At 66.3% G+C, this 57409-nt stretch carries 48 protein-coding genes, 3 tRNA genes and 1 riboswitch (2 of these 52 only partly in view); of the genes, 36 read left to right on the top strand and 15 right to left on the bottom strand.

Annotated features, from left to right (window positions below):
• From JJJ16_RS07035 to JJJ16_RS07025, 3 genes are all read left to right on the top strand, one after another.
• A protein-coding gene (locus tag JJJ16_RS07035) for a serine/threonine-protein kinase (protein WP_219751879.1) crosses the window boundary here: on the top strand, window positions 1-668 show its 3' end. It extends 1255 nt beyond the left edge of the window; the window shows 668 of its 1923 coding nt (coding positions 1256-1923); the start codon falls outside the window, past its left edge; the stop codon is at window positions 666-668.
• A 60-nt stretch (window positions 669-728) separates the two neighbouring features.
• Complete coding sequence (locus JJJ16_RS07030) at window positions 729-1661, top strand: DsbA family protein (protein ID WP_219751878.1); 933 nt, start codon at window positions 729-731, stop codon at window positions 1659-1661.
• Between the two features lie 202 nt (window positions 1662-1863).
• Window positions 1864-1939 (top strand) — tRNA-Thr (locus JJJ16_RS07025).
• Window positions 1940-2008: 69 nt separating this feature from the next.
• On the opposite strand, the gene JJJ16_RS07020 is transcribed toward JJJ16_RS07025, so the two are convergent.
• Window positions 2009-2719, bottom strand: coding sequence for a uracil-DNA glycosylase (locus JJJ16_RS07020; protein WP_219751877.1), 711 nt, complete (start codon window positions 2717-2719; stop codon window positions 2009-2011).
• A 134-nt stretch (window positions 2720-2853) separates the two neighbouring features.
• Between JJJ16_RS07020 and JJJ16_RS07015 the strand changes: the two genes are divergently transcribed.
• Window positions 2854-3384: a LytR C-terminal domain-containing protein gene (locus JJJ16_RS07015; protein ID WP_219752014.1), complete on the top strand. Its 531-nt coding sequence runs from the start codon at window positions 2854-2856 to the stop codon at window positions 3382-3384.
• Between the two features lie 909 nt (window positions 3385-4293).
• Window positions 4294-5922 carry a chaperonin GroEL gene (gene groL, locus JJJ16_RS07010; protein WP_101600967.1) on the top strand — a complete coding sequence of 543 codons (1629 nt, stop codon included), beginning with the start codon at window positions 4294-4296 and terminating at the stop codon, window positions 5920-5922.
• A 133-nt stretch (window positions 5923-6055) separates the two neighbouring features.
• Here the strand turns inward: groL and JJJ16_RS07005 are convergent, their stop codons facing one another.
• From JJJ16_RS07005 to JJJ16_RS06990, 4 genes are all read right to left on the bottom strand, one after another.
• Window positions 6056-6349, bottom strand: coding sequence for a WXG100 family type VII secretion target (locus JJJ16_RS07005; protein ID WP_219751876.1), 294 nt, complete (start codon window positions 6347-6349; stop codon window positions 6056-6058).
• 504 nt (window positions 6350-6853) lie between these two features.
• The gene (locus JJJ16_RS07000; RefSeq protein WP_219751875.1) at window positions 6854-7816 is read right to left on the bottom strand and encodes a hypothetical protein; all 963 of its coding nucleotides are present in this window, start codon (window positions 7814-7816) and stop codon (window positions 6854-6856) included.
• Window positions 7817-7991: 175 nt separating this feature from the next.
• A complete protein-coding gene (locus JJJ16_RS06995) occupies window positions 7992-9458 on the bottom strand; it encodes an ATP-binding protein (RefSeq protein WP_219751874.1) in 1467 nt (488 codons plus the stop codon).
• Window position 9459: 1 nt separating this feature from the next.
• Complete coding sequence (locus tag JJJ16_RS06990; RefSeq protein ID WP_219751873.1) at window positions 9460-10182, bottom strand: response regulator transcription factor; 723 nt, start codon at window positions 10180-10182, stop codon at window positions 9460-9462.
• Between the two features lie 128 nt (window positions 10183-10310).
• On the opposite strand from JJJ16_RS06990, the gene JJJ16_RS06985 reads away from it, so the two are divergent.
• From JJJ16_RS06985 to JJJ16_RS06945, 9 genes are all read left to right on the top strand, one after another.
• Window positions 10311-10811 (top strand): PH domain-containing protein, encoded by a 501-nt coding sequence (locus tag JJJ16_RS06985; RefSeq protein ID WP_219751872.1) that lies wholly within the window; start codon window positions 10311-10313, stop codon window positions 10809-10811.
• A complete protein-coding gene (locus JJJ16_RS06980; protein ID WP_219751871.1) occupies window positions 10808-12367 on the top strand; it encodes a PH domain-containing protein in 1560 nt (519 codons plus the stop codon). The genes JJJ16_RS06985 and JJJ16_RS06980 overlap by 4 nt, the downstream gene beginning before the upstream one ends.
• Before the next feature lie 25 nt (window positions 12368-12392).
• On the top strand, window positions 12393-13280 hold the full coding sequence (locus JJJ16_RS06975; protein WP_219751870.1) for a Rossmann-like and DUF2520 domain-containing protein: 888 nt from the start codon (window positions 12393-12395) through the stop codon (window positions 13278-13280).
• 132 nt (window positions 13281-13412) lie between these two features.
• Complete coding sequence (panC, locus tag JJJ16_RS06970) at window positions 13413-14366, top strand: pantoate--beta-alanine ligase (RefSeq protein WP_219751869.1); 954 nt, start codon at window positions 13413-13415, stop codon at window positions 14364-14366.
• Window positions 14363-14797 (top strand): aspartate 1-decarboxylase, encoded by a 435-nt coding sequence (gene panD / locus JJJ16_RS06965; RefSeq protein ID WP_219751868.1) that lies wholly within the window; start codon window positions 14363-14365, stop codon window positions 14795-14797. The genes panC and panD overlap by 4 nt, the downstream gene beginning before the upstream one ends.
• A gap of 182 nt (window positions 14798-14979) precedes the next feature.
• On the top strand, window positions 14980-15858 hold the full coding sequence (locus tag JJJ16_RS06960; RefSeq protein ID WP_219751867.1) for a carbohydrate ABC transporter permease: 879 nt from the start codon (window positions 14980-14982) through the stop codon (window positions 15856-15858).
• The gene (locus JJJ16_RS06955) at window positions 15845-16690 is read left to right on the top strand and encodes a carbohydrate ABC transporter permease (protein WP_219751866.1); all 846 of its coding nucleotides are present in this window, start codon (window positions 15845-15847) and stop codon (window positions 16688-16690) included. The genes JJJ16_RS06960 and JJJ16_RS06955 overlap by 14 nt, the downstream gene beginning before the upstream one ends.
• Window positions 16691-16720: 30 nt before the next feature.
• Entirely contained in the window at window positions 16721-18043 is a 1323-nt protein-coding gene (locus JJJ16_RS06950) for an ABC transporter substrate-binding protein (RefSeq protein WP_219751865.1), read from the top strand.
• Between the two features lie 68 nt (window positions 18044-18111).
• Window positions 18112-18807 (top strand): PIG-L deacetylase family protein, encoded by a 696-nt coding sequence (locus tag JJJ16_RS06945; RefSeq protein ID WP_219751864.1) that lies wholly within the window; start codon window positions 18112-18114, stop codon window positions 18805-18807.
• 84 nt (window positions 18808-18891) lie between these two features.
• Here JJJ16_RS06945 and JJJ16_RS06940 read toward each other — a convergent pair whose 3' ends face one another.
• Window positions 18892-20265: a 6-phospho-beta-glucosidase gene (locus JJJ16_RS06940; RefSeq protein ID WP_219751863.1), complete on the bottom strand. Its 1374-nt coding sequence runs from the start codon at window positions 20263-20265 to the stop codon at window positions 18892-18894.
• 76 nt (window positions 20266-20341) lie between these two features.
• Between JJJ16_RS06940 and JJJ16_RS06935 the strand changes: the two genes are divergently transcribed.
• Both JJJ16_RS06935 and JJJ16_RS06930 read left to right on the top strand, forming a co-directional pair.
• Window positions 20342-21229 (top strand): carbohydrate kinase family protein, encoded by an 888-nt coding sequence (locus JJJ16_RS06935; RefSeq protein ID WP_219751862.1) that lies wholly within the window; start codon window positions 20342-20344, stop codon window positions 21227-21229.
• Between the two features lie 56 nt (window positions 21230-21285).
• Entirely contained in the window at window positions 21286-22905 is a 1620-nt protein-coding gene (locus tag JJJ16_RS06930; RefSeq protein ID WP_219751861.1) for a lysine--tRNA ligase, read from the top strand.
• Window positions 22906-22987: 82 nt separating this feature from the next.
• On the opposite strand, the gene JJJ16_RS06925 is transcribed toward JJJ16_RS06930, so the two are convergent.
• Window positions 22988-23929, bottom strand: coding sequence for a sugar-binding transcriptional regulator (locus JJJ16_RS06925; protein WP_219752013.1), 942 nt, complete (start codon window positions 23927-23929; stop codon window positions 22988-22990).
• Between the two features lie 313 nt (window positions 23930-24242).
• On the opposite strand from JJJ16_RS06925, the gene JJJ16_RS06920 reads away from it, so the two are divergent.
• The 3 genes from JJJ16_RS06920 (at window position 24243) to JJJ16_RS06910 (ending at window position 27397) form a co-directional block, all read left to right on the top strand.
• The gene (locus tag JJJ16_RS06920; RefSeq protein ID WP_048670688.1) at window positions 24243-25028 is read left to right on the top strand and encodes an MIP/aquaporin family protein; all 786 of its coding nucleotides are present in this window, start codon (window positions 24243-24245) and stop codon (window positions 25026-25028) included.
• A 152-nt stretch (window positions 25029-25180) separates the two neighbouring features.
• Window positions 25181-26701 carry a glycerol kinase GlpK gene (glpK, locus tag JJJ16_RS06915; protein ID WP_219751860.1) on the top strand — a complete coding sequence of 507 codons (1521 nt, stop codon included), beginning with the start codon at window positions 25181-25183 and terminating at the stop codon, window positions 26699-26701.
• A gap of 123 nt (window positions 26702-26824) precedes the next feature.
• A complete protein-coding gene (locus tag JJJ16_RS06910) occupies window positions 26825-27397 on the top strand; it encodes an NYN domain-containing protein (protein ID WP_060565809.1) in 573 nt (190 codons plus the stop codon).
• 108 nt (window positions 27398-27505) lie between these two features.
• Here the strand turns inward: JJJ16_RS06910 and JJJ16_RS06905 are convergent, their stop codons facing one another.
• From JJJ16_RS06905 to JJJ16_RS06890, 4 genes are all read right to left on the bottom strand, one after another.
• Complete coding sequence (locus tag JJJ16_RS06905) at window positions 27506-28231, bottom strand: PspA/IM30 family protein (protein ID WP_219751859.1); 726 nt, start codon at window positions 28229-28231, stop codon at window positions 27506-27508.
• A 159-nt stretch (window positions 28232-28390) separates the two neighbouring features.
• On the bottom strand, window positions 28391-30019 hold the full coding sequence (locus JJJ16_RS06900) for a TPM domain-containing protein (RefSeq protein WP_219751858.1): 1629 nt from the start codon (window positions 30017-30019) through the stop codon (window positions 28391-28393).
• Between the two features lie 154 nt (window positions 30020-30173).
• A complete protein-coding gene (locus JJJ16_RS06895) occupies window positions 30174-31991 on the bottom strand; it encodes a TPM domain-containing protein (RefSeq protein ID WP_225905020.1) in 1818 nt (605 codons plus the stop codon).
• 250 nt (window positions 31992-32241) lie between these two features.
• A complete protein-coding gene (locus JJJ16_RS06890; RefSeq protein ID WP_219751856.1) occupies window positions 32242-34338 on the bottom strand; it encodes a TPM domain-containing protein in 2097 nt (698 codons plus the stop codon).
• Window positions 34339-34543: 205 nt separating this feature from the next.
• Here JJJ16_RS06890 and JJJ16_RS06885 point away from each other — a divergent pair, with 205 nt between their 5' ends.
• The 4 genes from JJJ16_RS06885 (at window position 34544) to JJJ16_RS06870 (ending at window position 38777) form a co-directional block, all read left to right on the top strand.
• The gene (locus JJJ16_RS06885; protein WP_003790694.1) at window positions 34544-34921 is read left to right on the top strand and encodes a cold-shock protein; all 378 of its coding nucleotides are present in this window, start codon (window positions 34544-34546) and stop codon (window positions 34919-34921) included.
• A complete protein-coding gene (locus tag JJJ16_RS06880; RefSeq protein ID WP_219751855.1) occupies window positions 34914-35768 on the top strand; it encodes a DUF3027 domain-containing protein in 855 nt (284 codons plus the stop codon). The genes JJJ16_RS06885 and JJJ16_RS06880 overlap by 8 nt, the downstream gene beginning before the upstream one ends.
• 121 nt (window positions 35769-35889) lie before the next feature.
• Window positions 35890-37341 (top strand): NCS2 family permease, encoded by a 1452-nt coding sequence (locus JJJ16_RS06875; protein WP_219751854.1) that lies wholly within the window; start codon window positions 35890-35892, stop codon window positions 37339-37341.
• 146 nt (window positions 37342-37487) lie between these two features.
• Window positions 37488-38777, top strand: coding sequence for an MFS transporter (locus JJJ16_RS06870; RefSeq protein WP_219751853.1), 1290 nt, complete (start codon window positions 37488-37490; stop codon window positions 38775-38777).
• Between the two features lie 19 nt (window positions 38778-38796).
• Here the strand turns inward: JJJ16_RS06870 and serC are convergent, their stop codons facing one another.
• Complete coding sequence (gene serC, locus JJJ16_RS06865) at window positions 38797-39924, bottom strand: phosphoserine transaminase (protein WP_219751852.1); 1128 nt, start codon at window positions 39922-39924, stop codon at window positions 38797-38799.
• A gap of 173 nt (window positions 39925-40097) precedes the next feature.
• On the opposite strand from serC, the gene JJJ16_RS06860 reads away from it, so the two are divergent.
• The 7 genes from JJJ16_RS06860 (at window position 40098) to JJJ16_RS06830 (ending at window position 47971) form a co-directional block, all read left to right on the top strand.
• Window positions 40098-40775 carry a metal-dependent transcriptional regulator gene (locus tag JJJ16_RS06860; RefSeq protein WP_060565800.1) on the top strand — a complete coding sequence of 226 codons (678 nt, stop codon included), beginning with the start codon at window positions 40098-40100 and terminating at the stop codon, window positions 40773-40775.
• A 221-nt stretch (window positions 40776-40996) separates the two neighbouring features.
• A riboswitch (cyclic di-AMP (ydaO/yuaA leader) is annotated at window positions 40997-41152 on the top strand.
• 2 nt (window positions 41153-41154) lie between these two features.
• The gene (locus JJJ16_RS06855; protein WP_318836530.1) at window positions 41155-41904 is read left to right on the top strand and encodes a C40 family peptidase; all 750 of its coding nucleotides are present in this window, start codon (window positions 41155-41157) and stop codon (window positions 41902-41904) included.
• 133 nt (window positions 41905-42037) lie between these two features.
• Window positions 42038-42970, top strand: coding sequence for a universal stress protein (locus tag JJJ16_RS06850; RefSeq protein ID WP_219751851.1), 933 nt, complete (start codon window positions 42038-42040; stop codon window positions 42968-42970).
• Between the two features lie 153 nt (window positions 42971-43123).
• A tRNA-Arg gene (locus JJJ16_RS06845) sits at window positions 43124-43196 on the top strand.
• A gap of 15 nt (window positions 43197-43211) precedes the next feature.
• A complete protein-coding gene (locus JJJ16_RS06840; protein ID WP_225905017.1) occupies window positions 43212-43517 on the top strand; it encodes an EamA family transporter in 306 nt (101 codons plus the stop codon).
• A 25-nt stretch (window positions 43518-43542) separates the two neighbouring features.
• Window positions 43543-47757, top strand: a complete 4215-nt coding sequence (locus JJJ16_RS06835; protein WP_219751850.1) for a prevent-host-death family protein — start codon at window positions 43543-43545, stop codon at window positions 47755-47757.
• Window positions 47750-47971, top strand: coding sequence for a hypothetical protein (locus tag JJJ16_RS06830; RefSeq protein ID WP_034466271.1), 222 nt, complete (start codon window positions 47750-47752; stop codon window positions 47969-47971). The genes JJJ16_RS06835 and JJJ16_RS06830 overlap by 8 nt, the downstream gene beginning before the upstream one ends.
• A gap of 484 nt (window positions 47972-48455) precedes the next feature.
• On the opposite strand, the gene mscL is transcribed toward JJJ16_RS06830, so the two are convergent.
• Window positions 48456-48854 (bottom strand): large conductance mechanosensitive channel protein MscL, encoded by a 399-nt coding sequence (gene mscL / locus JJJ16_RS06825; RefSeq protein WP_219751849.1) that lies wholly within the window; start codon window positions 48852-48854, stop codon window positions 48456-48458.
• 293 nt (window positions 48855-49147) lie between these two features.
• Complete coding sequence (locus tag JJJ16_RS06820; RefSeq protein WP_219751848.1) at window positions 49148-49792, bottom strand: 5-formyltetrahydrofolate cyclo-ligase; 645 nt, start codon at window positions 49790-49792, stop codon at window positions 49148-49150.
• 40 nt (window positions 49793-49832) lie between these two features.
• Here JJJ16_RS06820 and JJJ16_RS06815 point away from each other — a divergent pair, with 40 nt between their 5' ends.
• The 6 genes from JJJ16_RS06815 (at window position 49833) to JJJ16_RS06790 (ending at window position 56577) form a co-directional block, all read left to right on the top strand.
• A complete protein-coding gene (locus JJJ16_RS06815) occupies window positions 49833-50756 on the top strand; it encodes a UTP--glucose-1-phosphate uridylyltransferase (RefSeq protein WP_016460371.1) in 924 nt (307 codons plus the stop codon).
• Between the two features lie 5 nt (window positions 50757-50761).
• On the top strand, window positions 50762-51988 hold the full coding sequence (gene glp / locus JJJ16_RS06810; RefSeq protein ID WP_219751847.1) for a gephyrin-like molybdotransferase Glp: 1227 nt from the start codon (window positions 50762-50764) through the stop codon (window positions 51986-51988).
• Entirely contained in the window at window positions 51985-52683 is a 699-nt protein-coding gene (locus JJJ16_RS06805; RefSeq protein WP_219751846.1) for a GNAT family N-acetyltransferase, read from the top strand. The genes glp and JJJ16_RS06805 overlap by 4 nt, the downstream gene beginning before the upstream one ends.
• Window positions 52684-52872: 189 nt before the next feature.
• The gene (locus tag JJJ16_RS06800; RefSeq protein WP_219751845.1) at window positions 52873-53835 is read left to right on the top strand and encodes a hypothetical protein; all 963 of its coding nucleotides are present in this window, start codon (window positions 52873-52875) and stop codon (window positions 53833-53835) included.
• Between the two features lie 512 nt (window positions 53836-54347).
• Window positions 54348-54423: transfer RNA gene (locus JJJ16_RS06795), tRNA-Ala, on the top strand.
• 1341 nt (window positions 54424-55764) lie between these two features.
• A complete protein-coding gene (locus tag JJJ16_RS06790; RefSeq protein WP_219751844.1) occupies window positions 55765-56577 on the top strand; it encodes a fructosamine kinase family protein in 813 nt (270 codons plus the stop codon).
• Between the two features lie 81 nt (window positions 56578-56658).
• Here the strand turns inward: JJJ16_RS06790 and JJJ16_RS06785 are convergent, their stop codons facing one another.
• Window positions 56659-57409: the end of a molybdopterin-dependent oxidoreductase gene (locus JJJ16_RS06785; protein ID WP_219751843.1), read on the bottom strand. It continues 815 nt past the right edge of the window; only the last 751 of its 1566 coding nucleotides appear in the window; the start codon falls outside the window, past its right edge; its stop codon occupies window positions 56659-56661.

Raw genomic sequence — 57409 nt, 5'->3', positions numbered from 1 at the left:
CAGCGGGTCCCCAGTGGAATCCCAACCCGGCGATGGGGGTGGGCGACGCTCAGGCGGAGCGGGCCTCGTCCGCGGCGAAGGGGACGTGGATTTCGGGCGGTGCGCTGATGGCCCTCCTGGCCTCCTTGCCCTTCCTTTTCGGACTCACCGGATCCATGATCGTGGGGATTGCGCTCACTGCTTTTGGTCTGATCGGTGCTATGTCGCGCTGGCTGTCGCGTCGTCGGATTCTGCGAGGAGCAAAGGCTAGTGACACTGCGGCCGTCATCGCCATGTCGCCGATCCTGCTGGTGCGCTCGATCCTATCGACCGCGCTTGGCCTCGTCGTCGGGGGCCTCGTTCCGTACGGGATCTGGGCCTTCGTGTCCTACTCGCGCGAGGGGCGCGTCCTGTGGTCATGGCCTGCCGATGTCGTCGCATCCACCGGTGTTGATCGCACGGACTATTGGCTGAGCGACCCGCGCGGAACGATCGTCGTGTGGGCACTCGCTGCGCTCATGATGCTGACTGCCTGGCTCATGCCGTTTGCTGCCGATCTGAGGGTTGGTGTGTCCACAACGCTGCGCTCGGCCGTGCGTCCTGCCTGGGGGCGAGGCCTCCTCGCGGTAGGCTGTGTGGGGTTCCTTGCGGGTGCGTGGTTCATCGTCACAGGTGGGCTGCCGCACTAAGCGCGGCCACGCTGCGCCCGATATTCTTGCAACATTCAACTACTTTCGGAAGGTGAGTCCATGGCTCAGAAGAAGAAGCCGGCCGTCGACCCCGTGCGCGCCAAAGCCGCGCAGATGCGCCAGGCGCAGGAGCGCGCTGACCGCCGCACCCGCATCATCGTCATCTCCGCCGTCGCCGCGATCGTCCTCGCGGTCGTCGCAGCCGTCGGCGGCGTGATCTGGAAGCAGCAGGCGCAGGTCAACGCCGCGCGCAACGTCGACGCCTCCGACGTCCTCGGCATCTACGCCGACGGCCGACCGGTCATCGTCAACGGGAATGGCGTCGTCACCGAGGCAGACCCGAACCTGCCCACTCTCACCGAATACTTCGACTACACCTGCCACGTGTGCGCCGACCTCGATGTCGCCGCCGGCAAGGACCTCACCACCTGGGCAGCCCAGGGGCACTACAACCTCGAGCTCCAGCCGGTCATCACCGTCAACATGGACTACCTGAAGCCCGCGACCAGCGCCTCGCTGATCGTCGCCCAGAAGGCGCCCGATAAGTGGGTGGACTTCCACCACGCGCTGCTCGCCTACTTCGCCAGCCAGTACCAGGCGTCCAACGGCACCGTCGTCCAGAACCTCGAGGCCTCCTGGAAGCAGGTCAAGACGATCGCCGCCGAGGTGGGTGTCCCCTCCGACGTCATCGACACCTTCCCGCTCAACGCCGCCGAGGACTACCTCAAGGCCTCAACCACCGCTTGGCAGAACGCCGGTTACAGCGGCCGTAACAACGGGCTCGGCACCCCCGAGCTGATCAAGGATCACTCGACCGTCATCGCGCTGCACACCCCGCTGACCTCGGCCAAGCAGACGATCGCGGAGGTATTCGGCATCACCGATTCCGCGAGCCAGGGCACCACCGAGACCCCGGCACCCGAGGCCACCGAGCCCTCCCAGAGCGGCGCCGGCGAAGCCCAGAGCTCCGAGACGACCGACAGCTCCAACTGAGCCTTCGCATACTGTGGGGTGGGACCGCTAAGCGGCCCCACCCCACAGTTTTTTGTTCCGAGCGGGCGACGCGCACGTCAACCCGACTTTTTCGCCAGTCTTCCGGCCCGCCCGAGCCTGATCCGGCGGCACCCATGGCGCACAAAACCACACAGCCCGCCCGCGCGCACCAGCCCCCACCTGTGGCACACTAGTGTCCGCCGCCGGCTTAGCTCAGTTGGTAGAGCAGCTGTCTTGTAAACAGCAGGTCATCGGTTCGAGTCCGATAGCCGGCTCCACGGAGTCCCTCACCGCGGCACCGCAGCCGCAACCCACCTCGCCCGTTCGGGTGAGGTACCCCGGCCTCGTCAATGAGAAGCGCCCAGCGACCAATCCACGCCCGACGCGCCCTGCGCCTCCAACAGTTCATTTGCGCGAGAGAACGGCTTCGACCCAAAAAACCCTCGATACGCCGAGAGCGGCGACGGGTGGGCGGACGCAATGATCGGCGTGTCACCCAGGCGCGGCGCGAGCGACTGCGCGTCCTTGCCCCACAAAATCGCCACGAGGGGAGCGCGCGAGCCATCCTCGCGCTTCCGAGACACCAGGGCGTCAATCGCGCACTGCGTCACTTCCTCCCAGCCCCGGCCTCGATGCGACGCGGGGGCACCCGGGCGCACCGTCAACACGCGGTTGAGCAGGCACACGCCCTGCTCGCTCCACGGCGTCAAATCCCCGGACGCCGGAGCGGGAACGCCCATGTCCTCGCTCAGCTCGCGGAAGATGTTGATGAGCGACTTGGGCAACGCCACCCCGGGGCGCACCGAAAAGGACAAGCCCATCGCGTGCCCCGGCGTCGGATACGGATCCTGCCCGACAATCAGGACCTTCACCTTTTCGAAGGGGTACGTGAAGGCGCGGAGAACATCCGTGCCCGCAGGCAGGTAGCCGCGTCCCGCCTCGACCTCAGCGGCCAACATCGCGCCCAACTCGTGGACGCGCCCCTCCACCGGAGCCAGCGCCCGAGCCCAGCCCGGATCAATCAACTCGGCCAACGGACGCGGATTGTGTTCACTCATAGCACCAGCCTAATGCCGCACAGGCCACGCCACATTCCCCGCGCGCCACTCGCGCCCCGCTCCCTCTTTTCCGATAGTCTGAACGCGTGAGTTCTCAGTACCCCAGGGATGAATTTGACCGCGCCGGCGAAGATATGCCCGTCGGCATGCACCGCCCCAAGCCGTCCAAGTGGAAGAACGTCTGGCCTTTCCTGGCCATCCTCGTGATCGTTCCCGCCCTTGGATGGGCAGCGGCGACCGCCCTGTCGCGCCAGCAGGCCACTGTCAGCAACGCGCCCAGCCCCGCCGCGACCACCCCGAGCGCCGCCGCTCCCTCGGCGGCGCCCACGCCCGAGGCCACCCCTTCCGCTGAGCCCACGCCTTCCGCCAGCTCCTCCTCCCCGTCGGCTTCCTCTGAGCCCGACCACGGAGCTGTCATCCAGGTCCTCAACGGCACCGGCACCCAAGGTTTCGCGGGCCAGCAGGCTCAGATCCTGAACCAGGCCGGGTACGCGGGCACCTCCGCCGCGAACGCCGACGGCTGGGCCACGCAGACCTCCACCGTCTTCTACGAGGATCCCCGCATGGAGGGAACCGCGAAGGACGTTGCCGCCAAGCTCGGCATTTCCAACGTTCGCCAGGAGAGTGGCCTCGGAGACCCCGACATCATCGTTGTTCTGCGATGAGCCTCTGATACTGACTGAGCCGCCCGGCCCCTGTAGGGCCGGGCGGTTTTGTTGTGCCTATGTGGCGTGTTGCGCCGCTGGTGTTGCGGGCGCCGGCGGGCCCGGCCGCCCGCGAGATCGCCACACGCGAGCCTGACGGCTCGGAGTGGTCGATCTCGAAGCCCGCCCGTGCCCTCCGGACCCTCCGGCGCCCCCCACACCAGTGGGACCTGGTGCGCTGACGTGTGGCTTGGTGCGTTGGGTCGAAGCCCGGCCGGCCCCGCCGCCGCCCACGGGCACCGCAGCCGGCCCCACCACCACTATGGGCACCGCAGCCTGGCCCTGTAGGCCAGCTGGGGCGGTTGTCTGAAACCGTCATCGCCTTTGCGGGTGCGAAATGGGTGTTTTTGGTGCAGTTTTCGGGTGCAGAGGTGATGCCGGTTTCAGCGGTCCCCTGTTGGGGGCGAGCAGTGGTGTTGGTGGTTTCAACGTCGCCACGTTGTAGCGCCAATCGGCCCTGCGCCCAGGTCTTGTAGGCGACGTGGCGCACGAGGCTGGCTGCGGTGGGGGTTTTGCAGCATTAGAAGCTGGTTGGAGGCGTGTCGCCGGCGTGTCGTACCTCTAATGACGCCATTTCCCCCGGATGGTGGCGGCCCGGCTGGGCCGCCACCATCCGCACCGGCGGCACGTGGTGTACAGGCGCGCTCAGCGAGCCTAGCCCGGCCTCGTCCGTGCGTGTTACGCCCTGAGCGCATCGGACTCATATCGCGCAACCTCGTCTTGCACTCAAGGGTGGTGAGTGCCAAAATCGTAGTTAGCACTCCGACATGGAGAGTGATAAGACCACCGGTTCGATGAGGCCACCTCAAAAGCGTGGCCGTCCGTCGCGGGCATCGAACCCGATCCGCATCGCGGAAGGACACATTTCCAATGAGCAAGATCATCAAGTTTGATGAGGATGCCCGTCGTGGCATGGAGAACGGCCTCAACCTGCTGGCCGACACCGTCAAGGTGACGCTTGGCCCCAAGGGCCGCAACGTCGTGCTCGACAAGAAGTGGGGCGCCCCTACGATCACCAAGGATGGCGTCTCCGTCGCTAAGGAAATCGACCTCGACGATCCGTTCGAGCGCATCGGCGCCGAGCTGGTGAAGGAAGTCGCCAAGAAGACCGATGACGTCGCAGGTGACGGCACCACCACCGCGACCGTTCTGGCCCAGGCCCTGGTCCACGAGGGCCTGCGTAACGTCGCCGCCGGCTCCAACCCGATCGCCCTCAAGCGCGGCATCGACCAGGCCGTCGAGGCCATCGTTGAGCAGCTGCACGCCGACGCCAAGCCCGTCGAGACCACCGAGCAGATCGCTGCCACGGCCTCCATCTCCGCCAACGATCCCGCCATCGGCAAGCTCATCGCCGAGGCCTTCGAGAAGGTCGGCGCCGAGGGCGTCGTCACCGTCGAGGAGACCAACTCCTTCGACACCACCCTGGAGACCACCGAGGGTATGCGCTTCGACAAGGGCTACCTGTCGGCCTACTTCGTGACCGACCAGGAGCGCCAGGAAGCCGTCCTCGAGGACGCTTACGTTCTCCTCATGGACTCCAAGATCTCCAACGTCAAGGACATCGTCCCCGTCCTGGAGAAGGTCATGCAGACCGGCAAGCCCCTCGCGATCATCGCCGAGGACGTCGAGGGCGAAGCCCTCGCCACGCTGGTCGTCAACAAGATCCGCGGTACCTTCAAGTCCGTGGCCGTCAAGGCCCCCGGCTTCGGCGAGCGACGCAAGGCGATGCTGCAGGACATGGCCATCCTGACGGGCGGCCAGGTCATCTCCGAGACCGTCGGCCTCTCCCTCGAGAACGCTGACCTCGAGCTGCTGGGCCGCGCCCGCAAGATCGTCGTCTCCAAGGACGAGACCACCATCGTCGAGGGCGCTGGCGACAAGGACATGCTGGATGCCCGCGTGCGCCAGATCCGCCAGGAGATCGAGAACACCGACTCCGACTACGACCGCGAGAAGCTGCAGGAGCGCCTCGCCAAGCTGGCCGGCGGCGTCGCCGTCATCAAGTCCGGCGCGGCCACCGAGGTTGAGCTCAAGGAGCGCAAGCACCGCATCGAGGACGCCGTTCGTAACGCTCGCGCGGCTTCCGAAGAGGGCCTGGTCGCCGGCGGCGGCGTCGCCCTGATCCAGGCTGCCACCGTGGCGCTGCCCAAGCTCGATGCCCTCACCGGCGACGAGGCGACCGGCGTCAACATCGTGCGCCTGGCCATCTCCGCCCCGCTCAAGCAGATCGCTGAGAACGCGGGCGTCGAGGGTGGCGTGGTTGCCGACCGCGTTGCGCACATGGAGCCCGGCCACGGCCTGAACGCCGCGACCGGCGAGTACACCGACCTCATGGCCGCCGGCATCTCCGACCCGGTCAAGGTCACCCGTTCCGCGCTGCAGAACGCTGCGTCGATCGCAGGCATGTTCCTGACGACCGAGGCCGTTGTCGCCGACAAGCCCGAGGCTCCGGCCGCCGGTGGCGACGACGCTGGCGCTGGCATGGGCGGCATGTACTGATCCGCTCGGCGTTAAGCTGATCCGCCTGGGGGCGGGACTCGTGAGGGTCCCGCCCCCAGGCGTTTCTGTCTGTCTGCGCCGGTGTGCCACGAGGTCGCGGTGCCTCGCGGGAACAGGGGCGTAGTGCGCGGTGTCAGACCCCCGCAAAGAGGGAAGCGGAATGCGTCTCTGCGTCGGCGTAGGTGGAGGCTGCGACCTGCATCTGCGAGGAGATAGCGTCCAAGGCGTCGTGTGTCTGCGCCTGGATGCTCTGCCACTGCGTGATAGTCGCCTGGAAGTTCACCTGCGCCCCGCCCGTCCAGGTGTCTTGAAGGGCGAGCAGCTGGGCCATCATCGTGTCCACTTCGGTGCGGATGGTGGATGCGGTTGTGTAGGCCTGCGCGGAGGCGGCAGCAATTTGTTCGGCGTCGACGGCGTATGCGGTCATGATGTCACTCCTTTGTGGGACCCTGGGTGGGTCCGTCGACATCGACGCTACGCGCGTGACGACGCGTGATCCAGGCAGAAACGAAGCCCTGTGGATAACCGCCCGCACCGAAAAGTGCCTGTGGATAGCCCCGAGGTATGCCCGTGCTGCTGACGGGCAAGCTACTGGAGGGCCTGGTCGCGGTGCCGGTGGGTGGCGGCAGGGCCAGGGCGGGCCTCGAGATCGATCACTCCGAGCCGCAGGCTCGTGTGTGGCGATCTCGCGGGCGGGCCGCCGCCCACCGGCACACACAGCGGCCAGGCTCCACAGGTGTGGAGGGTGCCTGGAAAACCCGTGGAGCCAAGAACAACATGCGACATCATGCTGGGCCGCCGCCCACGGGCGCATCGAGCAGCTTGAACCTGCAGGGCAGAGTGATGAAGCCGCCCAACCCCAGTGGGGGAGAGCGGCTTCATGCGGCGACGTATCAGACAGTCCGAGCAGGCAAAATCAGCCGCGGCCTCGTCAGTCGGAGGTCGGCAGATCCAGGGATTCGACGGCGGACTCGAGGGAGGAGGTCGCCTCCTCGTCCTCGTCCGACTCGGTGTCTTCCTCGATCTTGCGGGGCAGGATGCCGGTGGACGTTGCCTCGTCGTCCGGGGACGCGACGGGGATGCGCTTCTTGATCGAGCGGCGCTTGATGATCAGCGTGCCGGTCGTCGTCGTGGAGTCCTCCACGACCTCGTCGGTGTCGTCCGCATCCTCGGTATCGTCCGTGTCTTCGGCCTGGGCGGCCTGGCACAGCTGGGCCTTCTCGCGCTCGAGGCGGGTGAGCTCGACCTCGAGGTTTGCACGGGCGGTGTCCTCCCACGCGGAGCCGAGGGGGGACTGGTAGATCGTCTCGTAGCTCAGGAGCTTCTTGACGAGTGCCATACGCGCCTTGGTGAACTGCAGGTCGTCGAGCTCGCTGAGTTCGGCGCGCAGCGACGTGCGGAGCTTCTTGTAGTCCTGCGGGCTGCAGGCCAGGCCCGCCAGGTCCGCGTCGACGAGCACCTGCGCGTCGAAGTCGGTGCGGGGCGCACGGTGGCGCGTGAGGAAGGCGATCAGCTCGTCGATGCGGGCGACGACCTCCTCGGGAACGCCGAGGTTGGTGAGGCGGTTGTGCGCGTGATCGATGCATCGGGTGGAGGCGAAGTTTGCCTGGAATCCGCCGAGCTTGATCTCGAGCGCCTTGTTGAGGAAGGCGCCGTGGTACCACGCGGCGACGCGCAGGATGTCGGGATCGTGCGCGGACGACGAGATTTCATCGATGTGGGTGAGCGTGTTCATGAGCCGACGCACGTTGTGCATCTGGCGTTCGGGCGCGCTCCAGCGTTCCGCGAGGTCGACGCTCTCTTTTTCGAGGTCGGACTGGGTCGCGGTTGCGCCGATTTGCTGCATGGCGTCAACGAAAGACGTCAGCAGCCACTGAGGTGCTTGAGCACCCATGGGCCACTCTCCTTGCTGAGGAATACCCGAGCCATGCTAGTGCGCTTTTGAGCGAAGGTCACGTTCGTTGGTAAAAAATCGGGGAAAATCCCGATGGATTTCGTGAAACTGTCAGGTGAAAAATGGCGAAAACTGAGCGAAAAAGCCGTGTGTGCTGACCGGTACGTTACGTCTTTCACGCTGTGGGGAGTTCGATGCGAACGGTGAGGCCGCCGCCTTTCGTTTTGGTGAGTGATGCGTTGCCCTTGTGAGCTGCGAGGATGCCGGAGACGATCGCGAGGCCGAGGCCGGAGCCGCCGGACTTGCGGTTGCGCGACGTGTCCGCGCGGTAGAAGCGTTCGAAGACGCGTCCGCGGTCAGTTTCGTCGATGCCGGGCCCGTGGTCGCGCAGTTCGACGATGGCGGTGTCGCCGCTGCGTCCGAGCGCGATTTCGACGGGGGAGCCTTCGGGGGTGTAGCGCACGATGTTGCCGATGAGGTTGGTGAAGACCTGCGAGAGGCGGTCGCGGTCGCCGGGGACGATGAGGGTCATCGGGGGTGTGCGGCTGTTGATGCCGGTGAGTCCGACCGTGCGCGTGGGGTCGAGGGCTTGAAGGTCGAAGACGGCGTTATCGGCGAGCTTGACGAGGTCGATGTCGGTGATCTCGAGGGGGCGTCCTTCGTCGAGGCGGGCGAGGGTGAGGAGGTCTTCGACGAGGGTGGCCATGCGCGAGGATTCGGAGGCGATGCGCCCCATGACTTCTTCGATGCGCTCGGCGGGCACGCCGCCCATGGCGTAGAGCTCGCAGTAGCCGGAGATGGCCGCGAGGGGGGTGCGCAGCTCGTGGGAGGCGTCGGAGACGAATCGTTTGATCTTTTGTTCCGAGGCCTGGCGTGCTTCGAAGGATTGCTCGACCTGGGTGAGCATGGCGTTGAGTGAGAGTGAGAGTGAGCCGACCTCGGTTGTGGGAGGGTGTGGGGTGACGCGTTTGGTGAGGTCGCCGGCGGCGATTTTTCCGGCGGTGGATTCGATGGAGCGCAGGGGGAGGAGGGCGCGGCGCACGAGGACGCGCCCGGTCCAGCCCCCGATGAGGACGATAATGATGCCGGCGACCGCGAAGTACGAGGCCGTGGTGCGCAGGGTGTGCTGCATGTCCGACAGGGGTAGGGCGATCGTCATGTATCCGGAGAACTGGCCGGAGTCCTGCTCATACACGGGGACGACCAGGGCGCGCCAGCCGAGGCCGGCCTTGGAAGAGGAGACGGTGACCGGGAGGGTACGGAAGGAAGAGACGGGCGCGGAGCTCGTGTCGACCAGCTCCGGCAGGTGGGGCTTGCCCGAGGCCTTGAGGGTGTCCTCCGAGTAGAAGTACCGATCGCCCCCGGCGGTGTCGTGGATGTGGATGTAGTAGAGGGTGGGGATGCCGCCCTGGCCGTCGGCAGAGAAGGTCGCCGCCGATCCGGAGATCTGCATGGTGTGCGCGGTGGCGACGAGCTGGTCGTCGATCTGAGAGATGAGGTGGCGCTGGAGGAGGCCGATCATGACCGTGCCGGACAGGGACAGTCCGATGGCCAGGAGTAGCGTGATGAGCGTGACGAGCTGCGCGGATAGCGGCTTGGAGTCCCACCATGCCTCGATGCGTTGGGCCAGGCTGCGGTGCACGTCAGTCCTCAGCGCGCAGGATGTAGCCGACCCCACGCTTGGTGTGGATCAGCTCCCCGGAGGCTCCCTCGACGGCGAGCTTGCGCCGCAGGTAGGAGATGTAGGACTCGACGATGGCGACTTCGCCGTCCCAGTCGTATTCCCACACGTGGTCGAGGATCTGCATCTTGGAGACGACGCGCCCCGCGTTGATGACGAGGTAGCGCAGGAGCTTGAATTCGGTGGGGGATAGGTCGATGGGGACGCCGGCGCGCGTGACTTCGTGGGCGTCCTCGTCGATGACGAGGTCTCCGACGCGCAGGAACGCGTCGTCTTCTTCGGAGCCCATGGTGCGGCGCAGGATGGCGCGGATACGGGCGACGACCTCTTCGAGGCCAAAGGGCTTGGTGACGTAGTCGTCGCCGCCGACGGTTAGGCCCTGGATCTTGTCGCGCATGTCGTCGCGTGCGGTGAGGAACAGGACCGGGGTGGTGATGCCGGCGTCGCGCAGGCGCCTGGTGACGGTGAAGCCGTCCATGTCGGGGAGCATGACGTCGAGGACGATGAGGTCGGGGCGCGAGGCCTGGGCTTCGTGAAATGCGCCGCTGCCATCCTCGGCGGTGACGACGTCGAAGCCTGCGAAACGCAGGGAGGAGGCGAGGAGGTCGCGGATGTTGGGCTCATCGTCGACGACGAGCAGTTTTGCTTCGGTTCCCGGGGTGCTCATGGAACTAGTGTCGCCCATGTGTCTGAATGTTTCCTGTGAGGTAGGTGGGAGTGATGGCGCTACTCCTGTTTGCTTCGTCACCTCGGTTGGTCGCGCGGCAATAAAGGACAAGAAAAGGAGTGGAAAAGATGTGCAAGAATTGAAGCATGTCATCTCAGAACGCAGCAGACGTCATGTCTCCCGACGGCGTCGACTTCCAGCACGTGTCCCCCAAACTCGCGACTCTGCGCCTCGGTAACGCCCTCGCGCTGTGCGGCGCCCTGTGCGGCGCGATCTCCGGCCTCGTCCTCATCGTCGACATCCCTGCGCTGTGGTGGCTCATGCTCGTGCCCGCCGCCATCGCACTCTTCTGTCTGTGGCTCGTGCCCGCCCAGGTGCGCGCCCTGCGCTACGCACTGGCCGACACGGACTTCGTGATCCGCCGCGGCGTCTTCAGTCGCTCGTTGACCCTCGTGCCCTACGGCCGCATCCAGTACGTCGACATCTACCAGGGCCCCGTGCTGCGCCTGCTCGGCATCTCCACGATCAAGCTGTCGACCGCGAGCGCGAAGACCGACGCGACGCTGAGTGGTGTGCCCGTCGCGGACGCAGCCCGTCTGCGTGACGTCCTGGCGGAGCGCGGCTCGGCGGAGCTGATGGGCCTATGAGCGCGGACCTCTCCTCCGACGGCATCGCTCCCGAGGACTGGAAGCCGCTTCACCCGCTCACATACGTCCCCCGCGTCGCGGGAAGTGTCACGGGTGTCGTCGGTGCGGTGTCCCTGAGCAACGCCTCCGTGATCGGGCGCATGCTCAACGGTGAGACGCCGCAGTGGTTTGAAACCACCGGCATCTTCCTCGGTCTGGCGTTTATCGCTGGCCTCGTTCTCGCCATCGCGGGTGCGTACTGCTACCTGTCGTGGACGAAGACTCGCTACGCGGTGAGCAACACGGCGATCTGGTATCGCGCCGGCATCCTCAAGCGCACGCAGCGCCACGCGAGGCTCTCGCGCATCCAGACAATCAACGTGTCCTACTCGCTCGTCGGTCGCCTCCTGCGCCTGGGGTATCTGGACATCGAGGTCGCGGGCGGCACCGATTCGAGCATCAAGCTGGGACTGCTGCCCGCGCAGCGCCTCGAGGAACTGCGTGCCCTCCTTCTCGCGCTCGCTTCGGGCGCGATCGACGAGGTCGTGGATCCCGCCGGCCGCACCGGAGCCTCGGCCCGCGTGGCGACGGCGAAAACCCCGCTGGAGGCCCCTGAGCGCCCCGTGTTCAAGGTCGGGTTCGTCAAGCTCCTGGCGTCCATGCTGGCGACCATCGACAATGCGATCGCGCTGTTCTTCGGCATCTTCCTCCTGGGCCTCAACGGCTTCCTCGTGGGTGTTGTCGGGGTGTCGTCGATCATGAGCTTCCTGGGCATACTGGCGGGCGCGTTCAGCCTCCTGGTGGGCGTCTGGGCGCGTTTCGATCGAGAGTTCGGCTTTACCGCGGCGATCGCTGCCGATGGCGTGCGTATTAACCGTGGTCTGACGGCTCGCCGTCACGTGACGATCCCTCCGGGGCGCATCCACGCCATCGAGGTGACGCAGCCGCTGATCTGGCGACTGTTTGGCTGGTATCGCGTGGAGATCACGCAGGCCGGCAATACGGCGCACACGACGGACGAGAAGAACAAGGGCATGCAGGTGGACGTGGCTTCCGACGTGCTGCTTCCCGTCGGAAGCCGCGTGGAGGTTATCCAGGCGATTGCGATGGCGATCCCGGACCTGGGGACCGATGATCCTGACGGCTTCCTCGAGTCCCTTCGCGTGGGCACGGGCGAGGACCGTTGGATGACACCGATCCCGCCCAGCGCGAGGATTCTGGATCCTCTCGTGTACAAGCGTCGAGCCTTTGGCCTGACCGATGCCGTGTTTGCGATCCGCGACGGCTTCTTCAACCTGCGCTTCTCGATCATCCCTCTGACGCGCATCCAGTCGGTGTCGCTGCATCAGGGGCCCATTCAGCGGTGGCGCCGCGTCGCTTCGGTGCGCGCCGAGCTGGTCCCCGGACCGGTGGCATCTATGGCCGAGCACGTCGAGGCGGGCCGCTCTCTGGAGCTGTGGGCGCAGCTGTCGCAGGCCTCGAAGGTCCGCCGTGAGGCCGAGGTTCCCGAGCGCTGGCTCTCGCGTGTCACCGAGATCGTCGAGGCGACCTCGCAGCGTGCGGAGGGCGACAAGTAGCCCGATGATCGGTGACAATGGAGGCATGAGTACCCCCGGACGCCTCGGAATCGGCATCATCGGCATGGGCCACGTCGGGCCCGTCATCGGCTCTGCGCTGCGCGCGGTCGGGCATCAGATCGTCGCCGTTTCCGCGTCGTCGGACGCCTCGCGCGAGCGCGCCGACGCGATGCTCCCCGGCGTGCCGATCGCCACGCCCGAAGAGGTCGTGCGACGCTCCGAGGTGGTCATCGTGGCCGTTCCTGATGACCAGATCGGCCCCCTCGTGAGCGGCCTGGCTGACCTGGGCGCCTGGCAGAGTGGACACATCGTCATTCATCTGTCGGGTGCCTCCGGCGTGGGGCTGCTCGGCGCCGCCGCGGGAGCGGGGGCGATCCCGCTCGCCATCCACCCGGCGATGACGTTCACCGGCACCAGCGTTGACGTGGCGCGCCTCGTGGGCACGCCCTTCGCGGTGACGGCTGCGGCACCCTTCCTGCCGATCGCCCAGGCCCTCGTCGTCGAAATGGGCGGCGAGCCCGTCGTCGTCGCCGAGGAGGACCGCCCCCTCTACCACGCGGGCCTCGCCCACGGCGCCAACTTCATCGCGGGCATCACTGTGCAGACGACGCGGATTCTCGCCGAGGCCGGCATCGAGAATCCCGCTCTGTACGTGCGCCCGCTTCTCGAGGCCGCGCTTGACCGAGCCCTCACCGAGGGGGTCGCGGGCATCTCCGGGCCCGCCGCCCGCGGGGATGCGGGAACGATCACCGCGCACGCCCGCAGCCTCGGGGCCAGGGAAGGTCTCTCGGGGGAACGCGACACCTACGCGGACATGACCCGCGCCCTGACCCGTCTGCTGCGCGACGCTCGTCTCCTCGACGAACGGGCCGCCATCAGCGTCGAGGCCGCCCTTCTCGACCCGGGCGCCTGATACCCACACACCCAACGAGCCCAAAACGCGGGAGAGAGAATGCGCGCAACCCCGGCCTCGTCGCGCAAACGCGAGGCGTGAGGAAAGCGACTCTATTACGCACCGGCGGGCCGAAGTTGCAAGAATAGAAACATGACCCATCGCCCTGTCCTCACCCACACGCGCGCCGAGTTGGCCGACGCCCTGTCGCGCCTGCCCGGCACGAAGGCCCTCGTGATGACCATGGGTGCCCTCCACTCCGGGCACCTGCAGCTCGTGCGCGAAGCCCGCGAACTGGCCGATCACGTGATCGTCACGATCTTCGTCAACCCGACGCAGTTCGCGCCCGGCGAGGACTTCGACGCCTATCCGCGCACCCTGGACGCGGACATGGACGCGCTCGAGACGGTGGGGGCAGACCTCGTGTGGGCACCCGCGCCCCAGGACGTGTACCCCACGCCCGCGACCGTGACAATCGACCCGGGCCCCATCGCGCGCGTTCTCGAAGGCAAGACGCGCCCCACGCACTTCGCGGGCGTCGCGCTCGTGTGCACCAAGGTCGTCAACCTCGTGCGCCCCGACGTGGCCCTGTACGGACAGAAGGACGCCCAGCAGCTGGCCGTCCTGCGCACCGTTTTCTCCCAGCTGGACATCCCCGTGCGCGTCCACCCTGTGCCGATCGTGCGCGCCGAGGACGGGGTCGCCCTGTCCAGCCGCAACCAGTACCTGAGCGACGATGAGCGCATCCGCGCCCGTGCCCTCTCGCGCGCGCTTCGTCGCGGCGCCGAGGCCGCCGAGGCCGGGGCGCAGCCCGCGCAGATCGTCGCCGAGTGCCGCTCGGTTATCGACGCCGAGGGCGGCATCGACCTGGACTACATTGCGCTCGTGGACGCGGGGACTTTCGAGATCCTCGCGGGCACCGAGTCCGTGCCCGTCGGCGAGGGGGCTGCCGCGCCCACGATCCTGTCGGACGGCTCGCGTGAGGGACGCATCCTCATCGCCGCCAAGGTGGGCACGACGCGCCTCATCGACAACATGGAGGTGCCGCTGCGCGACGCCTCCGGTCCTGCCGGCCGTCTCGCAGAACGCGCGGGGGACCTCGCATGATGGAAATGACCCGTGAGATGGCCATCGGCAAGATCCATCGCGCCGTCGTCACCGGCGCCGACCTGCACTACGTCGGCTCGATCACGGTGGATGAGGACCTGCTGGACGCCGCGAACATCGTGCCCGGGCAGAAGGTCGACATCGTCGACGTCAACAACGGCGAGCGCCTCTCGACCTACACGATCGCGGGCGAGCGAGGCAGCGGCACGATTCAGCTCAACGGCGCGGCCGCCCACAAGGTGACCGTCGGCGACCTGGTCATCATCATGGCCTACGCTCAGGTGCCCGAATCTCTCGTGCGTCAGGTGAAGCCGTCCGTCGTCTTCGTCGACGAGGCCAACAAAATCGTGAGCGCTGGCAACCACGCGGGAACCGTCCCCGAGGATTCGCCCCGTGCCCGCGAGCTGGGGCTGAAAAGCTCTGGCCTCTGATTGACGCGCCGACAGGAGCGTCCACTCACTCGAGTGGACGCTCCCTTGTTTTGCCTCGTTTCGTGCACCTTTGCTCGTTTGACGGCATGCGATGTTCACAATTGTCCATACCTTGTCTTCGCCCGGCGCTGATACGCCCGTCACACCTATCCTCGAAGAACCGAACGAAAGGAAGGTGGGGCATGAGCAAGCGAGCGTCTCGCACGCGCCACGCACTCATCGGATACGCGTTCCTGTCGCCCGCCCTCATCGGCGTCCTCATCTTCATGGTTGTACCCATCGGCGTCATCATGTGGGTGAGCCTGTACCGGTGGGATCTGATTGGGGATACGCGATACGTGGGCCTGGCCAACGTCACGAACGTGCTGAGCGACCCGGCCTTCCTGTCGTCCCTGCGCACGACGGTCCTCTTCGTCCTCCTCGTGGTCCCCATTCAGATCATCCTGGGCCTCCTCCTCGCGAACCTGCTGACCAAGGGCGTGCGAGGAACCGTCGTCTATCGCACGCTCATCGTCATCCCGTGGATCGCGCCTCCGCTGGCCCTCGGTGTCGTATGGTCGTGGATCTTCGCCCCCACAGGTGGTCTTCTTTCCGCGCTGGCGGGCACGCGACTAGAAATTCTCGTGTCGCCCACCTGGGCGCTGCCCGCGGCGGCTTTCGTCGTCGTCTGGTCGAACGTGGGGTACACGGCGCTCTTCTTCATCGCGGGATTGCTCGCGATCCCGCGTGAGCTCACCGAGGCCGCGACCGTGGACGGGGCATCCTCCTCGCAGGTGTTCTGGCACATCAAGATGCCCCTCCTGCGCCCGACCTTCTTCTTCGTCTCGGTCACCTCCGTGATCTCGGTCTTCAACGTTTTCGATCAGATCTACGCCCTCACCAAGGGGGGCCCATCCGGCTCCACCGAGGTCCTCGCCTACCTGATCTACAAGGAGGCCTTCGAGACCGGAAATGTCGGCCGCGCCGCAGTCATGGCGTGCGTGATGATGCTGCTCCTTATGGGATTGACGCTGGCTCAGAACCTGTACTTCCGGAAGAGGACCACGTATGAGCTCGTCTAAGTCGCACTCGCGTCGGCCCTGGTGGTCGACCCTGGGGATCTACGCGGGGCTGTCGCTGGCCGCGTTCATCATGGTCGTCCCGCTCCTCTTCAGCTTTGTCACGGCCTTTAAGTCGCCGCAGGACTTCGCCTCGCACTCGCCCTTTGCGCTGCCCTCCCCGCCCTCCCTGGCCTCGTTCCAGGCGATCCTCACGGGACGGGTCAACTTCGCCGACGCGATCATCACGACGCTTCTCATGGTCGTGGTGATGGTCGTCGGGCAGCTGGTGTCTTCCGTGCTGGCCGCCTACGCGTTCGCCCGCATCGAGTTCCCGGGGCGCGAGGTCATCTTTTGGCTCTTCCTGGGCACCATGATGATTCCGGCGTCGGTCCTCGTCATCCCGCTATACCTCATGATGGCGAAGATGGGGCTCAACAACACCTTCTGGGGCATCGTCCTCCCCTTCGTGTTTGCCTCGCCCTACGCGGTGTTCCTGCTGCGTCAGTCGTTCCGTCAGATCCCCCAGGAAATCATCGACGCGGCGACCATGGACGGCGCCGGGCAGATGCGCATCCTCTTCTCCATCGTCGTTCCCGTGTCGAAGCCGATCATTTCGACGCTCGTGCTCATCACGGTTGTGAGCCAGTGGAACTCGTTCATGTGGCCGCGGATCATTGCCGCGACCAGGCCACGCGTCCTCACGGTTGCGACGGCTGCTCTGCAGAGCCAGTACAACGCGAATTGGACGTACGTCATGGCGGCGACGACCATCGCGCTCGTGCCGCTGATCGCTCTGTTCATTGTCTTTCAACGACACATCGTTGAATCGATTGCCCTGACGGGCATCAAGTAACAACACAACCCATCACAACTGGAGGTCTTCATGAAAAGGCGTTTTGTTACCGCTACCGCTCTGATTGGTGCCGCGTCGATGCTGATGGCCGCCTGCTCGCAGGGTGGCAGCGCGTCGAGCGAGGCGGGCACGTCCTTGACCCTGCGTCTGTGGGATGATCAGGCTGCCCAGGCGTACGAGGCGGCGCTCCCCGCGTTCACCGAGGAAACGGGGATCACGGTCAATGTCGAGGTCGTCCCGTGGTCGGACTACTTCACAGGCCTGCGTTCCGAGCTCGCGGCGGGCACCGGACCGGACGTCTTCTGGTCCAACACGAACAACTACACGGAGTACGCCCGCGGCGGCAAGATCGTCAACATTGACGAGGAGTTCCCCGCCTCTGAGCGCGACGGCTGGCTTCAGGGTGCCATCGATCAGTACACGGTTGATGGAAAGCTCTACGGCGTCCCGGTCCTCACCGACCCGTCGATCGCGGTGTACTACAACAAGTCGCTGCTGGACGCGGCCGGCGTGAGCATCGATGACCTGCAGAACCTGTCGTGGGACCCGAGTGCCTCCACCGACTCTCTGCGAGAGATCACCCGCAAGCTGACGCTGGACTCGTCCGGCCGCAACGCGGCTGATCCCGCCTTCGACGCGGACCACATCGTCCAGTACGGATACAACGCCGCGCTGGATGGCCAGGCCATGTTCATTCCGTACCTGGGCTCAGCCGGCGCCACCCTGCAGGACGAGAGCGGGCACTTTACGTTCGCGAGCCCCGAGGGTGACGCCGCGGTCGGCTACCTGGTGGACCTCATCAACAAGGAGCACGTGGCCCCCTCGGCGGCCGATACGAACGACAACGGTGACTTCAGCCGCGATCAGTTCCTGCAGGGCAAGATTGCTCTGTTCCAGTCCGGTGCCTACAACCTGGCGAACGTGGCCGAGGGCGCTTCCTTCGAGTGGGGCCTGGCTCCCCAGCCGAAGGGCCCCGCAGGTGCCGTGACGGTCGGTAACTCCGTCGTCGCCGCCGGTTCGACGGCGAGCGCGAACCCCGAGGCTCAGCACAAGCTGCTGGCGTGGCTGGCTGGCAAGGACGGCGGTGCCGCACTGGGCAAGACTGGCGCCGGCTTCCCCGCGAACGAGAAGGCCCAGGCGACGTGGACCGCCTACTGGTCGGACAAGGGCGTCGACACTTCGGTGATGGCGAAGACTCCTTCGGGCACGATCATGGCTCCCTTCGGCGCGAAGCTGGGCGCGGCAATGGACGCGTACAACGGCGTGCTCAAGGAGGTCTTCCTGGGACGCACCGGCGTGCATGAGGGTGTCCAGGCCGCCCAGGATGCCGCAAACGCGGCGATTGATCAGTAGCCGTCACAGACTCGGGACAGGCGCCGGCGGGACAGGTTCTCGCCGGCGCCTCACTAAGGAGAACGCGAATGGATACCGTGCTGGGTATTTACGCCCACCCCGATGATGCGGACGTGGACGCGGGCGGGACGCTCGCTCGCTTCGTGCGCGAAGGATCGAGGGTCGTCGTCGCAGTCGTCACGGATGGTGACGCGGGCGGCTCCGACCAGGATCTGCATCAGCAGATGGGGGAGTTGCGTCGTGATGAACAGCGCCGCGCGTGCGAGCAGCTGGGCGTCACGGAGCTCGTCTTCTTCGACGGCTACCCCGACGGTATGGTGACCCCGTCCCACGGGCTCGTGCGCGATATCGTCGCCCTCATTCGGCGCGTGAAGCCGAACCTGATCCTCACCCTCTCGCCTGAATACAACTGGTCGTCCATCTACGCCAATCACCCGGACCACCGAGCCGTGGGCGCCGCGGTCACGGACGCCGTCTACCCGACCGCGCGCAACCCCTTCGCGTTCCCTGAACTACTCGACGAGGGTCTGGCCCCCCACGTCGTCGAAGAAGTGTGGTTCCAGGGCGGCCCGTCGACGAACCACGTCGTCGAGCTGGACCAGGCAGACATCGACGCCAAGGTCAGGGCAGTGCGGGAACACGTCACCCAATTCGACGACCTCGACCGGATGGAGTCTTGGATCCGACAGGGCACCCGCGACGTGGGACACCCCCACGGCTATGCGGGGGGAGAAGAGTTCTTCCGCTGGGACACGCGCGGGTGAGGGCCCGCTAGCCGGCCTGTTTGCCGCACTGTGCCCCCGCCTCGTCCGTACGAGGCAGGGGCACAGTGCGTTGATGGGCGCCGCTCAGTCGAAGGCAGCGGCGACCAGCGGGTTTGTGCGGATCGCCTGGTCGAGCACGTCGCGCGCGACGTTGACCGAGTCGACCAGGGGGTGCAGCGCCAGCGCCTGCCACGCGAGGCTGCGGTCGCGCTCGCGGGCGGCGTCGATGACGAGATTCTCGCAGGCCTTCACGGATTGGACAAGGCCGAGAGCGGCCCCTTCCAAGGGGGCGACCGGAATCGGATGAACGCCCGAGGCGTCGACGTCGCAGGGAACCTCGACGACGTCCGTGTCGCGCAGCGTCGGAATCGAGGAGAACCCGCCGTCGCCGTTAGCGACGTTGAGGATCATGCGCGCCGGAGTATTCGTAGCGAGCGCGTTCATGAGGTCGAGGGCCACCTTCTGGTAGCCGCCGCCCGCGATGTCCTCGGCGCGCCTGCCGGAACGCTCGTCGACGTCGCGGGCCTCGGCCATGTACGTCGCCTCCCGGTCGGCGAGCGCATCGATCCACGTCCGGCCCGCCTGCTCAGGGCTCGAGAGGACAGTGTTGTAGAAGGCTTCCTGCTGATCGCGCAGGTACTCGCCGCGGGTTTGGTCCTGGTGGATGCGGGCCATGGCTTCGCGGTGGCAGTAGTAGTAGAAGAGGTATTCGTTGGGCAGGGCGCCCAGCGCGCGAATCCAGTCCGTGCCGATGGCGCGGGATTCTTCCATGGATCCCAGGGCCGCCTCGTCGGCGAAGAGGCGCGGGAGAATGTCGTGGCCGTCGACTGAGAGCGAGCGCAGCCAGCCGAGGTGGTTGAGGCCCACGTAGTCGAAGGACACGTCGGTGCGCTCCTCCTCGGTAATGCCCAGGGCGTTCAGCGTGCGGTTGACGAGGCCGATGGGAGTGTCGCAGATGCCGATGACGCGCTCGCCGAGCACGGAACGCATCGCCTGGGTGATGATGCCGGCCGGGTTCGTGAAGTTGATGAGCCAGGCGTTTGGGCACAGGCGCTTGGCGGCGCGTGCCAGCTCGAGTGCCGGTCCGAGCGAGCGGAACGCATAGCAGTAGCCGCCCACGCCGACGGTCTCCTGCCCCAACAAGCCGTTGTCGAGGCCGCAGTGCTCGTCGAGGACCCTTCCGCAGGTCCCACCCACGCGCATCGCGGAGAAGACGAAGTCGGCTCCGGGAAGGGCCTCGTTGATGTCGGTCGTCGCACGCACGGTCGGGGAGTGCGGGAAGTTAAGCGAGGACAGCACGGCCATCATCGCGTCGAGCCTGCGCGCGTCGGTGTCGTACAGGACGACGCGGTCGACGTCGAGGGACGCGTAGGCGCCCTGACCCGATCGTGAGCGGGCTAAGACGTCGATCATCGCGGGGACCCGGAAGCCCCCTCCTCCGACGATGGTGAGCTGCATGGCGGGCATCCTCTCTGGATACGTATAGTGGTGGCTCAGTGACATATTGTAGTCGCGCTCACGTCTAGGAGGACCCGTGGCTTCTCGTGTACCCGCCGCATCTCAGTTCGCGGTGTACGGTCCGACGTTTCTCGACGTCGTGATGGGTCCCCTCGACGGGCCTCCGGTTCCCGGCCGCGAGGCCTGGGTGGAGGGAGCTCTCATGTGCGCGGGCGGCGCGGCGAATCAGGCGATTGCGCTGGCTCGCCTGGGTGCGCCCGTGCGCCTGCACTCTCGCGTGGGCGTCGATCAGATGGGAGCATTCGTGGATGAGATGCTCGCGTGCGAGGGCGTGGACACCTCCTCGTGCGAGCGCGTGGGCGATCAAAACGTGACCGTCTCCCTGTCCTTCGGCGGCGATCGCGCGATGACCACGCGCGGGACGACCGCGCTGCCACGCTTGGGAGGTGATGCGCCGGGGTGCCTGCTCGCGGACGTGCGGGGGATCGGCGCGAACAGTGAGGTCGTGTCCTCCTGGCGCGAGCGCGGGACCTGGGTGCTGGCGGACACTGCCTGGGACGAGGCCGGGGCCTGGGACGAGGCGGACCTAGAGTCTTTGCGTCTGGCTGACGTGTGCACGCCCAACGAGGAGGAGGCGCTCGCCTACGCGCGCACCGAGAGCGTGGAGGACGCCGCGCGGTGGTTCGCGTCGTTTGGGTGCGACTGCGTGGTCACCTGCGGCAAGAACGGCGTAGTTGCGTGCGTTGACGGGCAGATCCTGCGCGTGCCGGCGCCCGCGGTGAGGGCGGTCGATACGACGGGCGCGGGGGATGTTTTTTCGGCGGCGCTGGCCTGGGCGCTCCGAGCCCGCCGCATGCCGTGGGCCGAGGCGCTCGCCCTCGCCTGCGCGGCCGCCGCTCACTCCACGCAGGGGATCGGCGGATCCGCATCCGCTCCCTACGCGGCCGACCTCCCGGGTGCGTGAGGAGCCCAACCGGGCCCCTGCCTCGTCGCGAGGCCAAATCCCGGTACGATAGGCGCATGACCGATTCTTCTTCCACGCCCACGCAAGCACCCGCAGACGACACCCCCGAGCAGGTCAAGGTTCGCGCGGCCAAGCGCGCGCGCCTCATGGAGGCCGGTATCCCCGCCTACCCCGTGCGCCTGCCGATCACGACCACCATTAAGGCGGTGCGTGAGAAGTACGCCCACCTCGAGGCCGGCGAAGAGACCGAGGACTACGTGGGCCTGGCGGGCCGCGTCATCCTCGCGCGCAACGGCGGCAAGCTCTGCTTCGCGACCCTCATGGACGGTGAGGGCAACAAGATCCAGGTCATGCTATCGGCCGCCTCCGTCGGCGCCGAGTCCCTGGCCGCCTACAAGAACGACGTCGACCTGGGCGACCACCTCTTCGTCCACGGCCGCGTGATCTCCTCGCGCCGCGGCGAGCTGTCGATCTTCGCGACCCCCGCCGAGGTCACGCCCGAAGCCCAGGCCGAGTACGACGCCGCGCCCACCGCGCTGCCCGCTCCCGACGCCTCGTGGGCCATTGCCTCCAAGGCGATCCGCCCCCTGCCCAAGACCTGGACCACCGAGGACGGCGAAGAGATCACCCTGTCCGAGGACCAGCGCATCCGCCGCCGCGAGCTCGACCTGATCACGCGCCCCGCCGCGCGCGACATGATCCGCATCCGCGCGGCCGTCAACCGTTCGATCCGCGAGAACTTCTTCCGCCGCGACTACATCGAGCTCGAGACGCCGATGCTGCAGATGATCCACGGTGGCGCGGCTGCCCGCCCCTTCACGACGCACATGAACGCGCTCGATACCGATCTGTACCTGCGCATCGCGACGGAGATCTACCTCAAGCGCGCGGTCGTCGGCGGCGTGGACCGCGTCTTCGAGATGAACCGCAACTTCCGCAACGAGGGCATGGATTCCTCGCACAGCCCCGAGTTCACCTCCCTGGAGGCCTACGAGGCCTACTCGGACTACAACGGCATGGCTGAGTTGACCCGCGACCTCATCCAGCAGGCCGCGCGCGACGCCTTCGACCTCTCCGAGGGCGAGGAAATCGTGCGTCTGGCCGACGGCACCGAGTACGACCTGTCGGGCGAGTGGGACCGCATTGACCTGTACGGCTCCACCTCCGAGGCCCTGGGCGAGGAGATCACGGTGGAGACGCCGCGCGAGACCCTCGTCAAGTACGCCGAGCGCATCGGCCTGGAGGCCGACGACTACGCCGTGTCCGGCAAGATCGTCGAAGACATCTTCGAGGAGCTCGTCGCCTCCAAGCTGTGGGCGCCGACCTTCGTCTACGACTTCCCGGAGGACACCTCCCCGCTGACCCGCTACCACCGCTCGCGCCCTGGCCTCACCGAAAAGTGGGACCTGTACGTGCGCGGCTTCGAGACGGGCACCGCCTACTCCGAGCTGGCCGACCCGGTCGTCCAGCGTGAGCGCTTCGAGGCGCAGGCTCTCGCGGCTGCCAACGGCGACCCCGAGGCCATGGTCATGGACGAGGACTTCCTCATCGCCATGGAGCAGGGCTTCCCGCCGTGCGGCGGCATGGGCATGGGCATCGACCGTCTGCTCATGGTCCTCACCGGCCAGGGCATCCGCGAGACGATTCCGTTCCCGCTGGTCAAGCGCCTGGGCTGATCTGAGCCGAGTAAAGGGCCCGGGCCTCGTTCCCATCATGGACGAGGCCAGGGCCCTTTCTCGTGCGTGGGTGTCCCCTCGTTCAGACGTAGGAGCGTCGGGGTGACATGCGCGTGTGGACGAGGTCGAGGAGCTCGTGTGCGGCCCCGTCGTCGAGGACGAGGTCGGTGGCGACCCCGGCGCGCAGTGCCCCGAGGAGCGGGAGGGCCTTCGAGGCGCCGGACACGATGCAGAGGCGGCGCGGGATCTTCTTCAGCGTGGCCGGGCTCGGGCCCGAGGCGCGCTCGTTGAGGTGCATGTTCGTGGAGCCGTCCTCGCGGATGAGGACGGTGCACACGTCGCCGACGACCCCGTCGTTCTGTGCCGCCGCGATCTCGTTGGGGTCGAGGAAGCCCCCCGAGTAGACGTGGGAGGGGAGGCGGGCCGACATGGAGCCGACGCCGAACAGGGCGACGTCTGCGCTGTCGATCGTGTTGAGGACCGACTGGACGGAGCGTTCGCGCCAGAGCGCCTCTTTGGTGTCCGCGTAGTCGAAGAACGCGGGCACGGGGAAGTTGACGATGCGCCCGCCGATGGCCTTCGCTGCGCGAGCGATGATGGCCTCGGCGTAGGGCATGCCCGACTCGGTGGCGGTGGCCGCTCCGTTGAGCTGGACGACGGTGGAACCCGCAAAAGACACGTGGGGCATGGCCCGCGTCACTTCTGCGGTGGTGTTCCCCCAGGCGATGCCGAGGGTAACGCCGGGGAAGAGCATGTCGATGAGGTGTTCCGCCGCGACGAGCGCAACGTTGTGCAGGCGGTTGACCTCGGTGTGGACGTCGTGAACGGGAACGACGGAGACCTGGACTCCAAAGAGGTCGGCAATTTGTCCCGCGAGGGTGCCCTTGAGGCCGGGGGAGGCAGACACCGAGATACGCACCAGGCCGACCTCCCGCGCGTGGGCGAGAAGTCGCGAGACCGAGGAGCGTGATATCTGCAGGTGGCGGGCGATTGTCTCCATCGTCTGCCCCTGGAGGTAGTACATCGAGGCGGCCTCATGCGCCTGTTCGTCACGTATTGTCACGTTTTCTAGTGTGCCATGCACAAGCGTGCAGATGTGTGTGTTTGAACATTGACTTCCGTGCGGGGGTGAGTAGATTAATCTTCGTCAGATGGTCAGGGTCACACATGAGAGCATGCACGGATGTGCACTCAGTTTGGGCTAACGTGCAACAGGTGACATACTTGGTGTGACCCACGGATCGCTATCTCAGTTGATAGTGTTCGATGGCACATTATTCGCGGTGGGAAGCCACCGGTGACCGGCGCGACGACGCGCTGGAGAAAGATAGGGAAACATGCTCACAACACTGCTCCCGGCAGCCGCCGATGCGGCTGTCCCTACCACGGGCCAGCTTTTCTGGTCTGAGTTCCTCGGCACGGCTGTCCTGCTGCTCCTCGGTGGCGGCGTCGTCGCCACGAACCTGCTGCCCAAGTCCAAGGGCAAGGGCGGCGGCTGGCTGGTCATCAACTGGGGATGGGGCCTCGCGGTCTTCGCCGGCGTCTACGTCGCGTTCCGCTCCGGCGGTCACCTGAACCCCGCCGTGACGATCGCTAAGGCTGTCGGCCACGCCTTCGACTCCTCTGTTGAGCTCGCCCCCGGCGTCGCGGTCAACGCGACCAACATCCTCGTCTACATCGTTGCTCAGTTCCTCGGTGCCTTCGTCGGCGCCGTTCTGTGCTGGCTGACCTTCAAGAAGCACTTCGACGAGGACTGCGACCCCGCCCTCAAGCTCGGCGTCTTCTCCACCGGCCCCGAGATCCGCTCCTACGGTTGGAACTGCCTCACTGAGGCCATCGGCACTGCCGTGCTCGTCCTGTGGGTCTTCGTATCCGGTCACACCGAGACTGCGGTCGGTCCGCTCGGCGTCGCGCTCATCATCGTCGTCATCGGTAACTCGCTCGGTGGCCCCACCGGATACGCCATCAACCCGGCCCGTGACCTCGCCCCCCGTATCGCCCACGCGATCCTGCCAATCAAGGGCAAGGGCGGCTCCGACTGGGGCTACTCCTGGGTCCCCGTCGTCGGCCCGATCGTCGGCGCCATCGTCGGCACCGTTCTCTACTTCCTCACCCTCGCCTGAGAGTGAGTGCGCGGGCGAGGCCACCGCGGCCTCGCCCGCGTCATACCCCGCCGCCGGGGTGACATTTTGTGGGACTGCGAAGTCCCGCCCGCCGCGCAGGTGGATCGACGCGGCACACACAACGACGTGATAACGCCTCCGAAAGGACACTCATGACCACCGAAAAGTTCGTTCTCGCCATCGATCAGGGCACCACCTCGACCCGTGCGATCATCTTCAACCACTCTGGCGAGATCGTCTCCGTCGGACAGCAGGAATTTACCCAGATCTTCCCGAACCCGGGCTGGGTGGAGCACAACCCCATCGAAATCTGGGACACCACCCGCACCGTCGTCGCCGAGGCTCTGCAGAAGGCGGAGATCAACCGCCACAACCTCGCGGCCGTCGGCATCACCAACCAGCGTGAGACCACCGTCGTGTGGGACAAGAACACCGGCGAGCCCGTCTACAATGCGATCGTCTGGCAGGACATGCGTACCTCCGACATCGTCAAGGAACTCGAGGGTGACGAGGGCCCGGACCGCTTCCGCCAGATCTGTGGCCTCGGTCTGTCCCCCTACTTCTCCGGCTCCAAGATCAAGTGGATCCTCGACAACGTCGAGGGCGCCCGCGAGCGCGCCGAGGCCGGTGACCTGCTCTTCGGCAACACCGACTGCTGGGTCCTGTGGAACCTGACGGGCGGCATCAACGGCGGCGTGCACTGCACCGACGTCACCAACGCCTCGCGCACCATGCTCATGGATATCCGCACCCTTCAGTGGCGTGAGGACGTCTGCGAGATCTTCGGCATCCCGATGTCGATGCTCCCCGAGATCAAGTCCTCCTCCGAGATCTACGGCTACGGCCGCAAGAACGGTCTGCTCATCGACACCCCGATCGCGGGCATCCTCGGCGACCAGCAGGCGGCCACCTTCGGCCAGGCCTGCTTCGAGAAGGGCATGGCGAAGAACACCTACGGCACCGGCTGCTTCATGCTCATGAACACCGGCACCGAGCCCGTGTTCTCCGACAACGGCCTGCTCACCACCGTGGCCTACAAGATCGGCGATCAGCCGGCCGTCTACGCCCTCGAGGGTTCGATCGCCGTCGCCGGTTCGCTGGTCCAGTGGCTGCGCGACAACCTGGGCATGATCGTCAAGTCCTCGGACATCGGCGAGCTGGCCAGCACGGTCGAGGACAACGGTGGCGTCTACTTCGTCCCCGCCTTCTCCGGCCTGTTCGCCCCCTACTGGCGTGCGGACGCTCGCGGCGCGATCGTGGGCCTGACCCGCTACGTCAACAAGGGCCACATCGCCCGCGCCGTCGAGGAGTCGACCGCGTTCCAGAGTGCCGAGGTCCTCGACGCGATGAACGCCGACTCCGGCGTGCCGCTCAAGGAGCTCAAGGTTGACGGCGGCATGACGCACGACGACCTGGTCATGCAGTTCCAGGCCGACCTGTGCGGTGTCGACGTCGTTCGCCCGAAGGGCATCGAGACGACCGCTCTGGGTGCCGCCTACGCCGCCGGTATGGCCGTGGGCTACTGGTCGGGCACCGACGATGTTGTGGCCAACTGGCAGGAAGGCAAGCGTTGGACGCCGTCCATGGAGCCGGCCGAGCGCGACCGCACCTACCGCCTGTGGAAGAAGGCTGTCACGCGTACGCTCGACTGGGTTGACGACGACGTGAAGTGATTGTCACTCCATAGAAATTGACGAGGCCGGGGCTGCGTTGAGTAGTCCCGGCCTCGCTCTATCGGGTTATACATAGGACTCAAGGCCGCATAGGTATAGACAATCGTCAGTTACTCTATTCCCATGGAAAACCCTAATAATCAAACAACATATCTCGTCGTAGACGGCGAAAATATCGATGCCACGCTGGGCCTTTCTGTCCTTGATCGTCGCCCGAACCCCGAGGAGCGCCCCCGCTGGGATCGTGTCCTCGAGAGCGCGCACGGCCGCTGGGGTCAGAAGGCCAAGGGCCTGTTCTTCCTCAACGGTTCATCCGGCTTCCTGCCGATGGGCTTCGTCCAGGCGCTCACGGCGATGGACTACTCGGTCATCCCCCTGTCGGGTCCGGCCGACATGAAGGTCGTCGACGTCGGCCTCCAGCGCACCATGGATGCGATTGCACAGCTCGGCACAGGCGACGTCATCCTGGCCAGCCACGACGCCGACTTCCTGCCTCAGATCGAGACCCTCCTCGACCAGGGCCGCCGCGTCGCGGTCATGTGCTTCAAGGAGTTCCTCTCCTCCCAACTCCACGAGCTGGAGGAACGAGGCCTGGAAATCATCGACCTCGAATATGACGTGCACGCCTTCCAGGTGCGCCTGCCCAGGCTCCACATCATCGACATCGACGACTTCGACCCGATGTCCTTCCTGTAAACCCTGGCTCCGCGTCCGCGAGCGGGCGCGTTGCCGCCGACATGACGAACCGGGCGGCCCCGCAAGGGGCCGCCCGGCCTGTCTATGTGTGCGGCTGGGCCGCGTTGCTCACGCCTGGGTGTTGTTGCCCTTCAGGGCGGCCAGGCGAGCCTCGATCTCCACCTGCGAGGAGTCGGTCTGCAGCTCAGCAAACTGGGCGTCCAGCGAGGAAGCGGCCAGTTCCATCTTGCCCTGGGCGAGGGCCTCCTGCTGGCGCACGCGGTCCTCGAAGCGGCCGAGCTCGCTCGTGGGGTCCAGGATGTTGATCGAGCCGAGGGCCTCCGTGACCTGAGCCTGAGCCTTGGCGGTCTTCTCGCGGGCGATCAGCTGGTCGCGGCGGGTCTTGAGCTCGGAGAGCTTGTCCTTCATCTGAGCGAGGCCGGTCTTCAGGCGCTCAGCGACATCGCGCTGAGAAGCGAGAGCGGGCTCCTCGGTCTTGACCTCATTCTCGAACTGGATCTGCTTGCCGAGGGCAACCTTGGCCAGGTTGTCCCACTTGTCGGCTCCGGCCTCGTCGCCGGCGGTGCGCAGGGAGTCAGCCTTCGCGGAAGCGGCGGCGGCCTTCTGGCCCCAGTCAGCAGCGGCCTTGACGTCTTCCTCGTAGTCGCGCTCGGCCATGCGCAGGTTGCCCAGGGTCTGAGCGATTGCGTTCTCGGCCTCGATGATCGAGTTGGTGTAGTCGCGGATGAGCTGGTCGATCATCTTCTGCGGGTCCTCGGCCTTGTCGAGGAGGGCGTTGATGTTCGCCTTGGCGAGCTGAGCGATACGGCCCAGGATCGTCTGCTTTTCGGCCATGATGTTCTCCTTTGAGGTGGTGCGCATCTGCGCGGTTTGGGTTGGTGCGCGTGCGCGCGGGTTGTGAGCGAGACGTTGTCTCGCACGATTGGTAGGTGGACGAGGACTAGTCCATACCGGTCCGTGGGCCGGTGGCTGTGGGGGAGGGGCTTGTTGTGTTCACCGTGTTCCTCCCGATGAGCGCCCGGCGTTGCGAAGCGGATCGAGCGTGGCGTCCAGCTTGACCTCGACGGTGCGAGCGTGCTCGAGCGCGTCGAGCGGATTGTCGTTGTGAATAAGGGCTTCCTGAGCTCGTGTGATTGCCGCACGAGCATCGGTGATGAGGGGGGCGAGCAGCGTACGATCGGTCTGCAGGCGGTCGGCCTCCTCAATGTCCGAGGAGAGGGACGCAATAGCGGCTCCCAGTCGATCCTCGATGTGGTCCAGGTCTTGTTTCGCCGTGAAGATCGCGTTCATCTCGTGGTAGGCCATGAGGAGCGCGCGCTCGGCGGTGTCAACGGCGGAGGTTGCCAGCTCAGTGTCGGTGTCAATGATTGCCTGGGCGGACTCAATGGCGCTGCGCGCAGAGGTGAGCAGCGACGCGGCCTTGTCGGGATTGTCCTCGAGTGCAGCCAGGACAGTACCGGGGTAGATGCTGGCAATTGTCGCCAGCTCTTCCCTGGATCGCTCCACGTCCGCCAGCTCTTCCGCGAGGCGCTCCTGAGCCTCTGCCAGGCGGGTCGGCAGTGCGGTGCGCTCGGAGCGTTTCGTGCTGAAGGGGGCCTGTGCGTCGCGCAGCAAACCCAGCTGCGTGTCGAGTTCGTTGATGATCTGCGACGCAAGGCTCTCTTTTTTCGCCGGGTCGTACGCCGTGCGGCACTGCTTGTAGAGGGCATCCCCGCGAGACAGGGCCTCCTTCGCCTCCTTGATGCGGTTGCGGAACTGTTCGGTCGCGGCGATGCCGAACTGCGCGCGGGCGTAGTCCCACTCCTTCTCGGCGTCGCGTACCTCCTGATCGGCCTTGGACAGGCGTTCCTTCGCCTGCTCGACCAACCTATCGGCGTTTCGCTGTGCGGCCTTGTCTTCACGCTCGTCCCTGCGGCGCGAGATGCGCCATGCTGCCGTTTCAATTTCTATGGCGTGTGCTTCTTCCTCGCGCTTCTGTCTCCATAGCCCGAAGAACAAGCTGCAGATGACGAGTAGGCCCGTGACAAGGAATGCAATGATGCCCTTGATTGTTTCTGTCCGGCTCTCATCCGCCAGTTGCTGGTTGAATTGCTTGCGATGCGATTCAATCTGCTCGTACGACCAATAGGAGCTGTGCAGGTGTTCGATGAGGGCAGTGGGACCTGCCGCTGCCTCGTCGGGGGTCAGCGGAGTTGATTTGTATGCTCGACGAGCTTCCGATAGCGCGCCGCTCACGTACGATCCACCAACTGAATTGTTGCGGATCCACTCAGCCATCTCCGGGCCAGGGCAGTAAATGTCCTGACTGTCCTCGTAGGCAACGACGTAGAGGAGTGCCTTGTCGTTGTTCTGGATGTTGGCGAGGGTAGCTCGGCACCATGCGGCCGGTTCCTGGTCGGAAAAGTTGGGGACGATGACGGTGTAGACGGGAACGTGATACTTGGAGTTGAGGGATTCTGCGCGGGTCTCGATATTCGCGCGCTGTTTGTCACTGAGGAAGCTATCCGAATCAGTGACGTAGCTGCTCGGCGCGAGCGGATCGGTCGCGAACGCGGGCACGCCACCGACCAGCATCACTGCGGCCATGACGGCCGCGATGCCCAGGCGTCGAATCCGTGGCATGTGATCCTCCTTGGTGAGTGGCGAACAGATCAAGATACACCATTGTGGGTCGCGGTGTCTCTATAGTCGCGTGTCTTGTGTCACACTCTGGTGGTGCAAGACCAGTGTACGTGACGGTTGTGTGCGGGTGGAAATAAGTTTGCGTGAACCTCCTCTATCGTCGCCCTGGCGCCGCAAGTGCGCGGTTGGTGAGCGTCGTGGCCCGCGAGGCCGCTGCGCTCGCTCGTAGGGGATCCTCGTCGAGAACCTCGCGTGCCTCGGTCATCGCCTGTTCGGCTTCGCTCATCAGCTTGTTCACGTCGAGGAGAGCCGAACCCTCGTGGTCCTTCAGGTACTTGCGTGCCCAGGTGAGGGCTGCGTCGGCGTCGCGAATATGGCGCTGAGCGGTCTCTTTCGCCTTGCGCTTCGCCTGTTCCTGAGTCATCAGCGGGGCGAGGACCGCTTCTAGTCTGAGCTCCACCTCGCGAAGTTTTTCGAGCGCGCCGAGGGGGTCCTCGTTGCTGACCAGTGCACGCTGTCCCCTGGTGATGGCGGCCTCGGCCTCGTCCAGAAGGGGAGAGAAGGCGTCGGAGGAATCGAGCCGCTTCGCGTCCGTTAGGGCGGTGGACACGGATCCGATGGAAGAAGTGAGCCGCTCGAGGAACGCGTCAAGATCGGTCTTCGCAGAGAAGATCGCATCCGTCTGCGCATTGGCCATGGTCAGTGCGCGCTGAGCGGTATCCAGGGCGGAGGCTGCTCGGGTGGCGTCGCTCTCGAGATGCGCGTCGGCCGTCTCCAACGCCGCGCGAGCGGACTCCAGCAGTTGTGCCGCACGCTGCGGATTGTCCTGGAGCGAAGCGAGCATGGACTCGGAGTAGAGGCCCGCAATGCTGGAGAGTTCTTCCTTCGAGCGCTCCAAATCGGCGAGCTCCTCGACGAGGCGTTCGCGAGCGTCGGCAAGCTGGGTGGGCAGCGATGATCGCTTCTCGCGTTGTGCGGCGAACTCCTTGCTTGCATCCTGCAGGGGCGGCAGGTTCTTGTCGAGATCCTCCGTGATTGTTGTGGCGAGACGACGCTTGGAGTGAGAATCAGGGGTTTGCTCGATCTGTTTGAGGGTGTCGAAGCCGCGTGCAATAGCCTCTTTCGCCGCCTCGAGGCGGCGTCCGTACTCTTCAGCCGCGGCGCTACCGAACTGGGCGCGAGCAAAGTTCCAGTCTTCTTCGGCGGCGCGCACCTGTTCCTCGGCCTCTGACAGACGCCGCCGTGCTTCCGCGGCTGCCCTCAGGGCGTCGCGCCGTACCGTGTCCACGATCGGTGTGGGTTCCGTATCCTCATCCACAGTTGGGGGTTCGGCGTAGTCGTATTCTCTCTGTTTGCGGATCCACACCCATAGGTTGGAGACAATGGCAATCACAATGACCGCGGATATGATGATGTTAGCGCCGCGATTCCTCTTGGCTTCTTCCTTCTTTTGCTCCTCGCGCCTTTTCTCCTCCTCTTGCCGTCTCTTGCTGTTCTCGGCAGCGTTGCGTGCCCTGAAGTCGTAATCGCTGCGTAGAGCGTCGATGAACGCGCGAGAGCCCGCCACTGCCTCTTCGGGGGTCAGTGGGGTGGTTTTATGCTTGTAACGGGCGGCGCTTAGCGCGCCGTCCAGCATCAGCCTGGTAATCGAATCTTTCGCTAGCTCCGAACCCGCGCAGGAGACGTTCGTACCATCCTCATAGGCGACAACGTAGAGGATGCCCTTTTGTGCGCTGCGCGATTGCTCGAGGGTCGCCTCGCACCACGCTAATGGCTTCTGGCCGGAGAAGTTGGGAATGACGGCGACGTCGATGTACGTGGTGTATGTGGAATAAAACGATTTCGCTGGGGTCTCAATAGTTTCGCGTTGCTCGTCGCTCAGAAAGCCGTCGGGGTCGGTGACGTGTCCGCTCGTGGTGAGCGGCTCGGTCGCGAACGCGGGCGCGCCGCCGACCAGCATCGCAACCATCATGATGGCTGCGACACCCAGGCGTCGGATCCGTGACACGGTGCCTCCTGCTCGTCGATGAAGCGATAAACCTCTGCCGTGCGGCTCGAAAGCGGCGACAGTGCATTGTGTGGCGCGGTGCCGCTTGCGATCGTTCTTAGTTTACGAGGAAATATGCCGAGCTGCGACGGCCTCGCTCATGTTTCCGAAGACCCCGGCGGCAGTGTGAGGCCCGCAAGTAATGATTGTTGCGGGTCTCACGGGTGGGCAACACTCAGAAGCTACCGGAAGCGGAGGACCAGCCGCCCGAACCCCAGTCGGAGCTGCTCGAGCTCGAACCCCAGTCAGAGCCGCCGCCGGAAGCGAAGGACCAGCCGGATCCGGACGAGCTGGAGCCACTGTGGAAGGGATCGAAGTCGTCTCGGTGGTGCGAACCGGAATTCGAGAACAGCGTCGACCACAGGAGGAAGTCGCCCAGGGACGAGCCCGTGTAGGACCCGTTGCCCGTGGTGGGCTGCCCCCACGACCCGCCGAAGTTCTGGATGGGGGTCGCCATGACGCTGTCAGCGAGGGCGCGTGCGTTCATCGCGTGCGTCGACGCGGCCTCGGGATCGTCCTCGAGTGAGCGTTGAGCGGTGCTCAGGGCGCTCTCAGCGTTGTTCAGGGTCGAACGCAGCTCAAGGTCGATGGCTCCACGTCGGCCCTGCACGTAGCGCTGGGCCTGGGCGACGGCGGACTCGGCCAACGAAATCTGAGCCTCGGCAGCTGTGTATGCCTTCTCGTAGGCCTCCTCCTTGGTGCGCAGCGGCTCGAGCGCCGCGTCCAGGGTGGCCTCGGACATGCGCAGGTGCTCGAGGGCTGCGAGCGGATCGCCTGTGTTTGCCAGGGCCGCCTGGGCCTCGGCGATGGCCGCGTGAGCGTCAGCCACCAGCGGGTTGAACACCGCCGGATCCGTGTGCAGTTCGTTGACGTCGGTGATGTCCGAGGAGATCGAGCTGATCGCCGCGACGAGGCGATCGCGGATCGCGTCAAGGTCGGACTTCGCCGAGAAGATCGCGTCGGTCTGGTGGTTGGCCATTGTCAGGGCGCGCAGGGCCGTGTCGAGGGCGCTCGCGGCGTGCGCGCGATCGGTGGACGCGGATGCTTCTGCGGTGTCGATGGCGGTGCGTGCCGAGGTGAGTAGGGCCGAGGCCTGGTCCGGGTTGTCCTGGAGGGAAGCGAGCATCTGCGCAGGGTAGAGCGCCGAAATGCTGGCCAGCTCGGACTTTGCGCGCTCCAGATCGGTCAGCTCTTCCGCGAGGCGCTCGCGGGCCTCGGCGATTCGCTCGGGGAGCGAGGCCTGCTCGGCGCGCTTGGTGGCGAACGACGCCTGGATGGCGCTGAGCGGGTTCATGTTGGCACCCAGATCCTGCATGATTGCGGTGGCCAGGCGGAGCTGCTCGGCGGGCAGGGCCGCGGAGTTCATCTGCCCCTGGGCGCTGAAGCCGCGCGAGACTGCTGCCTTCCCGGCCTCGATGGCTCGGGCGAATTCGTCCGTGGAGCTCAGGCCGAATTGTGCGCGCGCATAGTTGAGCTCGTCCGTCGCGGTGCGCACCTGCTCGTCCGCGGACAGGAGCTGCCGATTCGCTTCCTGAGCGGCACGCGCCGCGCTCTCGGCGTCGACCTGTGCGGCCTGCTGGGCGGCGACCCTGTTGCGACGCGACGAGCGCGCAACTGCGATGGCGACGGCAATCACGCCGCCCACGAGCAGCAGGAACATGACGAACATGCCGAAAAGCGAGCTCGTGTCGTCGGAGGACGAGCTGGAGCTGCGCGACGAGCTTGAGCTCGTGGAGCTCGAGCTCGTGGAACTGGAGTTGTAGGAGCTGTTTACGTAGGTATTAACGAATGCGTTGACTCCGTTGGCGACGGCGGAAGATGTCAGCGGATTGGGCGTCAACTGGGCCTCGGATGCGCGCACGGCGTTCTGGAGGGAGGTGCCAGATGGCCCGTTGTAGGAGCAGGCCGCGTCGCGGCGCTGCGAGTATGCGATGACGTAGACGACGGTGCCGTTGGCCAGGGAGGAGCGCTCGGCGGTCTGCTTGCACCAGGACTCTGCGTCCGTACCCGAGAAGTTGGCGACGAGGACGACCTTGACGGGTTTGCCGGAGGACGCGGCCCTGCTGGTCGCAGACTCGATCGTGGAACGGTCTGCGCTGGCAAGCCAGCCGTCGGGATCGGTGACCGAATCGCTGATGGACATGGGCGACGCTGCGAGCGCGGGAAGGCCCAGCGCAAGCAGTATCGCTGTGAGAACAGCGATGAGGCTGAAACGGCGGATTCGTGTCACGGGGTCCTCCTGCGATGTGGCGAACAGGTCAACATACACCATGTGCGTCGTGTGCGTCTAGCGTGTGACGCACCGCGGCGTCGGTGGTTGTTTCCGTGGGGTCAGTCTACGTGAAGGGGGAGGAAGAATGTGGGCGGCGGTGCTGTTCGCTACAGGGATCGGCCGCTCTCCCGCGCGCGGAGGAAGAGCGCCCTATGATAGGGAGAGCCCATATGGGCTTTCAGACTATTGAGAGAAGGAGGGGACCATGCCCACCGGTAAAGTGAGGTTCTTCGACGCAGATCGCGGTTTTGGCTTCATTGCGGGAGATGACGGCGCTGATGTCTTCCTCCACTCGTCCGCGCTGCCGGCCGACCACGCTAACCCGCGAGTGGGTGCTCGCGTGGAGTATTCGGTGGCCGACGGACGAAAGGGACCGCAGGCTCTGAGCGTGCGTTTCCTGAAGGAGACAGCTTCCGTTGCCCGAGCCAAGCGCCGCAAGCCGCAGGCGATGGTGCCCGTCGTCGAGGACCTGATTAAGCTCCTCGACTCGTCGAGCGCCGCGCTGCGCCGCGGTTCCTACCCGGACAACGCGACCAAGATCGCGAAGGTGCTGCGCGCCGTCGCAGAGGAATTTGATGCCTAAGACTAGTGCCCGCCTGCGGGCAGTGAAGAAGGACGCCGTCCTCGAGGCCGCCGTCGATGTTGCGCGCGCCGGTGCCGAGGCCGTCGCGCACCCGCGTCCCGTCGGCGAGCACGTCGGATTCGAGATGGTGTCGGAGCGCCTGGCTACCCACTATTTCGCGTCGACCGACGCGGGGTACGTGGGCTGGTGCTGGGCCGTGACCGTCGCCCGTGTGCCGCGCGGACGCGTCGCCACCGTGTGTGAAGTCGATATGACCCCTCGTGAGGGTGCGCTTCTGGCCCCCGAGTGGGTTCCGTGGGAGGACCGCCTGCGTCCCTCGGATATTTCTCGCGACGACGTCCTGCCTTACAAGGCGGACGATGAGCGTCTCGTGCAGAGCTTCGAGGACACGAGCGTGGACCCGGACCTGCCGGTCGTGCGAGAGCTCGGCTTAGGGAGGGTGCGCGTCCTCTCGCCGGAAGGACACAGTCAGGCCGCGAAGCGCTGGTATGAGTCGGAGCGCGGCCCGAAGTCCGGGCGTCGCCCGCGTAACACGTGTTCGACGTGCGGCTTCCTCGTGAAGATGGGCGGGGACATGCGCACGATGTTTGGCGTGTGTGCGAACGAGTGGGCGACCGACGACGGCGCCGTGGTCTCTCTGGATCACACGTGCGGTTCCCACTCGGAGACCGACGTTCCCAAGAACGGCACCGCATGGCCCGTGCGTCCCTCGCGTGTGAACGAGGGGGCGCTCGACGCCGAGCCGATGCCGCGCGCATCGAACGAGGTGAAGAAAGACGAGGCCGTGGTCGCCGAAGTGACGTCCGATCAGGCCGAGGCCCCGACGGGTGAGGAACAGGAAGGCTGACGTTTCCTTCCGCTATAAACTGGCAGAAAGCACTCGGGACTGACTCCTGGGTGCTTTCTCAGCAAGTGGGCAAATGGTGAGTTTGTTTGCGCGTGGGCGGCCGAACAGGCACGATTATCCGGTGAGCACACAAGAAAAGACCGCCCCGTCCCACGGCGGCTTCGCACAGTCACTTGATTCGTTCTTCCAGATCTCCAAGCGCGGCTCGACTATTAGTCACGAAATCCGCGGTGGAATTGTCACCTTCTTCGCGATGGCATATATCCTGGTCGTCAACCCGGCGATCCTGGGCAATGCCGTTCCCAAAGACGGCTCCATCACGACCCAGGGCATCGCAGCCGGCACCGCGCTCGTCGCGGGCATCATGACGATCCTCATGGGCGTTGTCGCGAACTACCCCCTGGCGCTTGCCGCAGGCCTTGGCCTCAACGCGGTCGTCGCCTTTACCCTGGTCCTCGGTGCCGGCCTCAGCTACGGCGAGGCCATGGGCATCATCGCCTGGGAAGGTATCCTCATCTTCCTGCTCGTCCTCACGGGCTTCCGCGAGGCTGTTTTCCGTGCGGTTCCCGCCGCCCTTAAGACCGCCATCACGGTGGGCCTGGGCCTCTTCGTGGCCCTCATCGGCCTCGTGAACGCGGGCATTGTGCGTACCGGCGCGACCCCCGTCCAGTTCGGCATCTCGGGCTCGCTTGACGGCTGGCCGGCCCTCGTCTTCGTGTTCGGCCTGTTCCTCATGATGATCCTCTACGTGCGCAAGGTGAAGGGCGCGGTGCTGATCTCGATCATCGCCTCCACGATCCTCGCAGTCATCGTTCAGGCCTTCGCCCACATCGATCGCATCTCCGACACTAACCCGACCGGCTGGGGCCAGACCGTCCCCGAGCTCAAGGGTTCCCCGATCGCGGTTCCCGTGTTCGACACGCTCGGCAAGGTGGATCTGTTCGGCGGCTTCGGCAAGCTCGGCGTCGTCTCCGTGATCCTGCTGGTCTTCTCGCTCATGCTCGCGGACTTCTTCGACACGATGGGCACCATGGTGGCCGTCGGTGCCGAGGGCAACCTGCTGGACAAGGACGGCAATCCGCCTAAGACCCGCCAGATCCTGATCGTCGACTCCCTGGCCGCGGTGGCCGGCGGCGTCGGCGGCGTCTCCTCGAACACCTCCTACGTCGAGTCCGCCTCGGGTGTCGCCGAGGGTGCTCGTACCGGCCTGGCCTCCGTGGTCACCGGCATCCTGTTCCTGCTGTCGACCTTCCTGGCGCCCCTCGTCGAGCTGGTCCCGACCGAGGCGGCCTCCACGGCCCTCGTGTTCGTCGGCTTCCTCATGATGACCCAGGTGACCGGCATCGACTGGGATTCGCCGGAGGTTGCGATCCCCGCCTTCATGACGATCGCCTTCATGCCCTTCGGCTACTCCGTGTCCGTCGGCATCGGCGTGGGCTTCGTGACCTATGCGGTCATCCAGCTCGTCAAGGGCAAGGCCGCCAAGGTGCACCCGCTCATGTGGCTGGTCGCCGCCCTGTTCGTCATCTACTTCCTGATGGGCCCGATCCAGCGCCTCCTCGGCGTCGGCTGATTCGTCACGCTTTATACCCTTCCCGCCCCGCCGGAGCCTTTCTCCGGCGGGGCGGTCGTATCCTGGGAACGTGCACCGATGGGGGCCGGTCAGCGCCGCCAGCCCCTGCCTCGTACAGTGCGCGAATTGAGAGAGGGAGGAACGGTATGTCGGCAACGTTTGCATCCATGCGCTACGTGAACTACCGGTACTGGTTCGTTGCCTCCCTCATTGCGTCGACGGGCGTGTGGCTTCAGCGCGTCGCCCAGGACTGGTACGTGCTGACGGTTCTCACCGATCACGATGCCTCGCAGGTTGGCGTGGTCACCGCTCTGCAGTTCTTGCCGATCATCCTGTTTTCGGCGTGGGCGGGGGTCCTCGCGGATCGCATCCCGGGGCGCCGTCTCCTGCAGTGCACGCAGACGGGGGTCGGCCTCGTCTCCCTCATCATCGGCATCGTCGTCCTGACGGGGACTGGCGAACTCTGGCACCAGTACATCCTGGCGTTTATCTCGGGCACGATCTCCGCCGTCGATACCCCGGCGCGCCAGGCCTTTGTGGGAGAGCTCGTGCCCCACGAGAAGATGGCGAACGCTGTCGCCCTTAACGCGACCGCTTTTCATACCGCGCGCCTGATTGGCCCGGCGTCGGCGGGTTTCTTCATCGACTGGTGGGGTATCGGTCCGGTCTTCGTCATCGATGCGGTCATGTTCCTCGCCCCCGTCATCGCGCTGGCGCTCATGCGCGGCGACCAACTGTATCCGCGCACGCTCGTGCCGCGCGCCCGGGGCCAGCTGCGTGAGTCCGTGATCTACGTGCACAGTCGCACCGATATCCGCATTATTCTCGCGCTGATCTTCGTTGTGAGCGCGCTCGGCATGAACTTCCAGATGACGAGCGCGCTGATGGCGACGACCGTGTTCGGTAAGGCGGCGGGTTCCTTCGGTATTCTCTCGACTTTCATGGCCTTCGGTTCGATTCTCGGATCCACGGGAGCGGCGCGCCGCGCTCCTCGCCTGCGCACGATTCTCATGGGTGCCGCCTTCTATGGGACCGCCGAGATCCTGCTGGGTCTATCGCCCTCGTACTGGTGGTTTGCCCTCCTGTCGATTCCCACGGGCTTTGGCATGCTGACGATGAATACGAGTGCGAACGCCCTCGTGCAGACGCGCACCGATCCTGACAAGCGCGGACGCGTCATGGCGCTATATTCCCTCGTGTTCCTCGGAGCGACGCCGATCGGCTCGCCGCTCGTCGGCTGGGTGGGGACCATGTTTGGAGCGCGCTGGTCGATCCTGGTCGGCGGCATCGCATCGCTGGGCATCGCGCTCATCTGCGGAGCGTGGGCAATGATCCACTGGAAGGGGCGCGTCGTGCGCCGCCGCTCGTTCCCGTGGGTGGGCATCGAGGCAGATTCCTCCGTGGACGCGCCGCGCCGCTCGGTCGACCCGCTCTGATCGGCGCCGGGCGAGGGACTTAGAGCACGCGCTCCAGGCAGTAGTCGATGCAGGCAAGGAGGGCCTCCACGTCCTCGACCTCCACGCTCGGCCACGTGCCAATGCGCAGCTGGTTGGCGCCCACACCGCGGTAGGCGCCGATGTCGACGATCCCTCGCGCGCGCAGGTGCGCGGCCAGCTCGGAGGCGTTCGCGGCCTCGTCGATCTCGATCGTGGCGGTCACGGGGGATCGCCACGCCGGGTTGTCCACGAAGGGGCCTGCGGCCAGGTTTGCTTCGGCCCAGTCGTAGATGAGGGACGAGGCCTGGGCGCAGTGGGCGCTCACCGCGTCCATCCCGCCGCGCTCGAGGAGCCAGCGGACCTGGCGCTCCGCCATGATGATCGTGGCCAGCGCGGGCGTGTTGAGGGTCTGGTCCTTGCGCGAGTTGTCGATGGCTGTGGACAGGGAGAGGAACTGCGGGACCCATCGCCCGTCGGCGCTCTCCTCGACGCGGCGGGCGCGCTCGACTGCGGCGGGGGAGAGGATCGCGACCCACAGGCCGCCGTCTGACCCGAGGGCCTTTTGGAGGGAGAAGTAGTAGGCGTCGACCTGGGTCAGGTCGACGGGTGCGGCCCCCGCGATCGACGTGCCGTCCACGAGAGTGAGCGCGTCGGGCGCCTCGACCCGGTAGACGGGGGAGGTGACGCCGGTGGAGGTCTCGTTGTGGGGGTAGGCGTAGACATCGACGCCCTCTGAAGTCCCGTGCGGGGACACGGTGACGAGCGAACCGTGCGCGGCCTCGTCAATGAGGGGGGCAGTGAGGTGAGGTGCGTGGGCGGCCTCGGAGGCGAACTTCGCGCCGAATGCACCCCAGGAGCCGAACGTCGCGCGCGAAGAGATAAGGCACGCGCAGGCCACGTCCCAGAAAGCGGAGGCGCCGCCGTTACCCAGGACGACCTCGTAGTCGCTAGGGACCGACAGAAGGGTGCGCAGCCCGTCTTTCAGCGAGGCGACCACGTCTCGCACGGGCGCGGCGCGGTGGGAGGTGCCCATGAGGAGGGGGGAGGAGAGGGCCTCGATCTGTGCGGCGCGCACCTTGGAGGGGCCGCAGCCGAAGCGTCCGTCAGCGGGGAGGAGGGCCTGGGGGATGTCGGGGAAAGCCACCATGGCAACAGCCTAGTCTCCTGACGCTGGGTATTTCCATCACGTTCATTAATCGAATTATCGTGAGGGGGCACACGCCGACACGCCTGTTTTTCCGCATCAACGCGTCGTTGCGCCTGCTGGAAGGAAGGTGACCCTATTCTGTGTTTATTACCTGCCTGATGAAGGAGGCCGACGTGGCAGACCTGATCGACACCACCGAGATGTACCTCAAGACCATCCTCGAGCTCGAGGAGGACGGGGTCACCCCCCTGCGCGCGCGCATCGTCGACCGCCTGGGGCACTCCGGCCCGACGGTCTCGCAGACGGTCGCGCGTATGGAGCGCGACGGGCTGCTGCACGTCATGGGCGATCGTCGCCTCGAGCTAACAGACACTGGCCGTGCGCACGCCACCGAGGTGCTGCGTAAGCATCGCCTGGCCGAGCGCCTCCTCCTCGATGTGATCGGTATGGACTGGGCGCAGGTGCACGACGAGGCATGCCGCTGGGAGCACGTGATGAGTGATGCCGTCGAGGCTCGCCTGGAGGAGCTGCTGAGCAACACCTGCGTGGACCCTTACGGCAATCCCATGCCCGGCTGTGCGCCGCTGGAGGGCGCCTATTCTGCCGAGCTGGCGGTGCGTTCGCTCGAGGCCGGTGCCCTCACGCTGGCACGCATCGGCGAACCGATTCAGGCGGATGCTGAGCTGCTCGCTTCCTTCGATGAACTGGGCCTGCGTCCGGGTGCTCGCGTGGGGCTTTCGGCGCACGGTGACGTCGTGCGCGTCGCCGCTCTCGACGAGGCCGGCGAGGTTCGCGGTTACCTGACGATCCCGATGGCACTGGCCGCGCACCTTTTTGTACGAGGTGAGTGAGCGCTGACGATCGACGAAAGCCGGGCAAACAGCCCCGGCTTTCGTCGTCTACGGGGTGTGTCTCGAATCGCGAAACGTGTGAGGGAGTGGGGTTTTTCCTGAGATTGCGGGACCCAAATGTCACGGAATGGTAACGATGAGGAGGGTCACTGTTACCAGAACGTGACATTGGCTGGGTGGTCAAGGTATAGTTCATATCGGTCATCAGACCACCCGCCCATTCGGAACCCGAAGTGAGACGTCGGATGGAGCGGAAAAATCGTCTCACGCGGGGAACCCAGATGTGGCTCCTTGAGCCTTGGGGTGAAGCTCGCACGCCGAGCCGGACCTCCCGTCCGAACCCGACAGCTAACCTCGCAGGGAAACAGGGAGAACATGAGTGAAGACTATTAAGCCTGCTCCGCGTCACCGCATGGCACGTCGCCCGCTGACCGATTCCGTGGTCGAGGGTGTGAACGTTTCTGGCGCCGCTCGTCCGATCGCTTTCGCGTCGGCCGCCGGTGTTGCGCTGACCGCGATTGCCGCCGGCGTTGCGAACGCCGCCCCGGCGACCCCCCAGTCTGAGCCGCAGAGCGCTGACCTCAACACGACGACCGTCGCCGTCGATGACGTGACCACCGTTGAGGTTCCGGACATCGAGTGGACCGCCGAAGAGGATGTCACCGCTTCCGCGACCGCTGAGGCTCCCGCGCCGGCCCCCGCCGCCGCGACCCCGGCCGCCGATCAGTCCGACTCGGCTGCTTCTCGCTCGGAGACCCGTTCCGACGCGACCTCCGACACCTCCGCCCGTCAGGCCAGCCTGAACGCGGCTGGCGGCGACATCGTCTCCGTCGCCCTCGGCCTGACCGGTATCCCGTACGTCTACGGTGGCGAGACCCTCGGCGGCCTCGACTGCTCCGGCCTGGTCAAGTACGCGTACGCGGCTGCCGGCATTAACCTGCCGCACTCCTCGTCCGCTCAGGCCGCTGGCGGCACCATCGTGTCCGACCCGCAGCCCGGCGACATCGTGTCCTACCCCGGCCACGTCGCCATCTACATCGGCGGCGGCCAGATGGTTGAGGCCACGGTGCCCGGCCGTCTCTCCCAGGTTTCGCCGGTCCGCGCTGGCGCCACCTACGTGCGCTACTGAGCCTGCGATACATAGCTGATGATCCCCGCAGCCCCTACGGGCTGCGGGGATCGCTGTTTATGCTCCGGTTGGGCTTTCGCGGATCGTTAAAATACGGCACAATATAAGTGACTGCCACCACGAGGAGGACATCATGAGTTCTACCGAAGTCATTCTGGTCGGTGTCGATGGCTCGACGGAGAGCCTTGCCGCCGTCAAATGGGCCGCTGATCGCGGCGCGCGCACCGGAGCGCGTATCCATTGCCTGTGCACCTACGCGCTGGCCTCGTACTCTGCGGCCGCCCTGGACGGCGGATACGCCGTTCTCGACGATGAGGCCCTGAAGGCGGGCGCTGAACAGGTCGTCGAGGAGGCAAAGGCCCTGGCTCGCGAACGCGGAGCAACGCATGTCTCCGGTTCGACCGAGCCCGGAGACCCGGCGGGGGTGCTCATCGACTTCTCCGCCGAGGTGGACATGATCGTCGTCGGTTCCCGCGGCGGTGGCGGATTCGCCGATCGTCTCCTCGGTACCGTTTCGTCGGCTCTGCCCGCGCACTCGAAGTGCCCCGTCGTCGTCGTTCCCCGCCACACCTCGGGCAAGAAATTCACGCCCGTCGAGCGCGTCGTCGTCGGTATCGACGGCACCGATCAGCCCTCGTGCGCGCTCAAGCGCGCGATCGGCGAGGCTCGCCTGTGGGATGCGCGCCTGACCGCGGTGTCCGCCGTGCCGATCGCGGTGGGCCCGTCCGTCATGACGTGGACCCCCACGGGCGTCGATCACTCGGCCCTGCTCGCGCAGGTGCGCGAGGGAATGGATGCCGCGATCGCCGCCGCCCTGGACGGAGATGACGTGCACGTCTCCCGCCACGCCCTCGACGGCTCAGCGGCTTCTCTGCTCATCGAGTTCTCCACCGCGGTCGACCTGGTCGTCGTCGGCACCCGCGGGCGCGGAGGACTGGCCGGCGTGCTCCTCGGTTCGACGTCGCAGACGGTGCTCGGGCACTCGACCTGCCCGGTCATGATCGTTCCCTCCGCCCACCTCGGGGACACGGGAACGGCCGTGCACACCGAATGGGAGCGCCGCTAAACGCATACGGTCACGAGGCTGGGGTTCCCACGTGGGTGCCCCGGCCTCGTGCGTGTGTGGGGTTCAAAGCCCCGCCGAGGTGAGGCTCCCCGCACGGCGACGCAGGACAGCGGTGCGCGCACTTTGCTACAGTGGGCGCGGACAACTTGTCACGCCCTCGTAGCTCAGGGGATAGAGCACCGCTCTCCTAAAGCGGGTGTCGGACGTTCGAATCGTCTCGGGGGCACAGTAGAAGGACGCCATGCGCAACGCTCTCGGGTATCTCGTGACCGTCGTTCCGCCCGATGTCGTGCTCGCCATGTTTATCACCGTCGTCCTCGGCACCGCCGTCGCCTCCACCGCCTTCCTGTGGGGTGTGGACCGCATTGGGCCAGTCAAGGCGTCGCTCATCGGGAGCCTCGAGCCCATCGCTGCGACCGCCTTTTCCGCCCTCGTCATGGGAAGCTCCTACACGGGCTTCGATATTGTCGGTATGGCCCTCATCGTCGGCGCCGTTGTGACCATTTCCGTTGTCGACCTCCTCCGGGCGCGCCGCGTCACACAATAGGGTGGTGCTGCCGTAGGGTTAAAACGTGGTTCCTAGTATCTTTTCGCGCCGTTCCGCCCCTGAGCCCGAGGCCCCCAAAGCCTCGTCCACCTCGACGCACCCGACCACCCTCGTCGGCTCTGCGCGCGAGAAGTGGCGCTCACGCCTCGACCAGGACATCGCCGCAGACTCCACGTCTCTGCCGACGCTGTCCCTGTCCGGCGCGCACCCCGGAGGCCTCGCCCAGCTCTACACGGAACACCCCGTCCGCCTGAGTCTCCTCATCCGCGAACCCATCGCCCTGGGTCGCGCCCTCGAGCGCGCCCGGTCCATCATCGCGCGCTCCGAGCAGCGTGCCTCAGTGCACGGCACAGGACCCATCCACCTGGGAATCGGCACGGCCTCGTGGCGTAACGGAACCGACGCCGTCACCGTCCCGGCCCTTCTGCGCCCCGTGCGCCTCGTGCGTCGCGACGACGACGTGCTCATTGCGCTCGGACGCGGAGGCCTGCTCGCCCCCGAACTGGCCGAGGCCCTGCGTAGCCACGGCCTTGACGTGGACGGGGACACGATCCTCGCCCAGGCCAGCGGAGCCCACGGGTTCTCCTCATCGCAGGCAATGACCGCCCTGCGCGATGCCTGCGCCGCCCTGCCGCGTTTCGAGGTCCGAGACGACCTCGTGATCGGCCTGTTCTGCCACCCGGCCGGCGCCCTCGCCGCCAGCCTGGCCGAGGACGTGACAGCCCTCGAAGACTCTCAGGTGATCCGCGCGCTCGCGGGCGACCAGGACGCGCGCAACGACCTGCGCTCCGAGGCTCCGGTCCCCAACCCCGCCGACCGCGACCCGTGGGCAGAAAAGGGCGTCGGCGACCTGATTCCCTCCCAGCAGGACGCGGTCGAGGCCGCCTCCGACGGACGCAGCGTCTTCATCGACATCCCCGCGCACAGCGACGACGCGTCGGTCGTCGCGGCCATCCTCGCGGATGCGGCCGCCACCGGTCGGTCGGTCCTGCACGTGTCGACCTCCCCGTCGCGTTCGATCGCCGCCTACACGCGCCTGGCCGATCTGGGCCTCGCCGACATCGTGGCGAACATCGACGGCTACTCCGACGCGCGCAAGACCCTCGCAGCGCGCGTGAGCGCAGCGATGGAGGACACCTCGCCCGTCGTCGACCAGGCAAGCGTTGACGAGATGCGTGCCCGCCTGCGTCAGGTGCGCGGTCAATTGGCCTCGTACGCGACCGCGCTCCACCAGCCCTACGGCCGCTTCGGCGTGTGCGCGGCCGACGCGCTGCGCGCTCTCACCGACCTGACGAGCGGCGAGAATGCGCCCACGACCCGCGTGCGCCTGGACGAAAAGACCCTCTACGAGATTGCAGTCGATCAGGGTGAGAACGCCCGCGCCCTGCTGCGCGAGGCCCTGGCGTCAGGGACCCTCAGCGGCTCCGCCTCCTTCGCGTGGGGCAACGCCGTCCTGACCTCCGACGAACAGGCCTCCGACGTCCTGCTGCGCGTCGACCGCCTCTCCAAGACCCTGCCCGAGCTGCGCGTGCACATAGCGGCCGTCGCCGGCGAGGCCGGCATCAAGCCTGCCGGCACGCTCGCCCAGTGGGACCGCCAGCTCGCCATGTTCGACGGCATCGCCGACGTCCTCGACGTCTTCCTGCCCCGCGTGTTCGAACGCAGCGCCGCCGACATGGTGATCGCAACCGCGCCCAAGCAGTGGCGCAAGGATCACGATATTTCGATGGGTCGCTCCGAGCGCAACCGCCTCGTCAAGCAGGCACAGGACCTCGTGCGCCCGGGCGTGCACGTGCCCGACCTGCATCGTGCCCTCATCCGCGTCCAGGAGCGCCGCGACGCGTGGTGCGCGGTCTGTGGCGACGACTCGTGGCCCATCCTGCCCGCGAAGATCGGCGAGATTTCGGCCCTGACGGACGCCGTGCGCGATGACCTCGACGCCATCGCCCCCGTGTTCGCGGCCGAGGAGCCGGACCTGGTGGGCACCCACCTGCAGCGCCTGACGACCCTCATCGAACGCTGGGCCGGCGACACTTCCGCCGCCCGCGAGGTGCCCGCGCGCCTTCAGATGCGCGAGCGCCTGGCCGCTCACGGCCTCGACAAGCTCGCCCAGGACCTGGCCGATCGCGAGGTCGAAGACGCCGCGATCGACAACGAGCTCGACCTCGCGTGGTGGGCGTCGCTGTTGCGCGCCATGCTCGCCTCCCAGCCCGCCCTCGGCGGGGTGGACCCCGCCTCTCTCGAAGACCTGGCGCGTGAGGGCTGCGAGCTTGACGAGGCACAGGTGGCCTCGCTCATCCCGCAGGCCATCACGGGCGTGCGTCGAATCCGCACGAACGCCCTGGCGGCACGACCCAGCCAGTACGAGGAGCTTCGCGACCTGCTCGCCGACGGGACGGCTCCCTCCGACCTGGACCTGCTCACGTCGTACCCGCTCGTGCGCCACCTGCTGCCCGTCCTCATGACGGTGCCTGCGATGGTTCCGGCCCTTGCGCCGACGGGGCGCACCGTCGACGTCGTTGTTCTGGACGGCGCTGACGGCCTGCCGCTCGCCGAGCTGGCGCCCATCATCGCGCGCGGCCACCAGCTGGTCGTGATCGACGATCTGACCGGCGCCTCGGAAGGCGGCGCGACCCGCGAGCTGGCGGGCGTCCTACCGGTCGTGCGTGTCGAGCCCGGTCCGCGCCGCCTCAACGATCAGGTTGCCCTGCTGCTCGCCCGCTACGGCTATGAGCACGCCGGTATCCCCGTCCCGTGGACCGCCGCGAACGCGCCCGTGTCCGCCCGCTGGGTGGAGGCGACGGGCATGCCCGCGCCCGGTGCGCACGCGATCGAATCGACCGCCGCCGAGGTGCGTGCAGTTGTCGACGCCGTCATCGAACACGCAGTCGAGGCCCCGGAGCGTTCCCTCGCGGTCGTCGCCCTGTCCGAGCGGCACGCGCAGCGCATCCGCGAGGCCCTGGAGAGCGTGAAGGCCGACGAGCCCGGCCTGGCCTCGTTCTTCGATCCCGCGACCCCGGAACCTTTCGTCGTCGTCGGCCCCGATCAGGTGGCCGGCCTGACCCGCGAATCGCTCATCCTGTCCGTCGGGTTCGCGAAGACCCCGCACGGGCGCGTCATTCACGACTTCGGCGTCCTGTCGAGCGAGGAGGGCGCGGACGCGCTCGCCGAGGTCCTGCGCGTCGTACGCGGCGACCTGACGCTCGTGTCCGCCCTGCACAGTGCGGAGATCGATCGTGAGCGCCTCGGCCACGAGGGCTCGCGTATGCTCGTCGACCTCCTGGAGATCGCCGAGGGGCACGCGGGCGAGGGCATGGATGCCTGGCCCGTCCTGGCCGGCGAACCGGACCGCCTGCTCGTCGACCTCGCCGAGCACCTGTACTCGCGAGGCCTCGAGGTCGTCGCGAACGTCGGTATCCCCGGCGGCATGCGGATCCCGCTCGCGATCGGTCACCCTGAGTCTCCGGGGCGCCTGCTCCTCGCGGTGCTCACGGATGACGAGGAGTACCTGGCGGAACCCAGCCAGCGCGTGCGCGACCGCGCTCGTCCCCGCTGGCTCGAAGCCCAGGGTTGGGCGGTCTACACCGCCCTGTCAATGCCCCTGTTCATCGATCCCGACAAGGAAGCATCGCTCGTTGTCGACGCCGTCCTAGACGCGCTCGAGAATCTGCGCGCCACCGACGACGAGCCCGTCGTCGAGGTCCCCGAGCGTATCGCCGATAACGAGGCCGCGGACGAGCGCGTGGAAGAGCGCGTGGAAGAGGCTTCCTCCGATGATGGTGACGGCGACGAGGGGGCGGACGAGACTGAGGACTCCTCGGAGGCCTCGGCTCCGCGCATGCCGATGCTGGACGACGGCCTCGACGAGGAATCCAAGCGCCGCAAGAAGGCAGACGAAGACACCACCGGCATGCTGCTGGCCATCAAGCGCAAGGAGCACGCCTCCGAGGAGAACCGTGGGCCGCGCCCCGCGATCGCTAAGGGCCTGCCGCTGGCCGCCTACTCCGACGACCAGCTAGACGAGATGGCCGCCTGGGTGCGTTCCGACGGCGTCGAGCGCACCGACCTGGAGACCGCCGAAGAGCTGCGCGAGGCACTGGGCATCACGCGACGCGGCTTCCAATCCGACGCGGTCCTGGGCAACGTCGTGCGCCGCACGAAGCCCGCGGCCAGCGCGCAGGAATCTGACGAGGCCTCGGCTTCCGATGACGCGCAGCCGGAGGAATCCTCCGATGAGTGAGCCGACGCCGCGCAAGCGACGCCGCGTCGCCCGCTACGTGTCCGAGGTGGACCGCCGCCTCATTGAGGAGGGCCTGCCGCCCTCGTGGGAGGATCGCGTGCGCCCCGAGGACACGCGCCCCGGCTCGATGGCTGATGCCCCCGACCGGGGCGACGGTGCCAACGACGCGCGGCTGCTCGAGAACGTGCCGCCGCACGCGCAGGCGCGGGCGTAGGTTGGCGTAGGCGCGGGTGTCCGGATAGGTTGTGCACATCTGGATAGGTTGTGCACATCCGGATAGGTTATGCGCATCTGGATAGGTTATTAAGCTATCCGGATCTTCATTACCTATCCGGATGTTGTTTACCTATCCGGATAGGCGTGTTATCCGGGCGGCGCTGCCCGACAGATGTTCGTGCGGGGGCCTGTGGAGTGGCTCCTCGCTCGATCACGTCGTTCCCACCAATCTCGCACGTAATTCCTCGCAGACTATTTAAGCTATTGAAATAACGTCGTTGCAATTACAGCGTTTTCTTGGGGTAATCAAAAGTGACCGGGTTGAATTATGTGCGAGATTTGAGGGGAAGTGTGCGTGATGGGGTGCTGCAGCACAACGACGGTGGGAGGGAGCCGGGGCGGCCGGAGCGCTGTTAATACAAAAAGGCGGGGCCGATGCAATCGCATCGGCCCCGCGTCCCTCACAAGGAGGGATCAGATGCTTAGTGGCGCGGCGTGCCCTGGGCGAGGGCGTCGCGGATCTCCGTGAGGAGCTTGACCTCGTCGGAGACCTCGGGCTCGGGAGCCTCGTCCGCAGCCTTCTGGCGGCGGGCGTTGAGGGCGTTCACGGGCACCACGATGCAGAAGTAGATCGCGAAGGCCATGAGGATGAAGTTGATGACGGCGGTGATCAGCAGGCCGAACTTCACGTCGCTACCGTTCAGGGTGAGGATGAAGGCGTCCGAGAAATCGGGCTTGCCGATGATGGCCGCGATCAGCGGGTTGATGATGCCGTCGACCAGGGCGTCGACGATGTTCTTGAAGGCAGCACCGATGATGACACCGACGGCGAGCTCGACGACGTTACCGCGAGAGATGAATTCCTTGAAACCCTTGAGCATGGCTTCTCCTGTGTTGAATGAGGCCGGCCGGGCCGGCAAGTCTGAATCGCCGAAGTGCCTCGGCGTGGCGGCTCTGTGCCACCGGGGAGCGCGCGCCGCGTCGGCGCTCGTTTACCGTTGAAAACACTAGTGGGGACTTTCGTCTTACGAACAGTGATTAGGGAGTAATGTTCGTCGCACTTTTTGTAATTCGGTCAGCGATCTGCGGATTTACGCCGAAAAGTCCGTTGTGAGAGGTGTGTGACAAACGCTTGTGAGGGGTGTGACTGACAGGAAAAACCGTGGAAAAAGGCCTATCGGATGCTTGTTGTGATCATGCGTGTCGGCGTCACAATCGCGTCGACGGGAACGTCGTGAGGCTCCGCAGGAATTATTCCGGCCTCCAGTACCTCGTCGTCGAAAATCACCGCAACGACCGGGACGCCGGGGGAGCGGTGCGTGAGCGCGCGGTCGTACCAGCCTCCTCCCTGGCCGAGGCGAGTCCCGTCCGCGGATGCAGCGAGCGCCGGAATGACGATCAGATCTGCATTCTTGAGCGACTCCGCTCCCAACACCTCACCGTCCGGCTGAGCGGGTGGTCGCCCAAGCGTCACCAACGCCCGGCCCGGCTCCCACAATCCCCAGCGCGATCCGCCGAGGGGAGCCCCGGCCTCGTCGAGGAGGACCGGGAGGAGCGCACGTTCAAATAGCCCGAGTGCAAGGGACATGTCGGGCTCGAGGGGGGTGGGTACGAACAGTGCGGGCAGAGTGACTGCGTCCATCGACGAGGTCAGGGAGCGAATCTGGTGAGCGAGCCCTTCTGCTTCGGCGCGGTCGCGCACCGGGATGGGGGAGTGGCTCGTGCCGGGGGAGAATAGCTGTCCCGTTGCGAGAGAGTCGGCGCGCCGGGCGCGGCGCCTGCTACGAATCTCCGCGCGGAGAGTTGTTTTTGTGGCCATCGTCTCCCTTTCGGGCGGTTTCTTCGCTACTCTGTGAAGTATGTCAGATAAAAACCAGCCAGTAGTGCACGCCGTCGTTCCCTCGGCCGGTCGCGGAACCCGCTTCCTGCCCATCACGAAGTCTGTGCCCAAGGAAATGTTGCCCGTCGTCGACCGGCCCTCGATCGAGTACATCGTGCGCGAGGCCACGGATGCCGGCATCGAAGACATCCTCTTCGTGACCCGCGCCGGCAAGCAGTCGATCGAAGACTACTTCGACGCCGAACCCGGCCTCGAGGCTGACCTGGAGAAGGCCGGCAAGGAGAAGGCCCTCGAGTACGTCAACGAGTACAAGAAGTACGCGCGCGTCCACTCCGTGCGCCAGGGCCACCCCCTCGGCCTCGGCCATGCGATCCTGCAGGCCAAGTCCCACGTGGGCGACGCCCCCTGCGCGGTCCTGCTGCCCGACGACCTCATGGAGCCCGGCTCGCAGCTGCTGCGCAAGATGATCCAGGTGCGAGGCGCCCTGGGTGGCACCGTCGTCGCCCTGCTGAAGGTCACCCCCGAGCAGGCCACCGCATACGCATCGACCGCCGTCGAGGTTCTGCCGATCCCCGAGGGCGTCGACCTCGAAGAGGGCCAGCTCATGCGCATCACCGACGTCACCGAGAAGCCCCCGCTCGAAGAGGTCAAGTCCGAGTACGCGGTCGTCGGCCGCTACCTGCTCGACCCGGCTGTGTTCACGGCCCTCGAGAACATCGAACCGGGCGCCGGCGGTGAGTATCAGCTCACAGATGGATACGCGCGCATGATCGACCTCCCCGAAGAAGAGGGTGGAGGGTTGTACGGTGTAGTCATCGACGAGCGACGCTTCGATACCGGGGACAAACTCGGCTACCTCGAAGCCAACGTCACGCTCGCCCTTGAGGACCCGGCGCTTGGAGCGGAACTCAAGGAGTTCCTGCGCTCCAAGCTCGAGGACTAACAACTATGCGAAGCGTTGCCGACTTCTACCAGGACTGCATGGCCGTTGCCCACGCGCTGCCGCCGCTCGACGTTCAGCTCGCTGACGCGGTCAGCTGCGTGCTCGCAGAGGACGTGCGGGCCCCCTTCAACCTCCCGGTCGCCGACCTGTCGGCGTGCGACGGATACGCCGTTCGCATCCGCGACTGTGAGGGAGCCACCCTGGAGTCGCCGGTGACGCTTCCTGTCACCGAGGAGATCCGCGCCGGCGCTGTCGACCCGGCGGCCCTCGTGCCCGGCACCGCGATCCGTATCGCGTCCGGCGCGCCCATGCCCTCCGGCGCCGAGGCCGTGGTCTCCCTCGAGTTCACGGATCACGGCATCGCCCAGGTCGCCCTGCGTACCGCCCCCGCCAGCGGCGAGAACATTCGCCGTCGCGCGGAGGACGTTGCGCAGGGTGACACGGTGCTGCGCTCCGGCACGCGTATCGGTGCCCGCCAGATGGCGCTCCTCGCCGGCGTTGGCCGCGATCGCGTCCTGGTTCACCCGCGCCCGCGCGTCGTCATCATCTCGATCGGCGACGAGATCGTCGAGCCCGGTGGCGAGGCCCGCCCCGGCACTGTCTTCGACGCGAACGGTCACGCCCTGTCGACGGCCGTTGCTGACGCCGGCGCACAGACCTTCCGCGTCGCCGCGGTCCCGGATGAGCGCGCTCGCCTGCGCGAGACCATCGAGGACCAGCTGGTGCGCGCAGACCTGATCCTGACGACTGGCGGCATCTCCTACGGCAGCGGCGACACCGTCCGTGAGGTCCTCGGTGCGCTCGGAACCGTCCGCTTCGACAACGTCGCCGCCTGGCCCGGCCACATCATGGGCGTGGGCACCGTCGGCGCCGAGGACGGCCAGCCCGGCACACCTATCGTCTGTCTGCCCGGTGACCCCGTCTCCGCCCAGGTCTGCTTCGAGGTGTTCGTCCGCCCCGCGCTGCGCCACATGCAGGGCTGGACCGCCGTCAACCGTCCCGTCGTGCGCGCCGCCATCGACCGCTCCTGGTACTCCCCGCGCGGCCGCCGCGAGTTCGTGCGCGTGCGACTGACCGGCTCCCCCCGCTCCGGCTACAACGCCGCCGTCATGGGAACCCCGGCCTCGTTGCTGCTGTCCGCGCTCGCGGACTCTAACGCTCTCGCGGTCGTCCCCGAGGATGTGACGACGGTGCGCGCGGGTGACCGCCTGCAGTGCCTGGTCCTCGAATGAAATGCTTCCTCCGCCGTTCCCGGTGCGTGTGGGGGCGCGACATTGAGATGCTCACGCTGCGCGTGGCCGACCCGGTCGGTCGCGGATTTCTGCGCAGCGGCACCGAGTCGAATCCGCGCCCGCGCGAGCTCGTCGTGCGCCCCGTGCGCGGCGAAGAGCATCGCACGCTCGACGCCGTGCGCCGCACCGATGGGCACTGGCTGCGCCCGTGGGAGGCGACCCTGCCCCCGGACACGCTCGAACACATTCCGACGTTCTCGCAGTACATGCGTCGCGCCGATCGGGACCATCGCGAGGGGACCGGCCTGATCTTCGGCGTCCAGATCGACGGGCGCTTCGTCGGCCAGTTTTCCGTTTCCAACGTGCACTGGGGTGCCATGTCGACGGGCATGCTTGGCTACTGGATCGTCTCGGAATGGTCGGGCCGAGGCCTGGGTTCCCTGGTCGCGGCGCTCGTCCTCGACCTCGTCGTCGGCGAGTTGGGGCTGCATCGGGTCGAGGTGTGTGTGCGCCCCGAGAATGAGCGCTCTTTGGGTGTGTGCAGAGGCCTCGGTCTCGTCGAGGAGGGTCTGCGCCCCCGCTTCATGCACATCGGTGGCCAGTGGGCCGACCATATCGCTTTCTTCATCGATTCCGAGTCCCTGCCCGAGGGAGGCCTCGTGCGACGTCGGTGGGGGAGTTCGGCGATCGACTGAGCGTCGTCGTTCGTTCTCTTCCTGGGGTCTGCCGATCCTGGGTTCGAGGGCATGCCGCAGTGGTGCAAATGGTGCAAATGTTACAGGTGTGACACCTGTGGTTACTTCTCTTTTTACCGAAAGGTTTGAGAGCTCGACACGCGCCCATCGCACAAAGCGCAGCGCCACAAACGCCCGTACTTTGTGAGGGTGGAGATTGGTGGACTCGTCATTGCAGCGATATTCGTCGCGCTCATCGCGACGGTACCGTCGCTCGTTGCACGCAGGACAGCAATCGTTCAGTCTCGAGAAATTGACCGTTTCTCCCCGAGGCTGCGCATGATCCACACGAATGAGCCAGAATTAGACACATGTGACCACGCCAGCGGAACAATCCTGGCGCGGGGCGCATTGACGAGCGGAGGCAGCATGCACCAGGGCACCACGGGGCGCACGCGTCCCGTTATCGACCGTCGCAACAACAAGGCGGTCCGTGAGATCGCGAAGCTGCGCGCCCGCCGCGCCGCCCGTCTCGCCGCCGAAAGCGCCGCCGGCCGCCGCCGCATGGTCATCACCGGCGTGTGCGCGCTTGCAACCGTCGCGCTCGGCATCGTCATCGCGGCGACCTCCATCGCGTGGGCGTGGATCGCCATCCCGGCCGCCGCGCTCGTCGCCTCCCTGGCTACCTCCCGCGTCGCCGCCGTGCGCTCCCAGCGCGCCTCCGAGCGTGAGCTCGAGCTGCTGACCAAGCTTCGCGGCGATGTGCGCGGTGCTGGGCGTGCTACTGCTGCAGCCCCTGCGGAGCAGGCCCCTGTCGCCGAGGAGACCGTCGAAGCTGCTGTCGAGGCATCCGAACCCCAGACCGGCTCCGTCCCCTCCCTTGTCTTCAACGTCGAGGTGCCCGAGGTCGTTGAGGTCGCGGACACCCCGGCCCGCGCCTGGACCGTCGCGCCGATCCCCGCACCCACCTACGCCTCGCGCGAGCGCGTGCGCGGCCGCATCGTCCACGCCGACACCGACCTGCGTGGTATTCCGCGCATCGCCGCCGCAGTCCCGGCTCGCCCGATCGCCCAGACTGCCCAGGTGGGCGCCCGCTCCACCGCCGAGGTCGTCGCCGACCAGGCCGTCGCCCTCGACCTGGATGCCGTCCTGGACGCGCGACGCGCCCAATAGGGGACCTCTCAGCTGCTGATGCCGCGCCGCGGGCCTTCGGGCTCGCGGCGCGGTCGTATGCCGGGGCTGATGGCGGGGTTGCATACAGGAGGGTTGATGGCGGGGTTGCGTGCGGGCCCACCTAGATAGCCTCGACCGAGAACAGTTGCATGCGGGGGCTGGCGGAAGGGTTGCTTTCGGGGGCTGAAAAACGGTTGTCGCCGACAAGGGCTTGAGTCCTCGCGGTTGCCAGCTTCATCGTCGTCTATTGGTCCGGAGCGTTCCCAGTCCGGTGCGTCGTACGCGAGCACGTTCCTGCGTAATACGTAGCGTCTGGACGCTGTGCTGGCGCTGCCCATTCATCGAGCCTCATGCGCGTTCCGCAGTGTTGGGTAACGGCGTGGCGTAGTGTTGGGTAACGGCGTGGCGTAGACCGGCGAATCGCTGCGTTTCTTCCTATCCGTGGTGTCCCGCACGTGGTCGTGGTCGGCTTGCGTCGCTGATCGCCATGGTGCTAAGCTGTTCGAGTCCTTGGGGCTATGGCGCAGTTGGTAGCGCGTCTCGTTCGCAATGAGAAGGTCGGGGGTTCGAATCCCCCTAGCTCCACCACAGGCCGACATCCGATCCGGATGTCGGTTTTTTGTATGCCTGGGCGCGTTGGTGTGGTGCCTGTTGTTGTGTTGCTCGTGGCGCCGCTGGTGTTCCGGCCGCCGCGTGGCTTACCTTGATGGGCCGGGCCGCTGTGTGTGCCGGTGGGCGGCGGCCCGCCCCATTGATGGTGCTGCTTGTAGCCCCACGGGTGTTCCGGGCGCCGGAGGGCCCGGCCGCCCGCGAGGCTAGGGCCTCACTTCGTTCGGCGCCGCGCCTCGAAGCCCGCCCGTGCCCTCCGGCGCCCTCCACACCAGTGGGGCCTGGTGTGCTGGCGTGTGGCTTGGTGCGTCGTTTCGAAGCCCGGCCAGGCCCCGCCACCGCCCACCGGTGCGGCCGGCGAGTCACGTGAAACCGTCATCGCCTTTGCTGGCGTGTGCTCTGTCTCCGGTGAAACCGACGACACCATTGCAAGCCAGATACACCTGATTTTGGTGCTATTTCATCGAGCAAAGGTGTCATGGGTTTCATGGAGGCGTCCTGAGGCTCCCGCATTGGTGCCGACGGTTACATCTCGTGGCGCGGTAAGCAGCATGGGCGCGACAAAGTTCGCCCAGCGCTGGCAAAATGGCCCAAAACGAGTGTTTTATGGCGTGCCGGGCGAGTTTTTTCGCGAGTGTGGGTGGGTGGGGTGTCTGTTGGGCGAATTTTGGCGCTCTCCGGCACCGTAATCAGGTCCCGAAGCCCCCATCGGCACTGAAGCCGGGCCATTCCATGCGTGCCTACCCTCCAGACCGGCGAAACCTGCCGCGTACGCGGATAGGTTATTGCGTTATGGATAGGTTATGAGCATGCGGATAGCTTATTTTCCTATCCGCATGCCGATAACCTATCCGCATCATGACAAGCTATCCGCATGGGTCCAGATCTGATCCTCGCGCGCTTGCCGCGCCGTCGGTCGTGGGGGTTTTGCAGCATTAGAAGGCGGCTATCGGCGTGTCGCCGGCGTGTCGGATCTCTAATGATGCAATTCCCCCCCGATCAACGGTGTGCAAGCCATGACTCACGAGGGTTGGTGCCCAAAACGCAGACCACCTCGGTGAAATACGTTGAAAATGGGCTCTTGTAGGTGAGGTGGTCTGCGTTTTGGGCAAATCGGCAGCTGATGGGGCGCGTTGTTCGCGCGTGAACCCGCTGTTCCGAGCGCTAACCTGCGCTGTTGGCTGGCCGACCTGCAACGATGCTGCGCGTCGGAGGAGTTACCGATGCCCCGCACTAGCCTTGATATCGTTGAACCGTCGCGCTGATGCGCCAAAAACAGGGGAGCGCCGGAACTTCTCCGCAGACAGGAGGCCACACACGATGGACACCATCAGGAAAGCGGACAGCCGCCGCGGGCGGATCGCCTACGAGGTTGCGGGCCTTGCGTGGCTCGCTGAGGCCTCGGACCCTGGCGCCCCCGTCGTGCCCGTTCTCGATCACGGTGCGACGTGGCTTGAGGAGCCCCGCCTGGTGTCCGTCTCGCCAACCCCTCGGGCGGCGGAGGAGTTCGGCAGCGCCCTCGCCCATACGCACGCCGCCGGAGCCAGCCACCTGGGTGCGCCGCCGCCCGGATTCGAGGGCGATGGCTGGATGGGGGAGGCCCACCTCTCGCTACCGGACCGCCCAAGCCTGGCCCCGGCCTCGTCCCAAGGCGAATCCTGGGGCGCCTTCTACGCGCGCGAGCGCATCGCCCCCTACCTCGACGACCGCATCTTCACGGCCGCCGAACGAACGCTCATCGACAAGCTCTGCGAACGCCTCGAGTCCGGCGCGCTCGACCACGGCCAGCCGAGCCTCGTCGAAGAAGCGAAAAGCCGCCACAGCAACATCGGCGCCGCCCGCACCCATGGCGACCTGTGGAGCGGCAATGTCATGTGGACCCCCGAGGGTGCCGTCCTCATCGACCCCGCCGCGCAGGGAGGCCACGCCGAGGAGGACCTCGCGGCCCTCGCGGTCTTCGGCTGCCCGCACTACGAGCGAATCCTCGCCGCCTATCACGAGGCCTCGCCCCTGGAGGATGGCTGGCGCGAGCGCGTCGCCCTGCATCAAATGCACATCATCATGATCCACTGCGCCGTCTTCGGGCGCTCCTACGTGCCCGAGGCCGCGGCGATCGCCCGCAGGTACGCATAGACCACGCCTCCCACCGTGCGTCCGCACGCGCATGCGTGGAGACGAGGAGGGAGGCGTGGTACCGCTCGAAGGCAGAGATTCTCAGGCGCGAGCGTCGTAGTGCTGCAGGCCAGAGTCCTCTCGCGAGCCGCCCTGGCCGTCACCCACGTCGTGGTAGTCGTGGATCCACTCGAGGCGGCGCACCCACTTGACCATCTTGTAGCCGTGCTGGGAATCGGCGCGCAGGCGTAGAGGGCCGCCGTAGACCTCGGGCAGAGGCTCATCGTTCATGCCCCAGGCGAGGATGCACTCGTCGTCGTCGATCATCGACGGGTCGATGCACTCGTAGTAGGGCTCGGTCGGGCGCCCGTCGTAGGTGTGCCCGACGTGTCCGAAGGAGGTGGCCATCAGGTAGTGCGCGCCCTCCGTGGGCGTGACCTGCTCGAGGAGATCCTTGAGACGGATGCCCTCCCACTTCGCGATGCCCGTCCATCCCTGCATGCAGGTGTGCATCGTAATGTTCGTGACCTTGCCCAGGGCCTTCAGCTCGTCGATGGAGAAAGACTTCTCCTCCTCGACCAGGCCGCCGATCTCGAGGCGGAAGTCCTTGAAGTCGTCCTCGCGCAGGGCGATGTACTCCTCGGACTGCTCCTGTGTCGGCGGGCGCGTGTTGACCCAGTGGAACGGGGAAATGTCGTCCTCGGTGAAGGTCTTCTTCGCGACCTGACGCGACTTCAGGCGGTCGATCGTGAGCGCGCGAATCGGCTGCGTCGCACCCCAGATCCAGCGCTGGGTGCGGCGCAGGTTCGACAGGGACCAGTAGGAGGCTCCGATCCACAGGGCGAAGGCGACG

The sequence above is a fragment of the Schaalia sp. ORNL0103 genome (genome assembly GCF_019429565.1).
GTDB lineage: Bacteria > Actinomycetota > Actinomycetes > Actinomycetales > Actinomycetaceae > Pauljensenia.
Note: the sequence above shows the minus strand (reverse complement) of the source record. Positions and strands in the feature narration are given on the sequence as shown.

Bases quoted from the DNA above. Each gene is read 5' to 3' on its own strand.
- JJJ16_RS07030 (WP_219751878.1), top strand. From the start codon at position 729: ATGGCTCAGAAGAAGAAGCCGGCCGTCGACCCCGTGCGCGCCAAAGCC.
- JJJ16_RS07020 (WP_219751877.1), bottom strand. From the start codon at position 2,719: ATGAGTGAACACAATCCGCGTCCGTTGGCCGAGTTGATTGATCCGGGC.
- JJJ16_RS07015 (WP_219752014.1), top strand. From the start codon at position 2,854: ATGCCCGTCGGCATGCACCGCCCCAAGCCGTCCAAGTGGAAGAACGTC.
- groL (WP_101600967.1), top strand. From the start codon at position 4,294: ATGAGCAAGATCATCAAGTTTGATGAGGATGCCCGTCGTGGCATGGAG.
- JJJ16_RS07005 (WP_219751876.1), bottom strand. From the start codon at position 6,349: ATGACCGCATACGCCGTCGACGCCGAACAAATTGCTGCCGCCTCCGCG.
- JJJ16_RS07000 (WP_219751875.1), bottom strand. From the start codon at position 7,816: ATGGGTGCTCAAGCACCTCAGTGGCTGCTGACGTCTTTCGTTGACGCC.
- JJJ16_RS06990 (WP_219751873.1), bottom strand. From the start codon at position 10,182: ATGGGCGACACTAGTTCCATGAGCACCCCGGGAACCGAAGCAAAACTG.
- JJJ16_RS06985 (WP_219751872.1), top strand. From the start codon at position 10,311: ATGTCATCTCAGAACGCAGCAGACGTCATGTCTCCCGACGGCGTCGAC.
- JJJ16_RS06980 (WP_219751871.1), top strand. From the start codon at position 10,808: ATGAGCGCGGACCTCTCCTCCGACGGCATCGCTCCCGAGGACTGGAAG.
- JJJ16_RS06975 (WP_219751870.1), top strand. From the start codon at position 12,393: ATGAGTACCCCCGGACGCCTCGGAATCGGCATCATCGGCATGGGCCAC.
- panC (WP_219751869.1), top strand. From the start codon at position 13,413: ATGACCCATCGCCCTGTCCTCACCCACACGCGCGCCGAGTTGGCCGAC.
- panD (WP_219751868.1), top strand. From the start codon at position 14,363: ATGATGGAAATGACCCGTGAGATGGCCATCGGCAAGATCCATCGCGCC.
- JJJ16_RS06960 (WP_219751867.1), top strand. From the start codon at position 14,980: ATGAGCAAGCGAGCGTCTCGCACGCGCCACGCACTCATCGGATACGCG.
- JJJ16_RS06955 (WP_219751866.1), top strand. From the start codon at position 15,845: ATGAGCTCGTCTAAGTCGCACTCGCGTCGGCCCTGGTGGTCGACCCTG.
- JJJ16_RS06950 (WP_219751865.1), top strand. From the start codon at position 16,721: ATGAAAAGGCGTTTTGTTACCGCTACCGCTCTGATTGGTGCCGCGTCG.
- JJJ16_RS06945 (WP_219751864.1), top strand. From the start codon at position 18,112: ATGGATACCGTGCTGGGTATTTACGCCCACCCCGATGATGCGGACGTG.
- JJJ16_RS06940 (WP_219751863.1), bottom strand. From the start codon at position 20,265: ATGCAGCTCACCATCGTCGGAGGAGGGGGCTTCCGGGTCCCCGCGATG.
- JJJ16_RS06930 (WP_219751861.1), top strand. From the start codon at position 21,286: ATGACCGATTCTTCTTCCACGCCCACGCAAGCACCCGCAGACGACACC.
- JJJ16_RS06925 (WP_219752013.1), bottom strand. From the start codon at position 23,929: ATGTACTACCTCCAGGGGCAGACGATGGAGACAATCGCCCGCCACCTG.
- JJJ16_RS06920 (WP_048670688.1), top strand. From the start codon at position 24,243: ATGCTCACAACACTGCTCCCGGCAGCCGCCGATGCGGCTGTCCCTACC.
- glpK (WP_219751860.1), top strand. From the start codon at position 25,181: ATGACCACCGAAAAGTTCGTTCTCGCCATCGATCAGGGCACCACCTCG.
- JJJ16_RS06910 (WP_060565809.1), top strand. From the start codon at position 26,825: ATGGAAAACCCTAATAATCAAACAACATATCTCGTCGTAGACGGCGAA.
- JJJ16_RS06905 (WP_219751859.1), bottom strand. From the start codon at position 28,231: ATGGCCGAAAAGCAGACGATCCTGGGCCGTATCGCTCAGCTCGCCAAG.
- JJJ16_RS06900 (WP_219751858.1), bottom strand. From the start codon at position 30,019: ATGCCACGGATTCGACGCCTGGGCATCGCGGCCGTCATGGCCGCAGTG.
- JJJ16_RS06895 (WP_225905020.1), bottom strand. From the start codon at position 31,991: ATGATGGTTGCGATGCTGGTCGGCGGCGCGCCCGCGTTCGCGACCGAG.
- JJJ16_RS06890 (WP_219751856.1), bottom strand. From the start codon at position 34,338: ATGGTGTATGTTGACCTGTTCGCCACATCGCAGGAGGACCCCGTGACA.
- JJJ16_RS06885 (WP_003790694.1), top strand. From the start codon at position 34,544: ATGCCCACCGGTAAAGTGAGGTTCTTCGACGCAGATCGCGGTTTTGGC.
- JJJ16_RS06880 (WP_219751855.1), top strand. From the start codon at position 34,914: ATGCCTAAGACTAGTGCCCGCCTGCGGGCAGTGAAGAAGGACGCCGTC.
- JJJ16_RS06870 (WP_219751853.1), top strand. From the start codon at position 37,488: ATGTCGGCAACGTTTGCATCCATGCGCTACGTGAACTACCGGTACTGG.
- serC (WP_219751852.1), bottom strand. From the start codon at position 39,924: ATGGTGGCTTTCCCCGACATCCCCCAGGCCCTCCTCCCCGCTGACGGA.
- JJJ16_RS06850 (WP_219751851.1), top strand. From the start codon at position 42,038: ATGAGTTCTACCGAAGTCATTCTGGTCGGTGTCGATGGCTCGACGGAG.
- JJJ16_RS06840 (WP_225905017.1), top strand. From the start codon at position 43,212: ATGCGCAACGCTCTCGGGTATCTCGTGACCGTCGTTCCGCCCGATGTC.
- JJJ16_RS06830 (WP_034466271.1), top strand. From the start codon at position 47,750: ATGAGTGAGCCGACGCCGCGCAAGCGACGCCGCGTCGCCCGCTACGTG.
- mscL (WP_219751849.1), bottom strand. From the start codon at position 48,854: ATGCTCAAGGGTTTCAAGGAATTCATCTCTCGCGGTAACGTCGTCGAG.
- JJJ16_RS06820 (WP_219751848.1), bottom strand. From the start codon at position 49,792: ATGGCCACAAAAACAACTCTCCGCGCGGAGATTCGTAGCAGGCGCCGC.
- JJJ16_RS06815 (WP_016460371.1), top strand. From the start codon at position 49,833: ATGTCAGATAAAAACCAGCCAGTAGTGCACGCCGTCGTTCCCTCGGCC.
- glp (WP_219751847.1), top strand. From the start codon at position 50,762: ATGCGAAGCGTTGCCGACTTCTACCAGGACTGCATGGCCGTTGCCCAC.
- JJJ16_RS06805 (WP_219751846.1), top strand. From the start codon at position 51,985: ATGAAATGCTTCCTCCGCCGTTCCCGGTGCGTGTGGGGGCGCGACATT.
- JJJ16_RS06790 (WP_219751844.1), top strand. From the start codon at position 55,765: ATGGACACCATCAGGAAAGCGGACAGCCGCCGCGGGCGGATCGCCTAC.